The sequence below is a fragment of the Gordonia sp. SGD-V-85 genome, assembly GCF_001456905.1.
Taxonomy (GTDB): domain Bacteria; phylum Actinomycetota; class Actinomycetes; order Mycobacteriales; family Mycobacteriaceae; genus Gordonia; species Gordonia hongkongensis.
Genome location: NZ_LNQO01000006.1, coordinates 226,052 through 283,501, shown reverse-complemented (window position 1 = coordinate 283,501; position 57,450 = coordinate 226,052). Strand labels below are relative to the sequence as shown.

The 57,450-nt window shown below is 68.6% G+C and carries 49 protein-coding genes, 1 pseudogene and 1 riboswitch (2 of these 51 only partly in view); of the genes and pseudogenes, 20 read left to right on the top strand and 30 right to left on the bottom strand.

Features of this window, described 5'->3' with window-relative positions; genetic code table 11:
- Window positions 1-694, bottom strand: the 5' portion of a protein-coding gene (locus tag AS181_RS09805; RefSeq protein WP_058251384.1) for a glycosyltransferase family 2 protein. The gene continues 8 nt to the left of window position 1, outside the view; 694 of the gene's 702 nt are visible here — the first part of the coding sequence; the start codon lies at window positions 692-694; its stop codon lies beyond the left edge, outside the window.
- Between the two features lie 91 nt (window positions 695-785).
- Between AS181_RS09805 and AS181_RS09800 the strand changes: the two genes are divergently transcribed.
- Window positions 786-1,640 (top strand): glycosyltransferase family 2 protein, encoded by an 855-nt coding sequence (locus AS181_RS09800; protein ID WP_058251383.1) that lies wholly within the window; start codon window positions 786-788, stop codon window positions 1,638-1,640.
- Window positions 1,641-1,932: 292 nt separating this feature from the next.
- On the opposite strand, the gene AS181_RS09795 is transcribed toward AS181_RS09800, so the two are convergent.
- Together AS181_RS09795 and AS181_RS09790 are read right to left on the bottom strand one after the other, a co-directional pair.
- Complete coding sequence (locus AS181_RS09795) at window positions 1,933-3,201, bottom strand: hypothetical protein (RefSeq protein WP_058251382.1); 1,269 nt, start codon at window positions 3,199-3,201, stop codon at window positions 1,933-1,935.
- A gap of 8 nt (window positions 3,202-3,209) precedes the next feature.
- The gene (locus AS181_RS09790; protein ID WP_058251381.1) at window positions 3,210-4,577 is read right to left on the bottom strand and encodes a M1 family metallopeptidase; all 1,368 of its coding nucleotides are present in this window, start codon (window positions 4,575-4,577) and stop codon (window positions 3,210-3,212) included.
- 222 nt (window positions 4,578-4,799) lie between these two features.
- Here AS181_RS09790 and AS181_RS09780 point away from each other — a divergent pair, with 222 nt between their 5' ends.
- Window positions 4,800-5,225, top strand: coding sequence for a DoxX family protein (locus AS181_RS09780; RefSeq protein WP_058251379.1), 426 nt, complete (start codon window positions 4,800-4,802; stop codon window positions 5,223-5,225).
- A gap of 4 nt (window positions 5,226-5,229) precedes the next feature.
- Here the strand turns inward: AS181_RS09780 and AS181_RS09775 are convergent, their stop codons facing one another.
- Window positions 5,230-5,811, bottom strand: coding sequence for a hypothetical protein (locus AS181_RS09775; protein WP_175404303.1), 582 nt, complete (start codon window positions 5,809-5,811; stop codon window positions 5,230-5,232).
- A gap of 129 nt (window positions 5,812-5,940) precedes the next feature.
- Between AS181_RS09775 and AS181_RS09770 the strand changes: the two genes are divergently transcribed.
- A complete protein-coding gene (locus tag AS181_RS09770; protein WP_058251378.1) occupies window positions 5,941-6,435 on the top strand; it encodes a DUF5709 domain-containing protein in 495 nt (164 codons plus the stop codon).
- Window positions 6,436-6,593: 158 nt separating this feature from the next.
- Here AS181_RS09770 and AS181_RS09765 read toward each other — a convergent pair.
- Window positions 6,594-7,319 (bottom strand): annotated as a pseudogene (locus tag AS181_RS09765) (Clp protease N-terminal domain-containing protein); the annotation flags it as partial.
- A gap of 172 nt (window positions 7,320-7,491) precedes the next feature.
- Between AS181_RS09765 and egtB the strand changes: the two are divergent.
- Together egtB and egtD are read left to right on the top strand one after the other, a co-directional pair.
- Entirely contained in the window at window positions 7,492-8,805 is a 1,314-nt protein-coding gene (egtB, locus tag AS181_RS09760) for an ergothioneine biosynthesis protein EgtB (RefSeq protein WP_058251377.1), read from the top strand.
- Window positions 8,802-9,791 carry an L-histidine N(alpha)-methyltransferase gene (gene egtD, locus AS181_RS09755; protein ID WP_058251376.1) on the top strand — a complete coding sequence of 330 codons (990 nt, stop codon included), beginning with the start codon at window positions 8,802-8,804 and terminating at the stop codon, window positions 9,789-9,791. The genes egtB and egtD overlap by 4 nt, the downstream gene beginning before the upstream one ends.
- Here egtD and AS181_RS09750 read toward each other — a convergent pair.
- Entirely contained in the window at window positions 9,772-10,836 is a 1,065-nt protein-coding gene (locus AS181_RS09750; RefSeq protein WP_058251375.1) for an LLM class flavin-dependent oxidoreductase, read from the bottom strand. The genes egtD and AS181_RS09750 overlap by 20 nt on opposite strands.
- A gap of 189 nt (window positions 10,837-11,025) precedes the next feature.
- On the opposite strand from AS181_RS09750, the gene AS181_RS09745 reads away from it, so the two are divergent.
- Complete coding sequence (locus AS181_RS09745) at window positions 11,026-11,415, top strand: SHOCT domain-containing protein (protein WP_058251374.1); 390 nt, start codon at window positions 11,026-11,028, stop codon at window positions 11,413-11,415.
- Window positions 11,416-11,503: 88 nt separating this feature from the next.
- Here AS181_RS09745 and thiD read toward each other — a convergent pair whose 3' ends face one another.
- On the bottom strand, window positions 11,504-12,424 hold the full coding sequence (gene thiD, locus AS181_RS09740; RefSeq protein WP_078111736.1) for a bifunctional hydroxymethylpyrimidine kinase/phosphomethylpyrimidine kinase: 921 nt from the start codon (window positions 12,422-12,424) through the stop codon (window positions 11,504-11,506).
- Entirely contained in the window at window positions 12,424-14,112 is a 1,689-nt protein-coding gene (gene thiC / locus AS181_RS09735) for a phosphomethylpyrimidine synthase ThiC (RefSeq protein WP_058251373.1), read from the bottom strand. Before thiC ends, thiD begins: the two co-directional genes overlap by 1 nt.
- Window positions 14,104-14,218: riboswitch (TPP riboswitch) on the bottom strand. It overlaps the preceding gene by 9 nt.
- A 210-nt stretch (window positions 14,219-14,428) precedes the next feature.
- Here thiC and AS181_RS09730 point away from each other — a divergent pair.
- Window positions 14,429-14,776 carry a GNAT family N-acetyltransferase gene (locus AS181_RS09730; RefSeq protein WP_058251372.1) on the top strand — a complete coding sequence of 116 codons (348 nt, stop codon included), beginning with the start codon at window positions 14,429-14,431 and terminating at the stop codon, window positions 14,774-14,776.
- A gap of 166 nt (window positions 14,777-14,942) precedes the next feature.
- On the opposite strand, the gene AS181_RS09725 is transcribed toward AS181_RS09730, so the two are convergent.
- Complete coding sequence (locus tag AS181_RS09725) at window positions 14,943-16,613, bottom strand: (2,3-dihydroxybenzoyl)adenylate synthase (protein WP_058251434.1); 1,671 nt, start codon at window positions 16,611-16,613, stop codon at window positions 14,943-14,945.
- A gap of 157 nt (window positions 16,614-16,770) precedes the next feature.
- Between AS181_RS09725 and AS181_RS09720 the strand changes: the two genes are divergently transcribed.
- The 6 genes from AS181_RS09720 (at window position 16,771) to AS181_RS09695 (ending at window position 22,939) form a co-directional block, all read left to right on the top strand.
- A complete protein-coding gene (locus AS181_RS09720; protein WP_058251433.1) occupies window positions 16,771-18,111 on the top strand; it encodes a salicylate synthase in 1,341 nt (446 codons plus the stop codon).
- Window positions 18,112-18,157: 46 nt separating this feature from the next.
- Window positions 18,158-18,406: an acyl carrier protein gene (locus AS181_RS09715; RefSeq protein ID WP_058251371.1), complete on the top strand. Its 249-nt coding sequence runs from the start codon at window positions 18,158-18,160 to the stop codon at window positions 18,404-18,406.
- 17 nt (window positions 18,407-18,423) lie between these two features.
- Window positions 18,424-19,605 carry an acyl-CoA dehydrogenase family protein gene (locus tag AS181_RS09710; protein ID WP_058251370.1) on the top strand — a complete coding sequence of 394 codons (1,182 nt, stop codon included), beginning with the start codon at window positions 18,424-18,426 and terminating at the stop codon, window positions 19,603-19,605.
- Between the two features lie 41 nt (window positions 19,606-19,646).
- On the top strand, window positions 19,647-20,954 hold the full coding sequence (locus AS181_RS09705; RefSeq protein WP_058251369.1) for a wax ester/triacylglycerol synthase domain-containing protein: 1,308 nt from the start codon (window positions 19,647-19,649) through the stop codon (window positions 20,952-20,954).
- Between the two features lie 107 nt (window positions 20,955-21,061).
- The gene (locus tag AS181_RS09700) at window positions 21,062-21,901 is read left to right on the top strand and encodes a hypothetical protein (RefSeq protein ID WP_058251368.1); all 840 of its coding nucleotides are present in this window, start codon (window positions 21,062-21,064) and stop codon (window positions 21,899-21,901) included.
- A 63-nt stretch (window positions 21,902-21,964) separates the two neighbouring features.
- Window positions 21,965-22,939 (top strand): ABC transporter substrate-binding protein, encoded by a 975-nt coding sequence (locus AS181_RS09695; protein ID WP_058251432.1) that lies wholly within the window; start codon window positions 21,965-21,967, stop codon window positions 22,937-22,939.
- 526 nt (window positions 22,940-23,465) lie between these two features.
- Here AS181_RS09695 and AS181_RS09690 read toward each other — a convergent pair.
- From AS181_RS09690 to AS181_RS09660, 7 genes are read right to left on the bottom strand one after another with little or no spacing between them, the layout of a single operon-like run.
- Entirely contained in the window at window positions 23,466-24,800 is a 1,335-nt protein-coding gene (locus tag AS181_RS09690; protein WP_058251367.1) for a lysine N(6)-hydroxylase/L-ornithine N(5)-oxygenase family protein, read from the bottom strand.
- A complete protein-coding gene (locus AS181_RS09685; protein ID WP_058251366.1) occupies window positions 24,797-26,341 on the bottom strand; it encodes a pyridoxal phosphate-dependent decarboxylase family protein in 1,545 nt (514 codons plus the stop codon). The genes AS181_RS09690 and AS181_RS09685 overlap by 4 nt, the downstream gene beginning before the upstream one ends.
- Before the next feature lie 50 nt (window positions 26,342-26,391).
- The gene (locus AS181_RS09680; RefSeq protein ID WP_058251365.1) at window positions 26,392-27,852 is read right to left on the bottom strand and encodes a condensation domain-containing protein; all 1,461 of its coding nucleotides are present in this window, start codon (window positions 27,850-27,852) and stop codon (window positions 26,392-26,394) included.
- Window positions 27,840-30,257, bottom strand: a complete 2,418-nt coding sequence (locus AS181_RS09675) for a penicillin acylase family protein (RefSeq protein WP_058251364.1) — start codon at window positions 30,255-30,257, stop codon at window positions 27,840-27,842. Before AS181_RS09675 ends, AS181_RS09680 begins: the two co-directional genes overlap by 13 nt.
- A 5-nt stretch (window positions 30,258-30,262) precedes the next feature.
- A complete protein-coding gene (locus tag AS181_RS09670) occupies window positions 30,263-32,077 on the bottom strand; it encodes an IucA/IucC family protein (protein ID WP_058251363.1) in 1,815 nt (604 codons plus the stop codon).
- A 4-nt stretch (window positions 32,078-32,081) separates the two neighbouring features.
- On the bottom strand, window positions 32,082-32,690 hold the full coding sequence (locus AS181_RS09665; protein WP_058251362.1) for a GNAT family N-acetyltransferase: 609 nt from the start codon (window positions 32,688-32,690) through the stop codon (window positions 32,082-32,084).
- 57 nt (window positions 32,691-32,747) lie between these two features.
- Window positions 32,748-36,461: a non-ribosomal peptide synthetase gene (locus AS181_RS09660; protein ID WP_058251361.1), complete on the bottom strand. Its 3,714-nt coding sequence runs from the start codon at window positions 36,459-36,461 to the stop codon at window positions 32,748-32,750.
- Window positions 36,462-36,839: 378 nt separating this feature from the next.
- Between AS181_RS09660 and mbtM the strand changes: the two genes are divergently transcribed.
- Window positions 36,840-38,489 (top strand): long-chain-fatty acid--ACP ligase MbtM, encoded by a 1,650-nt coding sequence (mbtM, locus tag AS181_RS09655; RefSeq protein ID WP_058251360.1) that lies wholly within the window; start codon window positions 36,840-36,842, stop codon window positions 38,487-38,489.
- Window positions 38,490-38,594: 105 nt separating this feature from the next.
- Window positions 38,595-39,341, top strand: coding sequence for a siderophore-interacting protein (locus tag AS181_RS09650; protein WP_058251359.1), 747 nt, complete (start codon window positions 38,595-38,597; stop codon window positions 39,339-39,341).
- Between the two features lie 158 nt (window positions 39,342-39,499).
- Here the strand turns inward: AS181_RS09650 and AS181_RS09645 are convergent, their stop codons facing one another.
- From AS181_RS09645 to AS181_RS09630, 4 genes are read right to left on the bottom strand one after another with little or no spacing between them, the layout of a single operon-like run.
- On the bottom strand, window positions 39,500-40,288 hold the full coding sequence (locus AS181_RS09645; RefSeq protein WP_058251358.1) for an exodeoxyribonuclease III: 789 nt from the start codon (window positions 40,286-40,288) through the stop codon (window positions 39,500-39,502).
- Window positions 40,285-41,268: an N-acetylglutamate synthase, CG3035 family gene (locus AS181_RS09640; protein WP_231742353.1), complete on the bottom strand. Its 984-nt coding sequence runs from the start codon at window positions 41,266-41,268 to the stop codon at window positions 40,285-40,287. Before AS181_RS09640 ends, AS181_RS09645 begins: the two co-directional genes overlap by 4 nt.
- Window positions 41,269-41,292: 24 nt before the next feature.
- On the bottom strand, window positions 41,293-41,895 hold the full coding sequence (locus AS181_RS09635) for a peptide deformylase (protein ID WP_058251431.1): 603 nt from the start codon (window positions 41,893-41,895) through the stop codon (window positions 41,293-41,295).
- A gap of 20 nt (window positions 41,896-41,915) precedes the next feature.
- Window positions 41,916-42,761, bottom strand: a complete 846-nt coding sequence (locus AS181_RS09630; protein WP_058251430.1) for an esterase/lipase family protein — start codon at window positions 42,759-42,761, stop codon at window positions 41,916-41,918.
- Window positions 42,762-43,036: 275 nt separating this feature from the next.
- Here AS181_RS09630 and AS181_RS09625 point away from each other — a divergent pair, with 275 nt between their 5' ends.
- The 4 genes from AS181_RS09625 to AS181_RS09610 all read left to right on the top strand — a co-directional run bounded on the left by AS181_RS09625 (window position 43,037) and on the right by AS181_RS09610 (window position 45,862).
- Window positions 43,037-43,402, top strand: coding sequence for a DUF3263 domain-containing protein (locus tag AS181_RS09625; RefSeq protein ID WP_058251356.1), 366 nt, complete (start codon window positions 43,037-43,039; stop codon window positions 43,400-43,402).
- Window positions 43,403-43,449: 47 nt separating this feature from the next.
- Complete coding sequence (locus AS181_RS09620) at window positions 43,450-43,935, top strand: LytR C-terminal domain-containing protein (RefSeq protein ID WP_058251355.1); 486 nt, start codon at window positions 43,450-43,452, stop codon at window positions 43,933-43,935.
- 85 nt (window positions 43,936-44,020) lie between these two features.
- A complete protein-coding gene (locus tag AS181_RS09615; RefSeq protein ID WP_058251354.1) occupies window positions 44,021-44,701 on the top strand; it encodes a superoxide dismutase family protein in 681 nt (226 codons plus the stop codon).
- Between the two features lie 33 nt (window positions 44,702-44,734).
- The gene (locus AS181_RS09610) at window positions 44,735-45,862 is read left to right on the top strand and encodes a glutamate--cysteine ligase (RefSeq protein WP_058251353.1); all 1,128 of its coding nucleotides are present in this window, start codon (window positions 44,735-44,737) and stop codon (window positions 45,860-45,862) included.
- Between the two features lie 38 nt (window positions 45,863-45,900).
- Here the strand turns inward: AS181_RS09610 and AS181_RS09605 are convergent, their stop codons facing one another.
- From AS181_RS09605 to AS181_RS09570, 7 genes are all read right to left on the bottom strand, one after another.
- Entirely contained in the window at window positions 45,901-46,290 is a 390-nt protein-coding gene (locus AS181_RS09605) for a DUF1304 domain-containing protein (protein WP_058251352.1), read from the bottom strand.
- Window positions 46,291-46,598: 308 nt separating this feature from the next.
- Window positions 46,599-46,931 (bottom strand): monovalent cation/H(+) antiporter subunit G, encoded by a 333-nt coding sequence (gene mnhG / locus AS181_RS09595; protein WP_058251351.1) that lies wholly within the window; start codon window positions 46,929-46,931, stop codon window positions 46,599-46,601.
- Window positions 46,928-47,191, bottom strand: coding sequence for a monovalent cation/H+ antiporter complex subunit F (locus tag AS181_RS09590; protein ID WP_058251350.1), 264 nt, complete (start codon window positions 47,189-47,191; stop codon window positions 46,928-46,930). The genes mnhG and AS181_RS09590 overlap by 4 nt, the downstream gene beginning before the upstream one ends.
- Entirely contained in the window at window positions 47,188-48,045 is an 858-nt protein-coding gene (locus AS181_RS09585; RefSeq protein WP_058251349.1) for a Na+/H+ antiporter subunit E, read from the bottom strand. Before AS181_RS09585 ends, AS181_RS09590 begins: the two co-directional genes overlap by 4 nt.
- Window positions 48,042-49,658, bottom strand: a complete 1,617-nt coding sequence (locus AS181_RS09580; protein WP_058251348.1) for a Na+/H+ antiporter subunit D — start codon at window positions 49,656-49,658, stop codon at window positions 48,042-48,044. The genes AS181_RS09585 and AS181_RS09580 overlap by 4 nt, the downstream gene beginning before the upstream one ends.
- Window positions 49,658-50,449: a Na(+)/H(+) antiporter subunit C gene (locus tag AS181_RS09575; protein ID WP_058251347.1), complete on the bottom strand. Its 792-nt coding sequence runs from the start codon at window positions 50,447-50,449 to the stop codon at window positions 49,658-49,660. The genes AS181_RS09580 and AS181_RS09575 overlap by 1 nt, the downstream gene beginning before the upstream one ends.
- A complete protein-coding gene (locus tag AS181_RS09570) occupies window positions 50,446-53,391 on the bottom strand; it encodes a Na+/H+ antiporter subunit A (protein ID WP_058251346.1) in 2,946 nt (981 codons plus the stop codon). The genes AS181_RS09575 and AS181_RS09570 overlap by 4 nt, the downstream gene beginning before the upstream one ends.
- Window positions 53,392-53,464: 73 nt before the next feature.
- On the opposite strand from AS181_RS09570, the gene AS181_RS09565 reads away from it, so the two are divergent.
- Window positions 53,465-53,893, top strand: coding sequence for a hypothetical protein (locus AS181_RS09565; protein WP_058251345.1), 429 nt, complete (start codon window positions 53,465-53,467; stop codon window positions 53,891-53,893).
- 8 nt (window positions 53,894-53,901) lie between these two features.
- On the opposite strand, the gene AS181_RS09560 is transcribed toward AS181_RS09565, so the two are convergent.
- From AS181_RS09560 to AS181_RS09550, 3 genes are all read right to left on the bottom strand, one after another.
- Window positions 53,902-54,759 (bottom strand): universal stress protein, encoded by an 858-nt coding sequence (locus tag AS181_RS09560; protein ID WP_058251344.1) that lies wholly within the window; start codon window positions 54,757-54,759, stop codon window positions 53,902-53,904.
- A complete protein-coding gene (locus AS181_RS09555; protein ID WP_058251343.1) occupies window positions 54,756-56,435 on the bottom strand; it encodes an MDR family MFS transporter in 1,680 nt (559 codons plus the stop codon). The genes AS181_RS09560 and AS181_RS09555 overlap by 4 nt, the downstream gene beginning before the upstream one ends.
- Before the next feature lie 193 nt (window positions 56,436-56,628).
- Window positions 56,629-57,450, bottom strand: the final stretch of a protein-coding gene (locus AS181_RS09550) for an AAA family ATPase (RefSeq protein WP_058251342.1). It continues 1,473 nt past the right edge of the window; only the last 822 of its 2,295 coding nucleotides appear in the window; its start codon lies off the right edge, out of view — the gene reads right to left on this strand; its stop codon occupies window positions 56,629-56,631.

Sequence of the window (57,450 nt, the reverse complement as noted above, 5' to 3'; positions counted from 1 at the left end):
TCACCCGGGTGTGGAACAGGCCGTCGGCGACGATGTTGACCCCGTTGATCAGCGACTGTCCCTTCGCCCGCGAGTAGTCGGTGTAGAGGATCGTCACCGGTTGTTCGGCCACCCGCCACCGGTGGTGATCGATGAGCGCGATGAACTCTGACGCGTGGCTCATCCCGCTCATGAGCAGGTCGAGCTCATCGGCCACGGTCTTGTTGAACGCCCGAAGTCCGTTGTGCGCGTCGGACAATCCGAGGCGACGAGTGCGCGGGCTCAGGAACACGATGGTGCGCAACGCCATCCGGCGCAGGATCGGAACCGATTCGCTGCGACCGTCGGCGAAGCGGGTCCCGACGATGATGTCGACCGGCTCGCGTCGTAAGCGTTCGATCATGGCCGACACGTCGTTAACCTGGTGCTGCCCGTCGGCGTCGAAGGTCACGAAGAACCGTGCCCCCGGCCGGCGACGCGCGTACTCGACGCCGGTCTGGATCGCGGCGCCCTGACCGAGGTTCACCGGGTGCCGAACCAGATGCACCCCGGCGGCCCGGATCTGCTCGGCCGAGTTGTCCGAGCTGCCGTCGTCGACGCAGACGATGTTGGGAAACGTCTCGCGGGCCTTGGCCGCCACCTCGCGGATCACCTGGCCCTCGTTGAAGACGGGCACCACCAGCCACACGTCGGCGTTGGTACTGGGTTCGGCCATGGTCAACAACCCTAACCCGCTTCCGCGCGGGGTCTGCCGCCCGGCACGCCTCGGGGGCTGCATGGTGATCGGACCTGGTTAGTCTTGTCCGGTGACGATCGACGTGATGATGCCGTTCTACGGCGACGTCGCCCAGTTCCGGCAAGCCGTCACCAGTGTGCTCGACCAGGACGACCCGGACCTCCGGCTCGTCGTCGTCGACGACTGCTACCCGGATCCGACGCCGCGGCAATGGCTGGAGTCGCTCGGCGACGCCCGGGTCCAGTACCTCCGCAACGAGACCAACCTCGGCGTGAACGGGAACTTCCGGCGCTGCGTCGAGCTGGTCACCGCCGACTGGTTCGTGGTCATGGGGTGCGACGACGTGATGCACCGCGCCTACCTCGCCGCCGTCCGTACGATGGCCCGCCACCATCCCGACGCCGCGGTCATCGCGCCCGGCGTCGACGTCATCGACGAGAACGGTCAACCGGTCACGCCGCTCGGTGACCGGATCAAGTCGGTTCTCGCGCCGCCGCGGGCGACCGTGCTGTCCGGGGAACGGCTGGCCACCTCGCTGTACCACGGCAACTGGACCTATTTTCCGTCCCTGTTGTGGCGGACCGCCGCCGTGCGCGAGGTCGGGTTCCGGCCCGGACTCGAGATCGTCCTCGATCTCGCACTCCTCGTCGATTTGGCGAGCGCCGGCGGATCACTGGTCTACGACCCCGAGGTCGTCTTCTCCTACCGCAGGCACCGCGCCTCGGTGAGTTCGGTGCAGGCCGTCGACGGTCGGCGGTTCGCCGAGGAGAACCGATTCTTCGCCGACGAAGCGCAGCGTTGCGAGGCGCACGGCTGGCCGAAGGCAGCGCGCGCCGCCAGGTGGCACGCGACGTCGAGGCTGAACCACCTCTCGGCCCGCGTCGGCGCGGGCCTCGGCCGGCTGCGGATTTCGTCCGGAAGCTAGGAGCGCCTGCGCTCCCTGGGGGGTGGGCGAGCCCAACCCCTGCTCCCTGAGGTGCGAGCGAAGCGAGCTTAACCCCTGCTCCCTGAGGTGCGAGCGAAGCGAGCCTCGAAGGGCTCGTAGCGCGCCTCACCAGCCCTTCGAGGCTCGTCGCTTGCGCTCCTCGCACCTCAGGGAGCAGGGGTTATGCGGTTCTTTCGGTCAACGACGGCCGCGAGGCCGCAGGTACTGAGGAGCGAGCTTGCGAGCCGACCCCATGCTCCCTGAGGAGCGAGCTTGCGAGCGTCACGAAGGGTCAGGCCCGCAGCACCCCGACGAGATGCACGCCGAGGCCGACCAGGGGTCCGACGACGAGGGCGACGCAGGTCCGGGTCGCGACGTCGAGCGGCAGCAACAACATCGCGATCGCGACCAGGGTCGACACCCACCATCCGGCCGCGTACCAGCGGTGGGCGCCCGCGGCGATCGCGGCGGCGCCGGTCACCGTCAGCAGCGCCAGGCACGTCGCGCCGAGCGTCAGCATCGCCACGACCACACCGTCGAGATCGAAGTCGGCGCCGAACACCGATCGCAGCAACCACGGGCCCACCAGCCACGCGGCCGTCACCCCGACGCCACCGACCGCGGCGACGATCCCGAGGGGAGCACCCAGCGCGGCGAGGCGGTGGTCCCGGCGGTCGACGAACCTCGAGATCAGCACACCCTGAAAGCTGTTGAGCGGCACTAGTAGTGGTGCGCGGGTCAGGGTGACGGCGAGGATCAGCGCGCCGATCGTCCGGACGTCGTCGGCGTCGGGGCCGCCACGCAGGTCGGTGGTCAGGTTGATGAGCACGGGAAAACCCATGACGAGGACGGCGCTCGCGGCGGCGGCGGCCATCGCGGTCAGGGTGTTGCCCGTCAGACGTCGGGGCGCGACGTCGCCGGCGACGCCGATCGCACGGCGGGCCGAGGCCGACACCACGAGCAGCAGGCACCACGACACCGACCCGACGACGGTGACGACCAGGAACGCGGTGACGCCCCAGCCGGCCGCCACCGCGACACCGGCACCAGCGAGCCGGATCAGCGCGTCGACCGACAGCAGCACCGCGAACGACGACCAGTCCAGCCGCCCCGACAACGCTCCGCACAGGTGCGCGTACACCGCGAAGCTCGCCACGCCGACGGCGAGCAGCAGCACCGACAGGCCGCGATCCGCGGTGAACACCCGTGAGCTCCACAACGGTGACGTCGCGACGACCAGAACGGCCAGGCCGAGCCCGATGCCCGCGTTGACCAGCAACGGGCGCGACCGGGCGAGCCCCTCCGATGCGGCGGTCCGGACCGCCCGCGTCGTCTCCTGCAGTTGCCCGTTCTGCGCCCCGGTCACCAGGCCGTAGGCAGCCCAGAACACGGCGAACACGCCGTAACCGACGGCCCCGAGATGCCTGGCCGCCAAGAGCAGGACGACATACCCCGACGCGGCCGCGACGATCGTCGCCATCGTGACCCGGCCCAGTGAACGTGCGTCGGTGTCGCCTGCCGAACCGGCGTCCGGACCCGGCGTCGTCGGATCGGTCGTCATCGAACGGATCAGGAAGGACCTGGGAACGGCGGCAACTCGGGCGTGAACAGCCAGTCGTCCCAGAGATCCTTGAGCGGCTTCGACGAGTGGGTGGCGGCGAGTGCCATGAAGTCCTCGGTGGTCACCGAGCCGTACCGATACTTGTCGGTCCACCGCTGCAGCAGCGCGAAGAAGTCGCCGTCACCGATGGTCAGCCGCAGTGCGTGCAGGGTGAGTGCGCCGCGTTTGTAGATCCAGTCGTCGAACATCTTGCGCGGACCGGGATCGGCGAGTGGCACACGCACCGGCGACGATTCGAGTTTCGCGTAGTAGTGACGCGCCCATTCGTCGGCGCTGCGGCCGCCCGAGTGCTGACTCCACAGCCATTCGGCGTAACAGGCGAAACCCTCGTGGAGCCAGATGTCGCGCCAGCGGGCCGCGGTCACCGAATTGCCGAACCACTGATGCGCGAGCTCGTGGGCGATCAACCGCTCCGCGTGCCGGCTGCCGTCGCAGTGATTGGCCCCGAAGGTGGAGAAACTCTGTGCCTCGATGGGGATCTCGAGTTCGTCGTCGGTGACCACGACGGTGTACCGGGGGAACGGATACGGCCCGAACATCTCGACGAACGCCGCCATCATCTCGGTCTGCTGACCGAAATCGACCCCGAAGTTCTCCTCGAGTCGCGAGGGGACGAGGCCCGAGACCGGAATCGGTTTGGACGCCAACGAGATCTGCTTGTACTGACCGATCTGGATCGACGCCAGGTAGGTGGGCATCGGTTCCACCTGCTCGTAGACCCAGGTGGTCTGCGCGGCGCGGACCCGCTTGGACTCCAGGACGCCGTTGGCGAGCGCGTGATACGGGCTGTCGGTGGTGATCGAGATCCGGTACGGCGCCTTGGCGCTCGGGTGGTCGTCGCAGGGGAACCACGACGCCGCCCCGTTGGGCTGGTTCGCACAGAGCGAGCCGTCGGTCAGTTCCTCCCAACCGACCTCACCCCACGGGCCGCGGATCGGATGCGGACTGCCGTGGTACCGGACGGTGACGGTCATCGCCCCGCCCGGGGGGAGTGGAGTGTCGGGGGTGATGGTCAGCTTGTGCCGACGATGCGAGTAGCGGGCGCGCTTGTCGTTGACCGACACCCGTTGCACCGACAGCGAGCTCGCCAGGTCGAGGGTGAAACGCTTGAGCTCGGCGTACGACGTCGCGGTCAGGATCGCGGTGCCCTCGAGTCGATTGCTCGACACCTTGTACTCGAGTTCCAGATCGTATCGAGAGATGCGATAGCCCAGATTGCCGTTGTCGGGCAGATATGTATCGAGGACGTCGGCGGGTGCCCCCAGCACGGGTTGCCCGGAGTTGCCACGTGAACCCAGCCCAGACTTTCCCGGCACTCTCGACTCCTACTCCGTTCTGCCCCGGCGGGCTGACGTGCGGCGGCGCGCCTCGACGAGTCGCGTCGGCGACGCGCTGCGACCGGTCACGAAGCGGTTGCGGTTCGGTGGTGACGTCTCGATTCGGCTGTTCACCCGCGACGGGGCGATGCTGTCCCGGACACTGAGAGAGTACCTGGCGGCGGCACGGCCGGCCCGCCCGATCGATACGAGGAGTGCGGAATGAGCGGATTCGGTAGTGTGGCGCAGTTTCTCGCGCGCCTGATACTCGGCATCATCTTCATCGCCCACGGGTGGCAGAAGCTGGTCACCCAGGGTATGGACGCCACCAAGGCGGCATTCGGCCCGGCCGGCATGGACATCCCCTACCCGGAGCTCGCCGCGTACTACGCGACATGGGTCGAGCTGATCGGCGGCATCCTGCTGATCCTCGGACTGCTGCTGCCGATCGTCGCGACCCTGCTGATCGCCGACATGATCGGCGCGATCGTGTTCGTGCACTGGGACGCCGGGTTCTGGAACATGGACGGCGGTTACGAGTGGCCGCTCGCGCTGATCGCGGGCCTGCTGGCCGTCGGCTACACGTCGGCCGGCCGGATGGGCGCCGACAGCTACATCATGCGACGCCGACGCCGAGACGTCGTCTGACGGCTCACACCAGAGCCAGACCGTCGATGGTGGCCGCGCTCGCCGGAGCGCCGCCACCATCGGCCAACCTCTCGACCAGGCGCGTGAGCAGTTCCCGTTCCTCGTCGGCATGACGGAGTCCGACACCGTCGATGAGCCCCGGCGAGATCAGCGCGAGGGGATCGGTGTCGTGCCGGTGGACCACCGCCGCGCCGAGCAGACGTTGCGCCTGGGCGGGATCGGACTCCCAGAGCGCGTCGGCGGTCAGCAGGTACAACCGGACGGCCGGCGAATAGTCGTGCAGGTGCACGAGCGCCCAGGCCCAGTGCTTCGCGACGTCGACCGTGTCGGCTTCGGCGCGCCCGTGCGTGCGCACGTACTTGCCGTGCAGTTCACGACACAGGTGGCTGGCGTCGGACCACAGCATGAGATGGGACATGCAGCGGACGCAGTCGTGCAGATTGGACAGGTACATCACCGAATACGGTCCCTCGCGGCGCGACCTGATCTCGCGGAGCACGGAGAACTCGGCCAGCGCGTGGTCGTATTCACCGGCCGAGAGCAGCGCCCGGGCCTCGGCCTGCATTTCCTCGATCACCCTCGACATTGTCGCCGATCCGGCACCCCGGCATCGGCGATTCGGCCGAACCGGGTGAGCACGACCGACACCGGCCGGCCAGGTAACACCATCGGGTCGTCCTGGCGGGACTCCCGGCGGGCTGGCATCGTGGCAAGGATGAAGGACGACATCGGTAGCACTCCGGAGGGTTCGGACGGCGAGTACAGCCTGGACGAGGACGACCAACTGCAGCCGGAGGACACTCTGGACGACCGCGGCGTCGACGACGTCCTCGACGAGGGGTACTCACCGCCCGACTATGCGCCCAAGGGTGCCGTCCACGGGCTGACCTCCCGGGAACAGGCCGAGGGCGAGACGCTCGACGAGCGGCTGGCCGAAGAGGAACCCGACGTCGGAGCGGTCGATCCGCTCGACGAGATCACCGCCGAGGAACGTGCGCGGACCGACTGGCGCGCACACGATTCCGATCGTGACGACGAGTTCGAGGAAGACGACGAGGTCGGGGACCGCCGCGCCGGACGTCTCATCGCCCCGGACGCCGGATCAGGTATCGACACCGAGTCGGACGCCGTCGCCGAGGACGCCGGGATCGACGGCGCCGGAGCCTCCGCGGAAGAGGCTGCGGTGCACTACATCTCCGATTCGGACTAGTCGGTCTGGTTCGGCCCGCTCCCTTCGCTCCCGGCGCCGGTTTGATTAGGCCCGCTCGCTTCGCTCCCGGCGCCGGTTTGATTCGGTCCGCTCGCTTCGCTCCCGGCGCCGGTTTGATTCGGCCCGCTCGCTTCGCTCCCGGCGCCGGGCTGCTCCAATACCTGCGCCAGCGTCGCGACGATGGTCGAGCGGACGGCGTCGGCCGTGAGGCCCAGCCCGCTCAACGCCTCGGCAAGCGTGCCATCGGCGAAGAAGCCGAGCAGGAGATGCTCCGTGCCGATGTAGTTGTGCCCGAGATCGAGGGCGGCAGCGACGGTCGACTCCAGGACCGACTTCGACGCGTCGTCGTAGGGCACCACGCTCGTTGCTTCGTCGTCGGCGATGTCCCGCGGTGCCGGGAGCAGTGGCGCGATGGCCGCACGCCAGGCGTCGGCGTCGACACCGGAGTCCCGCAGCACATGGAACACGAGGGACTTCGGTTCGGCCGTGAGGGCCTGCGCGATGTGGGCCGGGGTCACGTGCTCGGCACGGCCCGCGGCCGCTGCCGCGTTCGCGGCCATCAGTACGTTCGCGGCCCGGGGCGTGAAACGCGAGAACGGGTTGTCCGCGCCGGGTGCATCGTTCTCGCCCGCGGACGACACGCGGTCGACGAACCGCTTCTGAGCGGCCTGTTTGCTCACGCCCATGCTGGTGCCGATCGCGGTCCACGATGCTCCCGAGCGGCGGGCCTGGTCGACGAAGTGACCGATCAGGCTGTCGGCGATGTCGCCCAGGTGCTGCGCGGCCACCACCGCGTCGGAGAGTTGGTCCAGCGGGTCGTCGTGGACCTTGCGGATGGCATGGATCAGGTCGTCGAGGCGGATGGAGACTGAACTCTGGGGCATGCGTCAACCGTAGGTTGACGAGTTGATCGCGTCAACCCCGAGTTGACGACGACGCGTCGAGGCCGATCAAGCGCGTGTGCGTTGACAGGAACGGCAAGCGTCATGACGATGGATGCGGAGATCGGCGAAGTCGTCGCCGGCCGCTCCAGGCTTTGCCACGGGAGGTTATCCAGTGAGCATCACCGAACCGTCGGTTCGTCCCCAGTCCACAGACACCCGGTCCGCCGAGAGCCCGCCGGCGAACGGTGTCGTCACCGATGTCGCGCGTCGCTACCTCGACGTCCGCGCCCTGACCGACACGCTGTCCGAACGGCTTTCGCCCGAGGACCAGACACCGCAGTCGATGACCGAGGCGAGCCCGGCGAAATGGCATCGGGCGCACGTCACCTGGTTCTTCGAGGAGTTCATCCTGCGGCGTGACCCCGCGTACAAGGTCTACGACGACACGTTCCGGTACCTGTTCAACAGCTACTACGAGGCTGTGGGAGAACGGCATCCACGACCTGATCGCGGTCTCGTCACGCGGCCGGGTGTCCGCGATGTGACCCGCTACCGCGAGCATGTCGACGCCGCGATGGTGGATCTCCTCGAGCGCGGCGACCTCGACGAGGCCGCACTCGAACTCGTCGAACTCGGCTTTAATCACGAACAGCAGCACCAAGAGCTGCTGCTCATGGACATCAAGCATCTCTTCTCCACCAACACGTTCGGGCCGGTGTACGTCGATCGCGAACCCGACGAACCGGGCATCGCGAAAGCGTTGGGCTGGCGGCAGTTCGAGGGCGGCGTCAACGAGATCGGCGCGTTGGGCAGCGGATTCTCCTACGACAACGAGGGCCCCCGGCACCGGGTGTATCTCGAGGACTTCGAGATAGCCGACCGCGCGGTCACCAACGCCGACTGGCTGGAGTTCATGGCCGACAACGGTTACCGGCGCGCCGAATTCTGGTTGTCCGACGGGTGGGCGACCATCCGCCAGACCGGATGGGACGCACCGGGATACTGGCGCGACGAAACGGGTGCGCGCTCCACCGACCCGTCGGACTGGACGACGTACACCCTGTCCGGTCGGCGGCGGATCGTGCCCGACGAGCCCGTCCTGCACGTCTCGTTCTACGAGGCCGACGCCTACGCCCGCTGGGCGGGGGCCCGGCTGCCCACCGAATTCGAGTGGGAGATCGCTGCCGGCTCACTGGGTACCGAGCGCGGGGCCCTGCTCGACCCGGACCGATGTCATCCCGGCCGCGTCGGTGCGGCGATGATCGGGGATGTGTGGGAGTGGACTGCCAGTGCGTACCTGCCCTATCCCGGCTTCGTGCCCGCCAACGGCGCGGTGGGTGAATACAACGGCAAGTTCATGTCCGACCAGCATGTGCTGCGCGGGGCGAGCGCGGTGACGCCTGTGGGTCACGAACGACTGACGTACCGAAACTTCTTCCCGGCGCCGTCGCGCTGGGTCTTCTCGGGACTCCGGCTGGCCCGATGAGCCTCGACAGCGACACCCCGGTGACGGCGACCACCGGGGACACGGCCATCGGGGGCCTTGCCGCGGACGCACTCTCGGGATTGTGGCAGCAACCGCCGGTCCTCCCCACGAAGTGGTTGTACGACGAGCGCGGCAGCAAGCTCTTCGACGAGATCACCCGTCTGCCCGAGTACTATCCCACCCGCCGCGAGACCGCGATCCTGCGCGCGCGGTCGGCCGAGATCGCCTCGACGACCCGTGCCGACGTCATCGTCGAACTGGGCTCGGGCACATCGACCAAGACGCGTCTGCTGCTCGACGCCTTCGTGGACGCGGCCGCCGACGGTGAGCGTCCGACCTACGTCCCCGTCGACGTCAGCACCGAGATGCTCACGACGACAGCCGAAGTACTCGCCGTCGACTATCCCGGGATCGACGTCGTCCCCGTGGTCGCCGACTTCACCGAGCCTGACCTGGATCTCCCGCCCGCCGACGGCCCGCGCCTCGCGGTGTTCCTCGGTGGCACGATCGGCAACTTCGATCCTGCTGCGCGCGCGGAGTTCTATCGTTCGATGGTCGGCTCGTTGTCCCCGGGTGACTACTTCCTCCTCGGTACCGACCTCGTCAAGGACACCGGGCGGCTCGTCGCCGCCTACGACGACAGTGCTGGTGTGACCGCCGATTTCAACCGGAACATGATCGAGGTGCTCCGTGCCGGCCTCGACGCTCGCGGGCTCTACGCCGACGACTTCGAACACATCGCCCGCTGGAATCCGGGCGAGCACCGCGTCGAGATGTGGCTTCGCGCCCGGCGGGACGTCGACGCGTACTTCGGTGTGCTGGGCCGATCGTGGCGGGTGCCCGCGGGAACCGAGATCCACACCGAGATCAGCACCAAGTTCCAGCCCGGGGCGCTCGCGGAAGAACTCGAGTCGGCCGGACTGTCCGTCGTGTCGGCGTGGACCGATCCCGCAGGCGACTTCCAGCTCACCCTGACCCGACGCTGAGCAGTTCGCGCACCCGCGGGATGACCTGCGTTCCATAGAGTTCGATGCTGCGCATGAGCTCGGGGTGGCCGAGTGTCCCGTGCGAATACTTCAGGTCGAATCGGCTCAGTCCCAGTGCTTGGACGGTCGACGCGATCTTGCGGGCAACGGTGTCGGGCGACCCGACGTAGAGCGAGCCGCCGGGTCCCGTCGACCGCTCGAACTCGATGCGGGTCGGCGGCGGCCAGCCGCGTTCGCGACCGATGCGCCCGACGTACTCGCGGTAGTGCGGCCATAGGGCGTCGCGTGCCTGCGCGTCGGTGTCGGCGACATGGCCCGGTGAGTGCACGCCGACGGGCATCAGCGGCTTGTCCATCTCACGGAGGGCACGGTGATACAGATCGACGTACGGCGTGAAGCGCAACGGGTCGCCGCCGATGATGGCGAGCATGAGTGGCAGGCCGTACGACGCGGCACGTACCACCGACTCCGGGCTGCCGCCGACCGCGATCCACGTCGGCAGGGGCGGGTTCTCGAGTTCGGGATAGACCGCCTGGGACTGCAGCGGACTGCGTGTGGAACCCGACCATGAGACCGGTCGGCCGGTGCGCAGTTCGGCGAACAGGGCCAGCTTGTCGCTGAAGAGTTCCTCGTAGTCGGAGAGGTCGAAACCGAACAGCGGAAACGACTCGGTGAACGATCCGCGCCCGAGGATCACCTCGGCGCGACCCGACGACAACGCATCGACTGTCGAGAACCGCTGGAACACGCGGATCGGATCGTCGGAACTCAGGACGGTGACGGCCGAACCGAGACGCATCCGGGTGGTGCGCGCCGCGATCGCGCCGAGTACGACCTCGGGTGCCGACACCGCGTAGTCGTCGCGGTGATGCTCACCGACACCGAGGAAGTCGACGCCGACCGTGTCGGCGAGGATGGCCTGCTCGAGCAGATCGCGCAGGGTCTGCGACCCGGAGCGCAATGTGCCGTCGGGTTCGGCGGTGATGTCCCCGAACGTGTCGAGACCGAGCTCGATCTTCTCGATACCTACCGGGTGAGATTCCATGTCGCCCTTCGCGAGAGTCAGAGTCGATCGATCCCGGTTCTCGGCTGCCGATCGATACCGCAGTCTCAGGATTTCACGAACTTCTTCAATGTTCGTTGCGCTGACCACCGTAGAGCTGTGACATGCTCAGAGGGAATTCACGGTTCCGGTGCGCCGGGCAGGCTTGCTTCTAGACAAAGGAGACTTCTTATGTGGGATTCGTTCTGGGACTTCATCTGGTACACGATCGTCATCTTCGCGTTCGTGGCCTATCTGATCGTCCTGTGGCACATCATCAGCGACCTGTTCCGCGACAAGGCGGCTTCGGGGTGGGCGAAGGCGGCGTGGGTGGTCTTCCTGATCATCTTCCCGTACATCACCGCCATCGTGTACCTGCTCGCGAAGGGCAAGGGGATGGCCGAGCGTCAGCGTGAGGCGTACAGCGAGGCCAAGCAGGCGTCCGACGAGTACATCCGGTCCGTCGCAGGCACCTCACCGACCCAGCAGATCGCCGACGCGAAGAACCTGCTCGACTCGGGCGCGATCACCCCTCAGGAGTTCGAGCACTTGAAGAGCAAGGCCCTCAGCGGAACCGCCTGACGGTCCCTCGACACAGACAACGCTCCCCTATGGCGCCGGTCGCCGTCGGGGAGCGTTGTCTGTTCTCCGGTTCGGGACCGGCGTCGCGTCAGTCCGCCGACCCGACGCCCACACGCCACAGCGGATTGACCGGACCGTGGCCGGCGCCCAGTGGATACGCGGCCGCCAGGCAGCGGGTCACCCAGTCCTTGCCGAAACCGACCGCCGCGGGAACGTCGTGCCCGTGGGCCAGCGCGCACGCGATCGCGGCGGCGAGGGTGTCGCCGGCGCCGTGGTCGTGCGGGGTGTCGATGCGTTCGTGGCTGAGCTCGATGAACTGGTCGCCGTCGTAGAGCAGATCGGGGGAGTGGTCCGAGGTTCGCAGGTGCCCGCCTTTCACCAGCGCCCAGCGCGGCCCGAGATCGAGCAGTGCCCTGGCCGCGTCGCGCTGCGACGCGGCATCGGTGACCGCGATGCCGGTGATGAGCCGGACCTCGTCCAGGTTCGGTGTCACCACCGTCGCGAGGGGAAACAGGCTGTGCCGCAGGGTGTCGAGTGCCGAGTCGGCGAGCAGCTGGTTGCCGTGCATCGACGCGCACACCGGATCGACCACCAGCGGAACGGATGTGTCCCGGCCGATTCCACTCGTGCGGCACTGCTCGACGATGGCCTCGATGATGGGCGCCGACGCGAGCATCCCGGTCTTCGCCGCGGCCACACCGATGTCACCGGACACGGAGTCGATCTGCGCCGCCACGGTCTGCGGTGAGATCTCCTCGAACCCGCTCACGCCCACCGAGTTCTGGACCGTCACCGCGGTCACCGCGACACACCCGTGCACCCCGAGCAGGGCGAAGGTGCGCATGTCTGCCTGTATTCCCGCGCCCCCGCCGGAGTCCGAACCCGCGATCGTCAGGACCCGTACCGGGGCCGTTCCGGGCGGTGACAGCGGGAGTCCCGTGTAGGCCTGTTCGTCGACCGTGCGCTGATTCGCGTCGACTGTGCGTCGTCGTGCGTCGTCTGTGCGCATCAGGCGCCGCCGGTCGTCTGGAGCGGGAGGTACACGCGGTTACCGGCCTCGGCGAACTCGGCCGACTTCGCGGCCATGCCCTCGGCGATAGTCCGGTCGATGTCGTCCGCGGTGACGAGACCGTGCTCCTCGGCGTAGGCGCGGACGTCCGCCGAGATCCGCATCGAGCAGAACTTGGGTCCGCACATCGAGCAGAAGTGGGCGGTCTTCGCGGGCTCGGCGGGCAGCGTCTCGTCGTGGTATGCGCGCGCGGTGTCGGGGTCGAGGGCGAGATTGAACTGGTCGGTCCAGCGGAACTCGAAGCGCGCCTTGCTCAGTGCGTCGTCGCGTTCCTGTGCCCGCGGGTGGCCTTTGGCCAGGTCGGCCGAGTGCGCCGCGATCTTATACGTGATCACGCCGACCTTGACGTCGTCGCGGTCCGGAAGTCCTAGATGCTCTTTCGGAGTCACGTAGCACAGCATCGCGGTGCCGGCCTGAGCGATCATCGCCGCGCCGATGGCCGAGGTGATGTGGTCGTAGGCCGGCGCGATGTCGGTGGCGAGCGGACCCAGGGTGTAGAAGGGGGCCTCCTCGCACAACTCCTCCTCCAGGCGCACGTTCTCGGCGATCTTGTGCATCGGGACGTGCCCGGGGCCTTCGATCATGACCTGCACACCATGCGATTTGGCGATCGCGGTCAGCTCGCCGAGAGTGCGGAGTTCGGCGAACTGGGCCTCGTCGTTCGCGTCGGCGATCGATCCGGGGCGCAAGCCGTCGCCGAGGGAGAACGTGATGTCGTAGCGGCGGAAGATCTTGCACAACTCGTCGAAGTGCGTGTACAGGAATGACTCCCGGTGGTGCGCGAGACACCAGGCCGCCATGATCGAACCGCCGCGCGAGACGATGCCCGTCACCCGCTTCGCGGTCAGCGGAACGTAGCGCAGCAGGACACCGGCATGCACGGTCATGTAGTCGACACCCTGCTCGGCCTGCTCGATCACGGTGTCGCGATACAGTTCCCAGGTCAGCGAGGCGGGATCGCCGTTGACCTTCTCCAGCGCCTGGTAGATCGGAACCGTCCCCACGGGGACCGGCGAGTTGCGCATGATCCACTCGCGGGTGGTGTGGATGTCGGCGCCGGTCGAGAGATCCATGATCGTGTCGGCGCCCCAGCGGGTGGCCCACACCATCTTCTCGACCTCGTCGGAGATCGAGCTGCGCACCGCCGAATTACCGATGTTCGCATTGACTTTGACCGCGAAGTTCTTGCCTATGATCATCGGTTCGGACTCCGGATGCCGGTGGTTCGCCGGGATGACCGCTCGCCCGATCGCCACCTCCGACCGGACCAGTTCGGGGTCGATGCCCTCTCGGGCGGCGATGAACCGCATCTCTTCGGTGATGATCCCGGCCCGCGCCCAAGCTAGCTGGGTGCTCGCGCCGTCGACCGGTTCCGGGCGGCGCCAGTTGTCGCGGGTGGGGGCGAGGCCCTTCTCGACGTCGATGCGCGCCGTCGGATCGGTGTACGGACCCGAGGTGTCGTAGACGTCGAGGTGTTCGCCGTTGGTGAGGTGGATACGACGCTGCGGGACGCGCAGGTCGCCGACCGTGAGGTAGTGCTTGGTGCTGCCCTCGATCGGACCGAGGGTCAGGAACCCTGAGTCGGCGGGTGCGCTGCCGTCGCGAGTCGCGGATACACGTGTGCCCATGGCTTGTCTCCCTACGCCGGCATTACCCGGACAGGTTCGAGCGGTCGGCGACCGCCCGTCGCCATCTCAGCCCTCGGTCATCGTGAGAGCCCCCGCGGTGTAGTTGTCGTGCGTCCGCCACCCTACAGCGCGGAGTTCGTTCGGGTCGTAGGGGTGCGCGCGACCGTCTCGATGTGCGACGACCGGACGATCGGGGTCATCAGTTACGGTTCCGTAAGGTACCGTGTGACCCGGATCACAAGCGGGGCCTATGCCGAGGTTCGGACGGCACATGTCAGTGGTCCGATGTCCACGATCAAGAGGTGAGGAGGGTCGGGTGCTACGCAAGCATCGTCAGCGACCACCACAGTCGGCGAAGTCGATCCTGCAGCAGATCTCGCAGGTGGTGCACAATCCCGACCGCGACCGGTTCGAGCTGTGGGTCGCCGGCGACCTGGTCGGCGTGCTCGGCTATTCGACCGAGACGGTCGACGGTCAGACCACCATCACCGTCCTACACACCGTGCTCTACGACGAGTACACCGGACATGGTCTCGCCACCCGACTCACCCGCACCGTCGTGCACTTCACCCGCGAGCAGGGCGCCCGCCTGCGGCCCGTGTGCACCTTCACCAAGCACTATCTCGACGGCCATCCCGGGATCGTGACCCTCGCGCCGGTGTGATCCGAAGGTAAGCCTCGGCGGCTCCGGAACATTCCTCGCCGGACCCTTCGAGGCTCGTCGCTATCGCTCCTCGCACCTCAGGGAGCAGGGGTTATGCGCTTCCTTGGGATTATGGTGCGGTGGTCGCGCTCCTCGCGCCGGTGTGAGGAGCGGGCTCCGACTCGGCTCAGCCTGCCGACGGCTCCGACAGCAGTGTCTCGCGGAGCACCTTTTTGTCGATCTTGCCTACTGCGGTGACCGGGAGCGTGCGCACGACGCGGACCACGTCGGGCAGTTTGAAGGAGGCGAGTCCGCGGTCGGCGAGGAAGGTGCGGATCGCGGCCAGCTCGAGTGGTCGGGCCGGGGGGTGTTCGTGCGAGAGCACGACTGCCGCACAGATCTTCTCACCGAGCGCGTCGTCGGGCAGCCCGACCACCGCGACCTGCCGGACCGAATCGTGGGCGAGGAGGTTCTCCTCGACGTCGTGGGCGGCGACGTTCTCCCCGGCGCGCACGATGGTGTCCTTGATGCGGCCGGTCACGGCCAGGTGCCCCGACGGCAGCCGGGTGACCTTGTCCCCGGACCGGTAGAAGCCGTCCGGCGTGAAGGACTTCTCGTTGTGCGCCGTGGCGCGGTAGTAACCGCGGATCGTGTAGGGCCCCCGCACCAGCAGTTCACCTTCTTCCCCGTCGGGGACATCGGCTCCGCCCTCGTCGACGACCCGCACCTCGTCGAGCTCCGACATCGGTGCCCCTTGCACTTGGTGCACCAAGTCACGCGGGTCGTCGGTCCGGGTGTAGCAGATCAGCCCCTCGGCCATGCCGAAGACCTGCTGGACGACGGGGCCGAGGGCCGCGTCGAGGGCGACGGCGTCGGACTGTGCCAGCTTGGCGCCGCCCACCTGCAGCAGGCGCAGGGAGCTGATGTCCGCCGGCTCCCACTCGGTCGCCGCGCACCAGAGTTGCGCGAGCGCGGGGACGAGCGCGGTCACCGTGACGCGGTGCCGCTCGATGAGGTCGAAAGTGTTGTCCGGACTGGGGTTGTCGGCTAAGACGACGTGGCCGCCCGCACCGAAGACGCCCAGGATTCCCGGGCAGCACAGCGGAAAGTTGTGCGCGGCCGGCAGGGCGACGAGGTAGGTGTCGTCGGCGGTGAGGCCGGCGACGTCCGCGGACAGCCGGGCGTTGAGGTCGTAGTCGTCGTGCGTGCGCGCGATGAGTTTCGGCAGTCCGGTGGTGCCCCCCGACACGAGGAACAGGGCGGGTAGCCCGGCGTCGGGGGCAGCCGGGAGCTCGACCGAGGCGGGGTCGGCGTCGGGGAGCGGTGTGAATCGACCAGGTTCGCCGGAGATGAAGACCTGCGCGACGTCGGGCACCCGTGACTGCAGCTCGGTCGCGAGCTCGCGATAGTCGAACCCCCGGCGGCCGTCCTCACCGATGTAGGCGACCGCGCCGGCACCGGCTGCGAGATGGGCGATCTCGGTGATCCGGTGCGCGGGCAGCGTCATCACCGGAACGACACCCGCGCGTAGGAGGCCGTACAGGGTGACCGCGAAGTCGAGGGAGTTGTTCAGCTGCAACACGACCCGTTGCGTCGGCCGCAGTCCGGCCGCGACGAAACCGGCGGCACGACGGAGGGTGGCGTCGCGGAACTCGGCATAGGTGAGCGTGCGCGGCCCGTCGGTGGAGGCGTCGGTCAGCGCAGGGGAGTCGGGAGTTCGCTCGGCGGCCAGATCGAGGCCGGCGAACAACGGGCGGTCGAGGAAGACGCCGGCGTCGCGGTACTTCTGTGCCTGTGCGTCGGTGTGGGGAGCGAAACCGTCGAGCAGATCGGTCGCGGGGTCGAGATGCGTCGGCATGAGTTCATTCAAACACAGGCAGGATAGGGTAACCTTACCGGTCGATGCAGGGCGGGAGGCCGGCTGTCGACCCGCGGGGGATTGTTTGATTAGGCTGCCCTAAGATTCCCTATGATCATCGGTGCTCGAGTGCATCACGACCGGAGGAACGAAGGACATGTCGCTGACAACCGAATCGCACGCCGCGCAGTTCGTCGACCTGCTCGCGCCGGCCTCGCCGCTGAGCGAGTCCGATGCCGCGCGGATCACGGCGGCCTGGGCCGGCTCCGGCGAATTCGGCGACCATGTCGTCTACGAGCGCGACCGGCGCTGGACCTTCGCGGCGGGTGTCCGCGCCCGCGTGGTGATCACACGCAGTGAGGTCATCGTCGACGATCAGGGCGACCGCACGACGACGCCCTGGCGCGGCGACCCCGCCGACGCGCTCGCCGCCGCGACCGCGTCGCTGTCGATTTCCGACTGGCGCGTCTACGGCTGGGTCGGTTTCGACTTCTGCGCCCCGTATCACGGCATCCTCGAGCGCGTTCCCGAGGACACGGTGCTGGCGCACCTCATCGTTCCCGAGTTCGAGGCGACTGTCGATGCCGACGGGGTCGACACCGGGTCGCTCGACGCCGAGCGTGCCGGTCGTCTCCTCGAGATCGCCTCGCGAGCAACCGTTCCCGGCGAGTCGCGGCCGGTGGACGTGCAGTCCGACCCGGACGACTACCGCGGCCGTGTGGCCACCGCTGTCGCCGAGATCGAAGCCGGGCGGTACCAGAAGGTGATCCTCTCGCGTGCCGTCGACATCCCGTTCGACGTCGACATCCCTGCCACCTACGCCCGCGGCCGCGCCGACAACAACCCCGCCCGGAGCTACCTGCTCTCGCTCGGTGACCTGCAGGCGGCCGGGTTCAGTCCCGAACTCGTCGTCGCGGTGCACGACGACCGGACCGTGGTCACCGAACCACTGGCCGGCACAAGGGCTTTCGGGATCTCCGCGGAGCAGGACGCGGCGGCCCGCGCCGACCTGCTCTCGGATGCCAAGGAGATCGCCGAGCACGCCATGTCGGTGCGCGCGTGCTTCGACGAGATCTCCTCGATCGCCGCTGCGGACACCACGGCCGTGAGTGAGTTCATGGAGGTTCGTGAGCGCGGGAGCGTCCAGCATCTGGCCTCGACCGTGCGCGGGACCCTCGCCGATCACGAAACGCCTTGGCGTGCAATCGAGGTGGTGTTCCCGTCGATCACCGCGTCGGGCATCCCCAAGACCCCGGCCGTGGAGGCGATCGACCGTCTCGAGCCCCGACGCCGCGGCCTGTATTCCGGCGCGATCCTCACCGCCTCGTCGACGGGCGAGCTCGAGGCGACCCTGGCCCTGCGCACCATCTTCTCGTCCGGGCAAGGCGCATGGCTGCGTGCCGGTGCCGGGATCGTCGCGCAGTCCACGCCGGAGCGCGAGTTCACCGAGACCTGCGAGAAGCTGGCCAGCGTCGCCCCGTACGTGGTCCCGCGCTGACCGACCGATACTTTCGACCGAACATCACCACCCCAGGAGCCACCACATGTCCGACCACATCACCGAAGCCCTGCGCGGCATCCTCGAAGAGGACCTCGACCTCGCGCTCGGCGACATCAGCCGCGACTCGAAGCTGATCGACGACCTCGGGCTGGACTCGGTGGCGTTCGCCATCGGCGTGGTGGCGATCGAAGAGCGTCTCGGCGTGAAGCTGTCGGAACGGGAGCTCTTCGAGTCCAAGACCGTCGGCGACCTCGAGGACCTCATCCGGTCGAAGGCCGGCACCCCGGCCTGAGAGGACCCGGACCCGACATGACTGTGGAGACCCCAGTGCAGACGTACGCCGAACTGCTCGACGCCGCGTTCGACGAGCAGGTGACGGCCTGGACGGCGCAGGCCGAGCGGGATCATCGATTCCCGCGGCCCCTGCTCGAACACCTCGGTGCCGAGGGCGTCTTCGTCCGCAAGTGGGAGGACCGCAAGGTCACCGACCTCCACGACCATTTCGCCCTCGGCGCACATCTCGGCGCGCTGGGCTCCGCGGCCATCGGAGTGGGTGTGAGCCTGCACGATTCGGCCATCGCAATCCTCCGCCGCTTCGGCCGCAACGACTATCTCAGAGACCTGGCCCAGCGCGCCCTGACCGCCGAGACCGTGCTGTGTATCGGGGCCTCTGAGGAGCAGGGCGGGTCGGATCTACAGAACTCCGAGACCCGGATCCTGCCGGAGAACGGCGGGTTCCGCGTCGTCGGGCACAAGAAGTTCGTGTCTCTCTCGCCGATCGCGGACCACGTGTTCGTGGTCTGCCGTGGCGTCGACGACGGTCCTGACGTGGGCGGCAACGTGGCGTTGGCCGCCGTCCCGATCGAGTCGGTGACGGTGGGGAAGCCGTATGCGAAACTCGGCGCCGGGCCCCTCGACACCGCGCCGGTGACCATCGACGCCTGGATTCCCGACGAGGCGCTGATCGCCCGGCCGGGGACGGGCCTGGCGATCATCAGCTGGGGACTGGCGCACGAGCGGTACTCGGTGGCCGCCCAGATCGCCGCCGCGTGCGACGTGATGATCGGCGTGACACTCGCCCGGATGGTGGAGCGTACCCAGTTCGGCAAGAAGCTCTACGACCATCAGGCGCTCCGGCTGCGCGTCGCCGATCTGCAGGCCAGGGTCGACGTCCTGCGCTATTCGCTGGCCGGTGTCGCCGCGGAGGGCAAGATCAACCTGCGCACCGCCGCGGCGCTGAAGGCCACCGCCGCCAACCTCGGGGAAGAGGTCGCGTCGGAGTGCCTGCACATCTTCGGCGGTATCGGTTACCTCGAGACCGGATCCCCCATCGGTCGCTGGTGGCGGGACATGAAACTGGCCCGCGTCGGCGGCGGCACCGACGAGGTGCTGTGGGAACTGGTCGCGGCGGCGATGAAACCCGACACCGAGCGTTATAAGGCCATGTTCGTCGACTCCGAACTCCACGGCACCGGCTCGCCGGTGTCCTGAAGCGCTCGAGCCATCGTCCCTCTCACCCAGGCGGTCATCCCATGAACAGCCCAGCCAGCCAGGCGCCGGCCGACGCGCGTGTCACCGAACTCGCGCCGCCCGACCACACCTACCTGCACATGGACAAAGACAGCGCGCCCATGCACTGGTCGATGATCCTGCAGCTCGAGAGCAACGGGGCGTTGCTCGGCCTCGACGAGGTGCGGACGCGGGTCCGGGAGCGGGCCGGGCTGTTCGAGATCTTCCGGCTGGGTATCCGCAACGGCCGCTGGCGCAAGCCCGAAATGGTGCTCGCCGACGACAGCTGGGATGCCGGCGAGCACGTGACCGAGTTCGGGTTCACCGATCGCGCCCATCTCCAGCGACGGGTGACGAAACTGCTCGAGTCGCCGCTGCCGCGTCCGCGCCCGTTCTGGGACATCACCCTGTTCACGCCGTCGGCGGGTGCCGAAGGCGTCGGACAGTGGGTCCTGCTCCGGGTGCACCACAGCATCTCCGACGGCATCGCGGGGGCGGCCTTCGCCGCTCTCCTCGCCGACGGGGAACCCGACGATCTCGCGGAGTTCGAGCGATTCGCCACAAGTCCCCGCTTCCGGATCAGCGGCATCGACCCCGAGGAACTCAAAGAGGCGAAGGCCGCCTATGGCGACCAGCACGCGGCGGGCGGTGGCAAGAAACGAGCCTGGCCCGCGCTGACGAAGTCGGGCGAGCGCGAGTACGCCCTGTTCGCCGCGTCGACCCGGACGCTGCGCAAGGCTGCCAAGGGCAACGGCGCGACCGTTCACGAGTTCCTCCTCGCCGCCATCGGCCGGGCGATCAGCCTCAACCCGCCCGCGTCCCCACAGGCCGACGTCGTCCGCGTGACACTGCCGGTGACCCTCGACGACGAGTTCCGGCACACCGGCAACGCGGTGTCCGTGGCGCTCCTCAACCTGCTCGGCAACGAGCCCGATCTGTCACGTCAGATCGGCCGTGCGCGAAGCGAACTCGAAACCATAGCGACGCGGAAGCCGGAGCTGTACCTGGCCGCCGCCGACGATCTGCCGCGCGCCCCGCTGTGGGGTCTGCAGCGCGCGATCGTGAACGCGTCGATGTCCCACATGCACCCCGACATCCACATCGGCATCAACCCCGGGTTCTCGCGGGTCCGGTCGGTGCTGGGGCGCTCGATCGTCACCCTGACACCGTTGTCGCCGCTCGCGGGTTACTCGCTGTCGGTGACGACCCTGATCCTCGGACACACCACCACGTTCGGCGTCGTCACCGACGCGCAGGCGCTACCCGGGTACGCCGAACGGTTCGTGGCCGCGCTCGACGAAGTGCTGCAGGAGGCCCTCCCGTCAACCTGACGGGGGTGCGAGCTTAGGCTTGCCTTGTAATCCGGGGTCCGAGGGCTGCAATATACAGGTGGCCGTCGGCTCGGCGGGGGCGAAGACATACACGGAGAAAGAACAACATGAGCAACGACGTCAACTACCAGGACCCGGCCGGGGCCGATTACTACTCGGGGGTCGACCACCGCGAGTCGGACACCGGTTCGTCTCGCCGGTCGGGCGGGGTCAGCGTCCCGACCGTCCTGGCGTCGGCAGGCATCGCTGCCATCATCTCCGCGATCGTCGTGACGATCGGCGTGGTGGGCATCGTGGTGAGCGAGCGCAACGACTCCGCCACCGCCGCACAGCCGACCGTCGTCAACCTCGGTGCCGCGCAGACCGCGCTGCCCCAGCAGGGCATTGCCGGCCAGCAGCCCGTCCCCGGTCAGCCCGCACCCGCCGGCGCACCGGCAGCGGCCCCGACGGAAAACGTGCCCGAAGGCGGCGGAGCGATCGGTGGACCGGTCGGTCCTCCCGGTGAAGGAGCCGCGCCGGCTCCGGGTGCGGCCCCCGCACCTGCTCCCGCGCCGGGCACCACGGCCGCCCCGCAGCAGAGCGTTGCCGCCGGCCCGACCGCGCTGACGCCCGGACAGCTCAACACCAAGGTCCGCATCGTCATGAACTCCAACGGCAGCCGCGCCGCACGCGCCGCCGAACTCGAGGGCGGTGAGCGCGCGCTCCGTCAGATCGACCTCGTCGCCCGCGCGATCACGACCTACGGCAACGTCGGGCTCAGCTACCAGATGGTCGGGCCCGTCCAGGTCAGCGGCAACACGCTGACCGCTCCGCTGCAGATCAGCGTGGTCGGCCGCGGTAGCCAGAATCGCTCGATGACGTTCGTGTGGAGCGGCAACAAGTGGAAGCTCTCCAACCGAAGCGTCTGCACCATCGCGGGATTCGTCCTGCTGCCCTGCTCGCTCTGACCGCGCGGGGTGACACGGTCCGGTCCGCCGGACGACACCGACAACCCATTGGGGGATCTTCACGTGATTTCACGACCACGCCTGGGCGCACTCGCCGCGAGTGCACTCCTGTTCGCGGGCCTGCTGGCCGGTTGCTCGAGCTCGGATGACGAATCCGCCGGTGGCACCGTCCAACTCAACCTTCCGGACGGCCGGTCGGTGACGATCCCCGACACCCCGGAGCGGATCGTGACCCTGGGTGACCAATGGACCGACGTCGTTCTGTCCTTCGGTGAGACGCCGGTGGGGTACTACGATTACTCGAAGTCGGCGACCGGCGAGATGCAGCCGTGGTACGGCGAGAAGCTGGCCGACGCGACGTTCGTCGATCCCACCAAGGGCGACGACGCGACGACCATCGCCAAGCTGAACCCGGACCTGATCTTCGCACCCGGCTTCGCCTCGGACAGCCCGGAGTTCCAGCAGATCTCGAAGCTGGCCCCGACGGTCAATGCCATCAGCGACCAGGAGATCGATCCCTGGCAGGACATGGTCACGGTGATGGGCACCGTGCTGCACGACCCGGAGAAGGCGAAGTCGATCATCGACGACACCAACGCGAAGATCGCGGCGGTGGCGCAGGAGTACCCGGATCTGAAGGGTAAGACCTACGCCTTCGCGTTCATGTACGGCAACGACCAGCTGTCGGTGCTCGGCGACGAGAACGACGGCGCCGGAAAGCTGTTCACCTCGCTCGGGATGAAGATGGCTCCCAAGCTGGTCGCCGAGTACCAGCGGACCGGCCAGCCGCGCTTCGGGCTGAGCACCGAGAACATCCCGATGCTCGACGCCGACGTACTCGTCGTGGCCACGGCCACCCCCGAGCAGGCGGAGACCCTGAAGTCGCTGCCCGGGTACAAGAACCTGAAGGCGGTCAAGGACAACGCCGTCACGTTCATGACCCAGTCGCAGATCACCGGTCTCAACGCGCCGACGCCGAACTCGATCCCGTACGTCCTCGACCTGCTGAAGCCGTCGTTCGCCGCGGCGTCCAACTGAGCTCGGTCTGAAACGAACTCGCCCTCCGCGGAATGTGGAGGGCGAGTTGGTTTTCGGGGTCGCCGGACCCTTCGTGGCTCGTCGCTATCGCTCCTCGCACCTCAGGGAGCAGGGGGTTGCTCGTCGCTATCGCTCCTCAGTATCCGCGGCCTGGCGGCCGTCGTGGACTACGAAAGAACCCGTTGTGTTGGAGCGAGCCCAATCACTGCTCCCTGAGGAGGCCGGAGCTTGCGGAGGCCGTCACGAAGGGTCCTGGTGAGTCGGGTTGCGAAGACCCTTCGTGACGCGCCCTCCGCAAGCTCCGGGCGCTCCTCAGGGAGCGGGGGGTTGGCCGCGCCTTCCGCAAGCTCCGGGCGCTCCTCAGGGAGCAGGGGGTGCCCGTCGCCATGGGCTCCTCAGGGAGCGGGGGCCCACCGCTGGTTGAGCAGGCGACGAGCGCAGTGAGGAGCCGTGTCGAAGCCACTTCGCAACAACGACAACGGCCCGAGCCGCACGTGGCGGATCGGGCCGTGAGCCGGCTAGCGGGTTACGGCGCGACGATGTCGTCGTCGTCCGAGGCGCCGAAACTTGTGAACGCGGTGTGCCTGGGCAGGCGGTAGGCCTCGCGGCCCAGCACGGTGTTCAGGATGCGTGCGTTGCGGACCGCGCCGATGTCGAGGTTCGGGGCCGAGACGCCGTGCGCGTGCTCCTCGGCATTGGCGACGAAGATCCGGTTGGTCAGGGCGTCGTCGGTCTCGATCTCGTGGTTGGCGCCGATGACCAGGCGTCCGCGCGAATCCCGGTGCAGCGCAGACTCGATCGGGGCCAGGAAGTCCGCCCTGCGGGCCTGGTAGCCGGTACTGGCGATGACCATGTCGGTGGTGTGGGCCAGCTCGGAGCCGGTGTCGAGGTGACGGCCGCGGACCCGGAGCTTGCCGTCGGCGAGGGTGTCGATGCCTTCGACCTCGACCGAGATCCGCAGCTGCACCGGGTTGAGCTTGTCCTGCAACTGGCGCCGGTACAGCAGGTCGTGCAGGCGCTCCAGGGTGTCGGTGGAGATGCCCTTGTGGAACTGCCAGTGCTGCGGGCGAACCCGATCCCGTGCGGCCTCGGGAAGGCTGTGGAAGTAGTCCATGTAGGCCGGCGTGGTCATCTCCAGCGAGAGCTTCGTGAAGTCCAGCGGCGCGAACCATGGTGTGCGCGTCCACCATCGGACCGCGGGGCCGCCGCGTAGGTTGGATTCCAGCAGATCGATGACGATCTCGGCACCCGACTGGCCGGAGCCGATGACGGTGACGGTGTCGGCGGCGAGCGCCTTCTCCTGGTTGAACAGGTAGTCGGAGCTGTGGACCACCGCGGGCGAGTCCGACGAGAGTGCCTGCGGGACGAACGGTTCGGTGCCGATGCCGACCACCACGTGTCGTGCGATGACCGTCGAGGAGGTGGTGCCGGTGTGCATGGTCACCCGGAACGCGTCGGCCTCGGCGTCCCAGGCCACCTCGTCGACGGTGGTGCCCCATCGGAGCGAGTCGAGCCGGGACACGCACCAGAGCAGGTAGGCCTCGTACTCGATGCGGGTCGGGAAAAAGTTCTCGCGTACCAGGAACCGGTACATGCGATCGATGTCGGCCATGTAGTTCAGGAACGACAGCGGATGGGTCGGGTCGACGAGCGTCACCAGGTCCGACAGGAAGCTCACCTGGAGGGTGGCGTCGTCGAACATCAGGCCCGGATGCCACCGGAACTCGTCTCGCGAGTCGACGACCAGGAGGTTCACGTCGTCGAGCGTCGAGGCGAGCGCGGCGAGGCCCAGATTGAATGGGCCGCAACCGATCGCGAGTACGTCTACATTCTCGACAGTGGTCTTCTCTTCTGGGGTCATTCGGACACTCTCACCATTTCTTCACTGTGGACTTCCGCGCCGGGTGCGGCGGTGCCTTCCGACTCCACCTCGAGCGCGACGCGCAACAGTTCGTCGAACAGCTCGTCGATGTCGCTCTCCGAGGTTTCCGGGTTGAGGAGGGTCAGCTTCAGGCAGGTCTGGGGCTCTTCCTCACCGGGCACCCGGACCTGGGTACGGCCGATGAGTGCCTTGCCGTCGGCGATCAACCGACGCCGCAGTTCGCCGTTGACCGCGTCGAGATCGGTGCACCGATACCGGAACACGACGGTGGTCAGCGTGACCGGCGCGATGAGCTCGAGCTGCAGTTCGGTGGCGATTCGCTGTTCGGCGTACACCGCGAGGTCGTTGCACTTGTCGAGCATGTCACCCAGAGTGCGGCGTCCGTAGGCGAGCAGGGTCGCCGCGACCTTGAGGACGTCGGGCCGTCGCGTCGTCTGCAGCGTCTGACCCAGGAGGCCGCTGTACCCGGCCTCCACGTCGTCGTCGGGGTTGAGGTAGGCCACCGAACGGTTCAGGGACACGAAGCGATCGGCGTCGGACAGCAGCATGAGGCTCGCGGCCGCCGGCTGCCAACCGACCTTGTGCAGGTCGAGGGTGACCGAGTCGGCGCGTTCGACGCCGGTGAGCAGACCGGCGAGGCGGTCGGAGAACAGCGAGCCGAAACCGTAGGCGGCGTCGACGTGCATCCAGATCTCGTGCCGCTCGGCGATGTCGGCGATCTCCCCGAGCGGGTCGATGGTACCGAAGTCGGTGGTACCCGCGGTGGCGACGATCGCCAGCGGTGTCGCCGCGCCGGCCTCGCGGATGGTCGCTTCCAGCGCCTCCGGGATCATCCGGTGATGCGAGTCGACCTCGACCGGGATGACCGCGGTCTCGCCCAGTCCCAGTGCCGCACAGGCGCGGTGAACCGAGAAGTGCGCCACGCGCGAGCAGAAGACGACCGGGCGGTGCAACGCGCCGACGCCGTCGTGCCGCACGTCGATGCCCCGCCGGGCAGCGGTGTGGTCGCGAGCGATCATGAGCGCCAGCAGATTCGAGATCGATCCACCGGGACTGAAGACACCGCCGGCATGTTCGCCGAACCCGGCCATACGAGCCAGCGACTGTACGGTCCAGGTCTCGAGCGCCAGTGTGGCCGGGCCGGAATCGTAGGTGTCGAGTGAGGCATTGGTGGCCGAGGCCAGGGCGTCGGCGGCGACCGCGACCGACAGCGGCGCGGGTTGCAGATGCGCCGCCGCCATCGGATGGGTGAGGTCCAGTCCGAACTCGGCCACCAGGCGGGCGAGCCGGGTCAGCGCCTGGGACTCCCCGATCCCGTTCTCCGGGACTCCGTGCGGGCCGAGTAGTGCCGTCACCCCGCCGAGCACCGCGACGGGGTCACCGCTCGGCAGCGGGGCGCCGTGGTGGTCGTCGCCGACCGCGGCCGCGACCTCCGCCAAGCCGCGCCCGACGTCGGCCCAGCCATCGCCGGGACGGGCGAATCGCGAGGCACCCCATACGGACTGGCGGTCTTCGGACACTGAGTTCCCCCCTGTTGACTCTGGCGCGCGGTGGCGCGGTGGCAGGCCGGTCATCCGGCGCTGCCCTTCTGTGGTGCGCTCTCGGCGAGGGTTTCGACGAGTGCGGAGACGTTCTGGTGCAACGACGTCGGAATCAGGTCGACGAGTGCGGTGAGTACTGCGGTGGCGCGGTCGGCCACCGCGTCGGGGACGATCCCCGGCTGGTGGTCGACCTCGACGTGGGTGCTCTCGTCGTCGGCCTCGAAGGCGATCGAGAGCGGGTAGTTGGCGATCCCGTTGAACACCGACCGGCAGGTGACCGGGGCGTCGGCGGGTTGTGGGATCCCGCGCAGCGGCGCGGGCCGGACCGACGCCATGATCTCGATGACGGGAAAACGGCCGCCCTGCTGCCGCAACGCGGTCAGGATCGGCCCGAAATCGGTGCCGGAGTGTTCCATCGATCGGTAGATGGCCGCACCCGCATCCCGCAGAGCCTGCTCGACCGTGGCGTCGGGGTCGATGCGGAACCGCATCGGGATGATGTTGCCGCAGTATCCGACGTTCTGGGGTGACTGCGTCCGACGACGGTTGTCGGCCGGCACCACCAGGACGTGGTCGGCGGCGCCGGTCAGGGCATACGCCGCCAGCGAACACACGCCGATCAGCAACGCGTTCGGGGTGGCGCCGACGGTCTGCGCGACCCGGCCGAAAGCGGCCAGCGAGTCGGCCGCAACCGGGGCGGCGACCTTGATGCCGTCCCGGTCGTCCATCGGCGAGAGCCAGCTGTCGGCGGCACTTTCGGTGGGCAACTCGCCGCTGAGCGGATAGCGGACGTCGTCGGCGGCCCAGGTCGTGAGCGCGTGGCGCACCGCGTCCTCGGCGGCTGCCGAGGCGGCCGCGGAATTTGGTGAGACCGGGCGGGAGTCGGCGTTGACGTCGCCGGGCCACGAACCTGACACCAGGGTGCCCAGCAGCAGCGGCCATGAGGTGTCGTCGACGGCGAGATGGTGCACGACGAGGATCATGGTGACGTCGCCGTCCGAGCCCGAGACCCGAAGCCGGAGTGGCACATCCGACGTCAGATCGAATGGCGTGCGGGTCAGCGCGGTCGCGATCGCGTCGGCATCGTCGACGGGTCCGGTTGCCTCCGCGTCCGGCAGGCCCCAGGTCCACACCGTGCCCGATGCGTCCCACGATCCCGCGTGCGAAACGGCGCGGCGACGCGGCGTGCCCGCGTTGTCGACCTCGACCACCGATTTCAGGACCCCGAAGCGCTCGACGAGTAGTTCGGCGGAGTCGACGACCGATCGGAGCGTTCGCGTACCGCCGAACTGCAGGACGAGTCCGATGTTGTGCGACACCGATTCCGGATCCAGTTCGTAGATCCGCCACATCCGCCGTTCGGCGGTGCCGAACTCGCCGAACGGCACGGAGGCCCTTGGTTCGTCAGCTGCGGCCGTGCGGGCGGGTTCGCCGGTCTGCGCGATTCGACGACGCAACAGCGTCAGTCGCGCTTCGGTCAACGCGGGCATGGCTCCCTCTCGGTCGATGTGGCGGTGGACGTCGTCGACGCTGCTGCGGTCTTGCCACGCAACACATCCCAATCGCGGACGACCTCGATCAGCTCGCCCGCCGCCCACCGCGGCGCCTGGTCCTGGAAGTGATCGGAACGGGGATCACCGCTCACGCCCAGCGGGACGATCCAACGGCTCGCCCCGCGGTCGGCGAGGTCCCACACGTAGCGTGCGGCGGCACCCGTGATGCACAGGTGGGTGCCGACCGCCGCGGCGTTGGCGAAGACGCACTCGGCGTCCCCCGCCAGGGGCAGGGGAGTCGGACGAAGGGTGGCGAACAGATCCGGGTGCTGCGGCGACGCGCCGACCAGGTCGAATCCGTGGATCGGTGCCAGGCGATGGACGCTGCCCCACGTGGGCGTCGAACCGAAGGTCCCGATCCGGGCCACCACGGCATCGAGGGCGGCGACCGCCACGGCCTCGATGTCGATGCCGATCCCCGCCGTGTTGGCGACGACGGAGGTCAGCGCGGTCGCGAGACGGGGCTCGGGCACGAACCACGGCTGGAACACCGCCGGGAATCCGTGCGGCCCGCGCAGCGGCGCGAGCACGTCGGTACTCGCGACCCCGAGAACCAACTGGGTACGGAACTCGGCATAGAGATACGCGTCGGTGCTGTCGGCGATCATCGACCGGTCCCACGCCACCAGGCGCTCCCGGATGCCTTCGGCCTCGGCGTCGGCGCCGCGTACACGTGACAGCAACTCCTGGACGACGGTCGCCTGCTCGAGCCGGACATCGGTGTGGATGTCGGCGCAATCCGCCGGACTCACCGAACCGAGATCGTCGAGTCGCGCGGTGATCCGGTCGGCCCGGAACGGTTCGACGCACTCACTCGTGAGCGGCTGCAACGCAGGCACATCGGACATCCGCTGGTTGGCGGTGACGGTGAAGGCGGGACCCTTCGAGACGCCCTCCGCAAGCTCCGGGCTCCTCAGGGAGCGGGGGGTGGCCTCCGCGAGCTCCGGATTCCTCAGGGAGCGGAGGGTCGCGTCGAAGTCGGGCTCACCGAGCGAACCCGCCTCGTATCCGCGCCACTGGTAGCGCTCGTCCCAGCCCGGGACCGGCAACCAGTAGTTCTCGGGCGCGCGGACCGGCACCCGGCCGGCCACGTGGGTGGCGACGGTGCCGTCGGTGTGGGCGATGACCGCGCGGTTGACCGGCTCGACCCACTTCGTCAGGGCTGCTTCGACATCGGCGACGGTGCGCACGAAGAGCAGGTCGATCGGCGCGTCGAAGGTGACCTCTTCGGTGAGCAGCGGGGACCGGATGCTCATCGCGAACGACTCGTCGGGGCCGCCGAAGACGACGGCACCGTTCGGGGTGGTGACGAGCTGCACGGCAACGGGTTCGGCATCCCGGACGAGGATCGTCTCGGTGCTCACCCCGGCCGGCACCCGCCCGCCGCCCGGTACCTCGACCAGGAGCGTGCCGGCCTCGTCGCGCGTCAATCGCTCGAGGTACAGATCCTGATAGTCGCCCATGGCATTCGTGATGCCCCAAGCGATGTCGTCGCCCTGACAGAAGTGCGGGACTCCCGGGACGCCGGCAAAGGCGAACCCGGCCATGTCGAATGCTTCGTGCGGACCTGTCGAGGCGAGGTGGAACTGCTGATAGATGCCCGGCAGTTCGAGGAATCGATGCGGGTCGCCGGCGACGATGGGTGCACCGGTCGAGCTCCGCTCGGCGGACACACCCCAGGCGTTGCTGCCCGACATCGGATCGCCGAGGTCCACCGCCGGGGCGGGTTGCTCGGGCGACGCCGGGCGGGTGATCGCGAGGATCTCCTCCAGGAACGCCTCATCGGGCATCGCGGGCACCGTGGGGTCGGTCTCCCGCGTCTCGAAGTCCCAGAACCGAAGCGCATCCAGACCGAGCGTGCGGCAGGCGTGCAGGCGGAAGAGTTTCGTGGTGAACCGCCCGAAGAGCACGTGGTGCATGATGAACACCGAGATCGGCGTCCACGGCCGCCACGGCAGCGGGCGATGCGCCAACGCCTCGAGTTCCGGTGCAGCAGAGCACTTCTCGAGGTCGCCGAGGCTGCTGTTCACGCCGTCGGCGTAGGCGGTGACGAGCTCGCGGGTCCGGGTGGACGATGCGTCGAAGATGCGTTTCGCCGCCACGTCGAGCTGGGCGCGGCGGGCGAAGGTGTCCCATTCGACGCAGCCGGCCCCGAAGACCTCGGCGGTACGTCCCTCGGCGCGCAGCCGCATGAACTCGATCTGCCAGCGCCGGTCCTCGCCGCATGCCCGGCCCTGTCCGTACAGTGCGCCGCGCGGCGTCGAGGCGAGGACGTGCGGGATGCCGTGGCCATCACGCAGGATCTCCGCGTCGTCGGGTGCGTGGGTGCGGGTGGTGGTCATCTCCCTCACCGGTCCCTCGGCGGCGCAATCGGATTGACGAGCCGGTGACCCGCGTCGATCAGCGATGCGTAGGAGTCCTCGATGTCGACCATGCGCTTGTTGTTGCGCAGTTGCAGCCCGTTCATGTGCACCGCCCCGAACTCCGGTGCGAACAGATCCCAGCGAGCGAACCTGTCTTCCAGATCGGGGTGGGCCGCGACGAACTCACGCAGGCTCTCGGCCACCAGCGACCAGAACTCGTCGTCGCCGACGATGCCGTGCGTGTGCAGGATCTCGGCGAGTGGACGCAGGAAGTCGTCGAAGACGTCCGACAGCACACCCAGGTTGCGGATCTCGTCCGGTTCGGTGGTCCGGACGCGGGCGCAACTCTCCGGGAGTCCGTCCGCCTCGCCGAACACCGATACCTCCTCGCCGATGTCCTTGAGGATCGCTCGCACCGGGATGCCCTCGGCGAGAACGAGGATGAGGTTCTCCCCGTGTGGCGAGAACTTCAGCTCGTATCGGTAGAGCAGGTAGGCGATGGGATGTAGATAGGTGCGCAGGTAGCGACGGATCCACTCGGTCGCGGGGACACCCGAACGTTCGATGAACGCGCCGACCAGTGGCTCACCCAAATGATCGACATGGAGTAGCGCGGCCATGGTCGACAGTTGCTCGTCGGCGGCTGCCAGCGGCACCGGGCTCTGTCGCCACAGCGCGGACAGGATCTTGCGGTACTCCGACCCCGGCTGCGTGATCGGCGTGAACGTCGGACTGCGGTAACCGATCGCCGCGACCTCGAAGATCATCTCGAAGCCGATCGCGGCGAGGTACTGGTCGTCGGCGACGAGTCCACGGACCCAGTTGTTGATCAGCGGCGTCGTCCGCATGTAGTCGGCCGACATCCCGCGTGTGAAACCCATGTTCACGATCGACAGTGCGACCTTGACGTAGTTGCGGGTCGGGGTGGTCGCGTTGAACACCGTGCGGATCGACTGCTGTGCCTGATAGAGGTCGGGGCTCGTGCCGACCTCGACGATGCGCTGGTCGGCGATGTCGGCGGAGTAGAGCTTGCGTACCTTCTCGACCCACTGCCAGGGATGCACCGGGAGGTACCGGTAATCGGCCGGGTCACAACCGACTTCGCGCACTGCGTCCCCGAAGTCGGACAGCGTCTCGGCTCCGAGTTCGTCGAGGAGCAGCGCGTCGTAGTCGACGTCGCTGACGGTGGCGACGTCGCAGTCCTCGCGACGGACGGCGAGCCAGACGAGTCGGAAGTGGTTGCCCACCTCGGGGGCGTAGCGCTCGATGTCGTCCGCGCTGAAACCCAGACGGCCGGCGTTGGCGACGATGCACGGGTGCCCCTCCGTCATCGTCGCCTCGATGGTCTGGAAGTCGGCGTGAGCGAGATCCGTTGCTGGGATGCGTCGTTCGTCCGGACGGTCGGCGCTGATCGCCAGGGTGTTGATGAACTCCTCGAGGTACTCCGGCAGCGCCTGGGGACCGATCCCCAGGAACGGTGCCAGGTCGACGATCATCGCCACCGCGTCGATCGGGAGTTCGGCGCCGTCGCGCACACGACGCAGCGTCGACTCGTCGATCGCCCAGCTGTCCAGGGCGAGTCGGTCGGCGCGGAAGTGGTAGTCGGTGCGGCCGTCGGCGGAGGAGACGACGTACCCGTCGCCACTCGCCACCGGGGCGAGTGCCCGCTCGTGGGAGAACTCGGCGAGGATCTTCTTCGCGATCCTGGTGTGATACGTCTGGCGATGGCTTCGCGCACCCGACCCCCCGGCCGTGCGCGTCGCGAATCCCGGAATGGTCCCGATGTCCTGGAGAGTCAACGATCTACGCCCCCAGGTCCGTGACCTCGACGGGTCCGACGCACTTGCCGTTGTCGGTCACCTCGAGGAAGTCGGCTCGGGTGCAATAGCTCAGGTGCGCGGTCTTGTTCCCGACGGGGTAGTCGCCGTCGACGCGGAAGCCGACACTCGCGTTGAGGCGGTGCACGGCCTTGTTGCGGACGTCGGGCTCGACGACGACGCGCGCGGCGCCGACCTCCAGGATCGCGGTCCGCATGATGTGCAGCATCACCGCGCCGGTGAAGCCCGGCAGGGACTGTTCGGCGTGGGCGACCAGCAGGTGCATGCCGATGTCACCGTCGGCGGGTACGTAACCGCTCGCGGGGTCGGCGAGTTCGCTGGTGGCCGGGTCGTAGAGCTCGAACAGGAACTGCGGGCGCCCGTCGTGGTAGCCCAGGCGCATTCCGTAGGGCGTGCCGGCGGTGGCCTCGGCCGACTCGCGAATCATCTTCTCCACGTCTGCAACCGAGCTGTCGAGCATGTCCCAGTACTTGGCCTTGGGATGGGTGAGCCATCCGTGGACCGTCGCGGCGTGCGATACGTCGTCGAGGTCGACCGAGGTCAGGTCGTAGGTCGGGGCGGAGGAAATGGTCATGATGCCTTTGCTCTGGGAGGTGGTCTGTTGGGGTGCCGGAGAAGGTGCCGGATGCGGTCAGCCGCGCGCGATCTCGGCCTCCACCTGTTCGTCGGTGAGTTGCAGGACGTCGAGGAAGGTCTGTGCCACGAACTCAGCGCGTTCCCCGCCGAGTTCGGTGAGTCGTCCGGCGAGCCCCGCGATCGTCCGCCGGGAGAAGATGTCGGCGACCGAGAGGTCGGGTGCGTCGAGCCATTGGCGCGTCAGTGCGACCACGCGGGTGGCCTGGACGGAATCGCCGCCGAGGGAGATGAAGTCCTCGGTGACGCTCGCGGGCGGTGTCGGCAGGACCTCCCCGAAGATCAGGGTGAGGGCCTCTTCGACCGGGCCGCGCGGCGCGACCGACTCGACGTCGTCGTCGTCGTCGGACCGGACGCCGGCGGCGATGGCCTTGCGGTCATGCTTGCCGTTCGGAGTCAGCGGGAACCGGTCCAGGACCGTGATGGACCGCGGGACCATGTGCCGTGGAAGGGCTTCCGACAACCGGGCGCGCAGGGCGGCGTCGTCCTCGGTCGATCCGTCGGTGAGTACCACCGCGGCACGCAGGTCGCGACCGTCGGACCAGGCGACGGCCGAGCCCACCCCGGCCAGACCCAGCAACCCGGCCTCGACCTCACCGAGTTCGACGCGGTACCCGCGGATCTTCACCATGTGATCGGCGCGGCCCAGGAAGTCGAGGAAGCCACCCGGGAGGTAACGCGCGAGATCGCCGGTGCGGTACCAACGCTGTCCCTCGTGCCCGACGAAACGATCGGCGGTGCGCTCGGGGTCGCCGCGGTAACCGTCGGCCACGCCGGCTCCGCCGATCCACAGTTCACCCGGCACGAGGTCGGGGCGGTCGCGGCCGGCGTCGTCGACGACCCGGCAGCGGACGCCGCGGAGCGGAATCCCGTACGGCACGAACGCCATTCCGGCCGGGACGGCATCCGCTTCGCAGATGGTGGAATGGATCGCCGTCTCGGTGGTCCCGCCGAGGCCGGCCACGCGACAATCGGGCAGCTGTGCGCCGACGCGCTCGAGCAGCGACACGTCGACCTTGTCGCCGCCCATGATGATCATCCGTAGCGACGCGGGCAGGGGGTTGAGATCGAGGAGCATGCCGAGGATCGACGGCACGCAGTTGAGCACGCTCACCGAGTGCTGGGTGAGCAGCCGCGCCCAGTCGTCGACCCTGGTCTGCTCGTCGTCGCCGGGCACGACGACGGCGCCGCCGACGGCGAGCAGGCCGAAGATGTCGAAGACCGAGAGGTCGAACTCCAGCGAGGACACCTGCAGGCTACGATCGTCGGCTCCGATCGCATACCGGTCGACGAGGTCGGTGATCGTGGCGACCGCGGCCCGGTGCGGAACCTGGACGCCCTTGGGCAATCCGGTGGAGCCCGAGGTGAACAGGACGTAGGCGAGGGCGTCGCCGCCGATCGCGACCGGGTCGACCGGATCGGTGCGTCGGGCGTCGTTCACCTCGAGCACGGTGGCTTCGGCAGAGGTCCAGGCGGCGGGTTCGGAGGTGAGAATTGCGGCCGGGGTGGCGACGTCGACGATGCGCTCGCGGCGCGCCCGGGGCTGGGTGGGGGCGATCGGGACGTAGGCCGCGCCGGCGGCGAGCACTCCGAGTGCGGCGACGACCTGGTCGCCGCCCTTGGGGAGGTGCACGACGACCGTGTCACCCGGTGTGACCCCGGCTGCGACCAGGGCTCCGGCGACTCGGCGGGCCTCGTCGGCCAATTCGGCGTGGGTCCAGATGCGTGCGTCGGACACGACTGCCGGTGCCCCGGCACGCTCGGCGGCGCGGGCGAAGAAGGTTCCGTGCAGGGTGCCGTCGAAGGTGTCGGTGGCCGGGAGCGGACTCTCCACCGAAAGACGCTGTGCTCGAACCTCGGCCGTGATCGGAGCCGGCGCGGGCACATCCCACTCACCGTCGACGAGGAGCCCGAGCAGACGGACATAGTGGTCGAACATCGAACGTGCGGTGGTGAGTTCGAGGTCGGAGGCACGGACGTCCCAGTTGAGGAGCAGTCCGCCGGCCACCTCGGTCACCTGTGCGTCGAGCAGTACCTGAGGGCCCTGCGAGACGATCCACGACGGATCACCCAGCACGTCGGTTGCCTGTTGCGAGAAGAGGTCTCCCAGTCCCAGCGCGCTGGTGAACACGATCGGCGAGACCACCGGTTCGCCGCGGTGGCGACTCAGTTCGCGAAGCACGTCCAGTCCGTTCATCGAACCGTGCGCGGCGGCCTCGTGCATCGATGCCCGCATCGATCGCGCACGTTCGGCGAGCGTCGCCGGCTCGCTCAGGTCGACGCCCACGAGGATCGACGACGTGAAGTCGCCCACCACCCGCTCGACGTCCGGATGGACCTGTGGACGATCGAACAACGGTACCGTGAGCAGGAATCGCGGTGTGGCCGAATGTGTTCCGACGGCTTCGGCGAAGACTGCGGCCACCGCGGCCGCGGGGGTGACGCCGCGCCGGTGCGCGTGCTCCTCGAGTCGCTTCCAGTCCGACGCGGACACCGAATGGTGGAGGCGGACGCTGTGCGGTTCGACATCGCCGCGCATCGCACGTTCGTCGAGCGGGAGTTCGGGCGGGCCGGGGAGTGTGGGAATCCTTTCGCGCCACCAGGTCACGTCGTCGTCGCGGATCTCCCGCGACGTGCGATCCGCGGTGATCGTCGCGAAGGTGACGCCGAGTTCCGGCAGGGACTCGCCGCGGTACAGGCGAGCGAAGTCGTCGACGAGGACGCGGTAGCTCATCGCGTCGGCGGCGATCATGTCGACGTCGAGATGGACACGGGTCGAGTTCCCCGGCAGCAGACTCAGTTCGGCGCGGATCACCGCTCCCTCGTCGACCGGCAGGGCGCGGTGGGTGCCGTCCGCGCGGCGGGCCGCCAGGACCTGCTCGACCGTCTCCGGTGAGTGTTCCCGAAGGTCGTGCACCGCAATGGCTTCGGGGTGTGCCGGGCCGATCTCCTGGGTGCCGTCGGGAAGTACTCGGACGCGCAGCATCGGGTGGCGTTCCAGCAGCGCGGCCATCGCCGAGGTGAAGCGGTCGCGGTCGACGTCGGAACCGTCGAACTCGATGTAGAGGTGAGCGGCGACATTGCCGAACGCGTGGCTGTCCGACCTGCCGATCCAGTAGGCGTGCTGCATCGGAGCGAGGGGGAACGGTCCTTCGGTCGGTTCCGATGACGAAGGTGCGAGGTCGTCGGTGGTCGGCGCGGGCGTGCCGCCCAGCAACGCCGCCCACGCGGTGATGGTCGGTTGCGCGGCGAGGCGGGCGAAGTCGACGTCGAGGCCGCGTTTGCGCCAGGTGCCGGCCAGTCGCATCATCCGCAGCGAGTCGAGTCCCTGTGCGATGAGGTCCTGCTCGGGGTCGATCGACTCGGGGGTCACGCCGAGCGCCGTGGCCACCTGGTCGCGGATGTCCGAAGTCGCGGCGGCGGCCGCGCCGGCACCGGCCGGGTTCGCGTCGCTCGGCCGACCGGCCGAGGAGCGCAGAAGTGCCGCCCAGGCCGTGACCGTGGGTTGTGCGGCGAGGCGGGCGAAGTCGACGTCGAGGCCGCGTTTGCGCCAGGTGCCGGCCAGTCGCATCATCCGCAGCGAGTCGAGTCCCTGGGCGATGAGGTCCTGCTCCGGGTCTATCGACTCGGGCGTCAGGCCGAGGGCCTCGGACACCTCGGCGACGATGTCGGCCGCGGTGACAAGATCCGTGGTCTGGGAATTCGTGGCCATCAGCCGGCGTGCCTCTCGCAGTTCGGTGAGATGTTTACTCAGTCCGGGGAACCCGCATTTAGGGTAGGTTATACTAACTAACCGCTCCGCCCAATCTCTGGGCAATGTCGGCGAGGGCCCCGCGGGCCGACGCGAATTAGGTTAGCCTAAGTTTCACGTATTGGTCTCATCGGATGACGCGGATCACGTAGTCGCGATGATCGACTCGGGGTCTTGTGTCCGAGAAAGATTAGGCTACCCTACCCAAATGGTGCGAGCAGTTGTGTTCGCCGAGACCAGCGGTCGGGGACGACCCGCGGTATGACCACTCGGTCGCTCACACGACCGGAAGACGATCAGACGACCGACGCCAGGTGCTGGCGAGAACGGGAAACGAGAATGTCGCAGAACAGCGTGATCCTGGAGGAAGCGGGCTCGACCAATGCGTTGGCGGCCACCGTTCGTGAGGCGATGCTGGCGGGGGATACGAGTCTGTCCGTCCTGGACTCCGACACCGGCGAGTGGGTGACGGCGCCGTGGCGCGAGGTCCATGCCCGCGCGGAGCAGATCGCGGTCCAGTTGCTGGCTGACAGCGAACTGCACGAGCCGCAGGCGCTCGGCCTCATCGGGGACCCCACGGTGGACCTGATCGCCGCCATCCAGGGCGCGTGGCTCGCCGGTGTTCCGGTCACCATCCTGCCGGGCCCCATCCGGGGGGCCGACGAGGAGCGATGGGCGCAGAACACCTACCACCGGTACGTGTCGATCGGCGTCGGCACCGTCCTCGGCAGCGGAGCCCAGCTCGACCTGCTGTCGAAGGTCGAGGGACGGCTGCACATCGCGCGAGTGGGCGAGTACGGCCTCGGCGCCGACACCACCGACTTCGTCGCCCGTAACGTCAACGGCAACACCATCGCCGTCCTCCAGGGAACCGCCGGATCGACCGGAGACCCCAAGACCGTCGCCCTGACGGCCTCGGCCGTCTACTCGAACGCCATCGAACTGGTCAGCCGGCTCGGCCTCCACCGCACCCGCGACACCGGGTTCAGCTGGCTGCCGCTCTACCACGACATGGGTCTGATGTTCCTGCTCGCCGGGATGACCACCGGCATCCCCGCCTACATCGTGCCGAACACCGCCTTCGCGGCGGCGCCCTTCAAGTGGATGCAGTGGCTCACCGAGACCAAGACGACCGTCACCGCGGCGCCGAACTTCGCCTACGACATCCTCGGCCGCTACGGCAAACTGCTGCGCGACATCGACCTCTCACACCTGCGCGTCGCGATCAGCGGCGGTGAGCCGATCGACGCCGATGCCTTCGACAAGTTCCTCGAGGCGACCGCGCCGTTCGGATTCGATCGTTCCGCCGCGGCACCCGCCTACGGTATGGCCGAATCCGCCTGCGCGGTGACGATGCCCGCGGTCGGCGAGGGGGTGCACTACGACGAGGTCACCGTGACCCCGCCCGGCGGTGGCGAGCCCATTCGCCGCCGGTACGCGATCCTCGGTAAGCCGCTGGGCGGCATGCAGGTTCGCATCGTCGAGCCGAATGTCGACGTCCCGGTCATCGACGGGCGCAACGTCGGACACGTGGAGATCCGCGGCGCGTCGATGATGCGCGGCTACCTGGGCGACGCCGATCTCGGTGCGGGCGAATGGTTCTCGACCGGCGACCTCGGTTACCTGATCGACGATCGGCTGGTGATCTGCGGCCGGGCCAAGGAGGTCATCATCGTCGCGGGCCGCAACCTGTTCCCGATCGAGATCGAGCGCGCGGCCGCCGAAGTCGCCGGTGTGCGTCGCGGCGGCGTCGTCGCCATGGCGCGGGGGGAGGGTTCGGCCCGGCCGGGCCTGGTGATCCTCGCCGAGTACAAGGGGTCCGATCCCGACCAGGCGCGTGCAGAGGTCAACTCCGAGGTCGCGTCGGCGTGCGGGATCATGCCCGCCGAGGTCATCTTCGTCGCGCCGGACTCGGTGCCGCGCACCACATCCGGCAAGATCCGTCGCCTCGAGACCCGTCAGATGGTCGAGAACGGCACCTTCCAGTAGGTCCGGTTTTCCGTGGTGCGTCGTGTCATGCCGACGGTCACGAGAATGACAGTGTCTCCCCGGCCCGGACCCCGGGCCGGGGAGGCACTGTAGAGAGGTTCAGACATGAGCGAGGTATCCACGAAGGGGCGCGGCTGGCAGGGCGCCGTCATGAAGATCCTTGGCGGTGACGACTTCACCTTCACCCTCACCGGCAAAGAGGCGGTGACGGATCACTATCTGCGACTGCGTTTCCACGGTGGCGGGCTCCTCACCGGTTCCGCGATCCACCCGACCATGTGGGTGCGCCTCTGGTTCGCCGACGGTGGCAAGCTGCATCAGCGCGGTTACACGCTCGTCGATCCCGACCCGGCGACGGACACCTTCGACATCGAGTTCGCGATCCACGACGGCACCGCCGCCCGATGGGCTCAGGACGCACATGTGGGTGACGCCATCGGCGCGACCCTGATGGGCTCGAAGTTCGCGATCCCCGACCCCGCGCCGGCGGGATGGCTCGTCGCCGGTGACACCGCCTCGCTACCGGCGATCAACTCGCTGCTGGACTCGCTCGGCGACTCCGGGGCGGGTGCGACGATCTGGTTCGAGTATCAGCACGAGAGCGACAGGTCGCTGCCGCTGCGCGCCCGCGCGCAGGACACGGTGCACTGGCTTCCGCGTGAGCGCGACGGCGCGGCCCTCGTCGACGCGGTCCGATCCGCCGCCTTCGACGCCGCCGACCACTTCGGTTGGGTTGCACTCGATTCCACGAGCACCCGCACGGTCGCCGGATTGTTCAGGAACGATTATGGGATTCCCAAGAAGTCGGTGAAGTCGCAGGCCTACTGGATCGTCGGGAAGTCGTTCGCCTGACGGCGCCCCTGCTCCCTGAGGTGCGAGCGAAGCGAGCCTCGAAGGGCCTCGCGACGCATCTCGCCGCGCCCTTCGTGGCTCGTCGCTATCGCTCCTCGCACCTCAGGGAGCATGGGGAGGTTCGCACCTGAGGGAGTAGTTGTGTTGCGCAGCCGCGGTCAGTCGGCAATGTCGAAGACCACCGGGGCGTGATCGCTGGCGCCCTTCGCTTTTCGCGCGGCGCGATCGACGACGGCGCCCATGATGCGGGTGTCGAGAGCGGGTGAGCAGAACGCGTAGTCGATGCGCATGCCCTCGTTCCGGGGGAACCGCAGCTGGGTGTAGTCCCAGAAGGTGTACCCCGGGGCGTACGGAAGGGCCGAGTCGACGAGGCCGGCCTCCAGAAACCCCTGCACTGCAGCGCGTTCGGGTGGGGTCACGTGTGTGCGTCCCTCGAAGTACTCGCGATCCCACACGTCGTCGTCGGTCTGGGCGACGTTCCAGTCGCCGGCGAGCATCATGTCCGCGGCGGGGTCGTGGGCCAGCCGCAGGGTGATGTGATTCCGCAGCGCGTCGAGCCAGGCGAGCTTGTACGTGTAGTGCGAGTCGTCGGGTGTCCTGCCGTTGGGTACATAGAGGCTCCAGACGCGAACGCCGTTGCAGCGCGCGGAGATCGACCGCGCCTCCCGGATCGGTTGGCCGTCGACCGGGTGCGTCGGCACGCCGTCGAAGGAGATCTCGACCTCGTCGAGCCCGACCCGTGAGGCGATCGCGACACCGTTGTAGGCGCCTTGCCCGACGTGCGCGACGTCGTAACCGGCGGCGAGGAAACTCATCAGCGGGAACGCGTCGTCGTGACACTTGGTCTCCTGCATCGCGAGAACGTCGACGCCGGCGGTCTCCGCCCAGGCGACGACGGACTCGGACCGGGCGCGGATCGAGTTGACGTTCCAGGTGGCGATCCTCATCGGATGTCCTCCGACGCGGCCGGCACGTGCGGTGTCACATAGCGATAGGTGTGATGCAGCCCGAAACCCAGGCGGCGATAACACGATCCGGCCAACCGGTTGGTGGACTCGACCTGCAGGTAGACCGAGTCGGCGCCCTGCTCGACCCCCCACGCCGTCAGCGCCGCGACCGCCGCGGAGGAGAGCCCGCCCCCGCGCGAGCCCGGGTCGGTCCACAGGGCGGTCAACCCCAGCCACCGGTGTCCGTCCGGCGACTCGGTCACCGAACCCCGCCCGATCGCTGCTGCGTCGTCGACGGTCGCGAAGGTCATCGGGCCGTCCCCGGCGGTCACGACGCCGGCCACGGTGTCGAGTCCGCGCGACGGGCGCCCATCGGCGTATGCGCTCAACCAGCGGGTGTCCGGTTGCGGATCGAGTTGCACTGTCCGTCCGTGCATCTCGCCGGTGCGCGCGCGGAGCCCCGGCAGGTCGGCGGTCAGCATCTGTACCTCGACCCCGGGGTCTCCGGGAACGGAGCCCGACGGGATGAGGCGATCCGGGGAGGCGAGGAGCGGAGGGAGGCCGCGGTCGGCGTACCACTCACCGATATGTCGCAGGGTCGCGGCGTCGGGACGTGCGTGGCGTGCCAGGGGCACAGCCGAGTTGGCGCGTCTGCTGAAGCCGTGACCGGCCCGCAGGAGCCAGCCGTCGACCCACTCCGTCTCGACACCGGGCCAGGCGAGGGCGGCGGCGTGCTCGAGCGCGCGGATCTCGCTGTTGCGCACCGGTTTCGCGGACAACAGACGGACCGAGGTGATCGCCGCGAACGGGATCGACAACTCCTCGTCGTCGCGTCGTATCCGCAGCGGGTCGGAGTCGTCGAGCAGGACGCCCGTCACGTCCGACCGGGCGGCCGTGGGATCTCCCCGCCAATCGGCGGGGGTCGCATCGCCCAGCAGATAGCGAACGACGACGCGGTCGCCCGCGACGGCACCCGACAATGAGACCTCCACGCGGAAGCGAGATCAGTCGTCGTCGTGCCCGAACGGGTCGGCGACCTCGCCGGGCGTCCACGTCAGACCGGGGACCCCCCACTTGTTGCGTTTGATCGCCTTCTTCGCGGCCCGGGCGTTGCGCCCCACGAGCACGTCGACGTAGAGGAAGCCGTCGAGGTGGCCGACCTCGTGCTGGAGCATCCGGGCGAAGAACCCCTCGCCCTCGATGACGACCTCGGCGCCGGTCCGGTCGGTGCCGGTGACGCGGGCCCAGTCGGCACGGCCGGTGGGGAACTGCTCACCCGGCACCGACAGGCATCCCTCGTCGTTGTCGTCGGGATCCGGCATGGTCTCGGGGATCTCGGAGGTCTCGAGGACCGGGTTGATGACCTCGCCGCGGCGGCGGGCCGCCGAGCGGTCGCCGTCGGGGCAGTCGTAGACGAACACCCGGGACCCGACGCCCACCTGATTGGCGGCCAGGCCCACACCGTGGGCGGCGTCCATGGTGTCGTACATGTCGTCGATGAGGCCGACAACCTCGTCGGACGGACGGCCGTCCGCGTCGAGGGGGACCGGAGTGGTCGGCTGGTGCAGGACCGGCTCGCCCACGATGCAGATCGGGAGAATCGCCATGGCGATCACCTTAGCGCTGCTCAGGGCGCAGGAACGACGCCGGGTACGGCGTCGCGGATGGCGTCACCGGCAGGGCCGGGAATGCCGGGGAATAGCGTCGACTGCCAGTCGAAGCTGTCGACCGGCTCGGTCACCACCGAGCCCGCGCACGACCCGCGCAGCGACGTCCGCACGTTGGCGATGATCGTCGGGTCGCGCATCTCGATGACGTGGTCGTACCCCGTGTTCGCCAGGGGGACGGGGGAGTATGCGCGGCACTGTGCGGTTCCGTCGAGGCGACCGTCGGTCCATTCGCCGTCGCTCTGCACCACCGAGTACCGGGTGGGGCCGGGGGCGTCGGGACCACGGTTGAGCTCGGTGACCGCCTCGGCGTACATGCAGGTGTCGTAACCGCCGTCGCGCGGCTGCGCGCAACCGCCGGGCGAGCCGTACTGGGCGGTCCCGATCGCGACGTACTCGTCGACGACGTCGGACCCGCCGAGGAACTTCAGGTAGTGCCGGGCGCCGAGCCCGCCCGCACTGTGGGTGACGAGCCCGATCGACTTCGCGGTGCCGACGAAAGGTGCGATCGTCCGCTGGATCAGCCGGGCGTCGAACGCCACGTCGCGTCCCCCGGCGTGCGCGTACACCACGGTGTTCCCGTCGGCGCGGATCGCCTCGGCCAGCGGACGGAACGTCTCCTCGTTCTGCGCGTTGCCGGCGTAGAGCTGCTGGCCGGGCACGATGACCACGACGCGCTCGGCGGGCGCGGCGGCAGCGGGCGCGGCGAGTGCCGCGGTCGCGACGGCGGCCGTGGAGGCCAGCGCCGCGATGGCTCCCAACACTGCTCGCCGGGTCCTCGCCACCCCGGATCCGGTTGTCGTCATCCCGACCGTCGTCATCTCTGTCCCCCCGCCTCGACCCATCCCGGACAGGGATGAGTGAGGGCAGCCTAACAGCGGTCGCCGTCCGACGGAAATGGTCGTGATGCGCGCCGTGGCGAGTCACACCGCGATCGGACCGGCCCGCCGTGGTTAGATTGGCTGCGAACCACACCGCTGTCATTCGTCTCCGTGAGGAGACGTCCGCGCCCGCGTCGCATCGCGAATAGGTGCACGTCAGCGGTGGTGTGAGGTCGTCGACTGGTATCTGAGGGAGTGAGATGGACGGCGCAGCTGCGCGTAGCCAGAAACAGGGCGATCAACCCACCCCCGGCCAGGACGCAGAGGCCGGGGCGGCAGGCCGGCCGGTCGATCCGCACGAGGTCGGTGCGGACGGTCTGACCCGCCGCGAACACGACATCCTCGCGTTCGAGCGCCAGTGGTGGAAGTACGCCGGCGCCAAGGAAGAAGCGATCAAAGAGCTGTTCGGTTTGTCGGCGACCCGGTACTACCAGGTGCTCAACGCGCTGTTCGACCGGCCGGAGGCGCTCGCGGCCGATCCGATGCTCGTCAAGCGGCTCCGGCGCCTGCGCGCGACCCGTCAGAAGGCCCGTGCGGCGCGCCGTCTGGGCTTCGAGATCACCTGAGACGCTGAACCCGGTCGCCCTCGCGCGGTGCGTTAAGGTCGTCGGTGATGAATGCAGATCGTGAGCCCAATCGCCTGCCGCTTCGTGCGGGGGCGATGATGCTCTTCGCAGTCGCCGTGGTCTTCATCGGCCTCGGCTGGCATTCCGCGGCGACCGCCGGGAACGACGCCCCGACGACCGAAGCCGCGACGACCGTGAGTTCGTCGCCCACGTCGACGCCGGCGTCCACGAGTGCGGCGTCGACCGACAAGCGGCTCTGCGTGATCAACGCCGGCCAGGTCGCGGGCCTCGCCTCGGACGTCACCGATCTGCTGGAGGCCAGGGGTTACCAGATGGCGGAGCCCGGCAACTACACCGCGGGCGGGTTCAGCGAGAACACGGTCTTCCACGAGAACGACACGGACAAGGCCCAGGCCGACGAGGTCGCCGAGGCACTCGGCGGCCAGGTCGCGGTCGAGGAGCGGCCGGCCTCGTTCACCCGGTGCCGCGGCGGCATCCCGGTGGTCGTGGTGACCGCGGTCAGCGGCGCATGACCCGGGCCGAGCCGCGAACCTCTGAATTACGAAACAGCTGAACCGAGAATTACCGAAAACCACTGTCCGCCAACCAAGGAGTGACATGTCCGGACGTTCCACACTCGCCGCGCCCCGCGCTCTCGCCGCGTTGTTCTCCGCAGGACTGATCGGCGTGACACTGGCCGGGTGCAGCCCCGACCAGGAACCCACGGACGTCCCGGGCACGACGCCGCCCGTCGTCAGCGATGCGCCGCTCCCGCCGGGCGCCGAGGACGACGTCGACGGCGAGCCCAGCGGCCAGATCGCCGTCGCCGAGATCAAGGACACCTCCGGCGAGGTCGTGGGCCACGCCCACATCTCCGCGGCCACCGAGACCTCCGAGCCGGTCACCATCAACGTGCGCGTCACCGCCGGTGAGCTGCCGGCCGGGTTCCACGGCATGCACATCCACGAGACCGGCACCTGTGACGCGGGCGCCGGCGGCTCGCAGGCGTTCACCTCGGCGGGCGGACACCTGCAGGTGGACGGCAACACCGACCATCCCTCGAGCGGAGATCTGATCTCGATCAACATCCTCGAGGACCACACCGGCCGGACGGTCACCACGACCGATGCGGTGACGATCCAGCAGCTGATCGGCAAGTCGATCATGATCCATGAGAAGCCCGACAACTTCGGGAACATCCCGGCCGACAAGTACCCGGGCGGACCGAACCCCGACACCCTGCGGACCGGCGACGCCGGCGCACGCATCGCGTGCGGTGTCATCGAGGAGGAGAGCTAGGGGTTCTGGCGCCGTCCGACGCCACCTGAGCACATGACACCGATCGAGTTCGACGGGTCACCGACCCCCACCCTCGGGGTCGAATGGGAGTTCGCCCTGACCGACAAGGGAACCGGCGATCTGTCGAACTCGGCGGCGGCGCTCTTCGCCGCCGTCGGCGAACACCATCCCGACTTCGCGGGCAGAATCCACAAGGAGCTGCTGCGCAACACCGTCGAGTTGGTGACCGGCATCTGCCGGACCGCGGGCGAGGCGATCGCCGACCTCACGGGCACGCTCGGCGTGGTGCGGGGGCTGACCGAGGACCTCGGCGTCGATCTGTACGGCGCCGGTACGCATCCGTTCGCGGAGTACTCGACCCAACTGCTCACCGAGGGTCACCGATACGCGGAGCTGATCGAGCGCACCCAGTGGTGGGGGCGGCAGATGCTGATCTGGGGCGTGCACGTCCACGTCGGGATCAGCCACCGCGACAAGGTGTTACCCGTTCTCGACGCGCTCCTGAACTACTATCCGCACCTGCTCGCGCTGTCTTCGTCGTCGCCGATGTGGGCCGGTCAGGACACCGGATACGCGAGCAATCGCGCCATGATGTTCCAGCAACTCCCGACCGCCGGGCTGCCGTTCCAGTTCGAGACCTGGGAGCAGTTCGAGGCTTTCGTCGCAGACCAGAAGACGACCGGGATCATCGACCATCTCAACGAGATCCGCTGGGACATCCGGCCTTCCCCGCATCTGGGGACCATCGAGGTCCGCGTGTGCGACGGCATGACCAACCTCGGCGAGCTGTCGGCGATCGTGGCACTCATCCACTGCCTGGTCGTCGACCTGGACCGGCGGTTCTCGGCGGGCGAGAAGCTGCCGACGATGGCGCCCTGGCTCGTTCAGGAAAACAAATGGCGGGCAGCCCGGTACGGACTCGACGCCATCGTCATCCTCGACTCCGATTGCACCGAGAAACTCGTGACCGAGGACCTCACCGCTCTGCTCGAACGTCTCGAACCGATTGCGCGCGAGCTCGATTGCGTCGACGAGCTGGCCGGCGTCGAGCGCATCATCGCCCAGGGCGCGAGCTATCAGCGGCAGCGTGACGTGCATCGTCGCACCGGTTCGCTACGCGAGGTGGTCGCGTCGGTGGTCGCCGAGCTGGACGCTCCCTGATCTCGGTCGGCGCGAGATCCGGGAGGCAGGGCCCGGGCTCAGAGGGCCAAACCGATGGCGAGCACGACGATTCCGAGAGCGGGAACCACACCCTGTTTGAGTGCGGCCGCGATCTTGTCGGGGCTCGACAGCGCCAGCACAAGTGCCGCGGCCGCCATCGAGGCCGTGCCGGTGATGACGAGTGTTGCGCCGATCGCGATGGATCCGCCGATGACAAAGGCGATCCCGACGAACACGGCGATCGCGAGGAACAGGTTGTAGAACCCCTGGTTGAACGCCAGTTCCTTTTGTGCGCTCGCCTGTTCCACCGTTCCGGTGCCGAACGTCGCGCGTGCGCGCGCGCTCGTCCATGCGATGGACTCCAGATAGAAGATGAAGACGTGGACGAGCGCCGCGATCGCGGCGAGCACCAGACCTGCGATGACCATTTCGTACTCCTCGTTGTCGACGGGCCCGTCGGAGAATAGCGTTCCGACCTTCGGATCGAAGCGAGGTCTCTTCGACGCGGCCGTACACAGTTATCTCGACGAGGTAGTCCGCCCGCGGCTGCGTCCACTGACCGCCGGCATCGTCGCGGCCGATGCCGCCGAGAACTACCTGAACGGGCTGCGATCGGCGCCGACCGATGACACGTCTCCGGCTCGCGAGGGCTGCCTGCTCATCAACACCGCCGGTGCCCCCATCGGGCGCGACGCTGCTGTCGCTCGGCGAGGGGCGTCGGACGATCGGTCCGCAGTCAGTCGCGGTCCGGTGACTCCATGTCCCGCTGATCCATGAGCCCGTCGCGGGCCCGTTGCTCCTGGTATGCGAGCCGGCCGATCCGATGCGCCACGACGGGCGCGGTGATCAGGGCGAAGAGCCCGGCGAGAATCAGCATCCCGCTGTCGACGTTGTCGCCGAGCCGGAGCACGGCGCCGAGCAGGATGAGGAGCAGGCCGAAGGTCTGCGGTTTGGTGGCCGCGTGCATCCGGCTCAGGGTGTCCGGGAACCGGACGAGTCCGATGGCGGCGGTGACCGCCATCAGGCATCCGAGGAGCAGCAGCGTCGCGCTGATGATGTCGATGATCATGTCTGGTCGTCCCGGACTCGGAACCGCGCGATCGACACCGACCCGACGAAGCTGAGGAGGGCCAGGGCCACGATCGCCGGGACCACCGTCGAATCACGGCTGAACGCCGCCCAGGTCCCCAGGCCGCACATGCACAGCGCGATGAGCACGTCGAGTGCGACGAGTCGGTCGAGCGTGGTTGGGCCGCGCAGGATGCGGATCATCGTCAGCACCGCGGCGACGAGCAGCATGGCGGCGGCGATCGTCCAGACGTAGCTCATGAGTCACCTCGTTCCCGCTCGGGCTCGCCCTGTCGACGTTCCGGTTCGGTGTCGTCGATCGACCGGGCGTTGTCCACCGACCGGTCCACCGTGCGGACGTGGTGGAAGTCCTCGTCGATGCCGTGGAACGGACTCGGATGCCATTCGCTGTCCCGCTCGAACGCCTTGATGAACATCCGCTCGACATAGGCGACCTGATCGTAGAAGGCCCGCACCTTCTTCTCCGAACGGACGTCGAAGACGTGCACGTAGAGCATCCGGCGTCGATGGTCGATCTCCAGGACCATGGTGCCCGGCACCAGGTTGAGGTAGTCGACGGCCAGGGTCAGCACCATGTCGGACTTGATCGCGACGCGCACCCGTACCACGGCGCCCAGCGGTGGCCGGCCGGGACGGATGGCCATCCAGCCGATCTGCACACTCGACACGAAGAAGTCGACGATCAGACGGCCGACGAGCTGCAGTACCGACAGGGGATGGATACGGCCCTCGACCGGGACCCGCGGCAACGGCAGCACGGTCAGCACGAGCATCGCCAGCACGATCCCTGCGATCACATTGGCCCAGGACAGCGTGCCCCACAGCAGGACCCAGACGAACGTCAGCCACGCGATGGTCCACAACCGGACCGCGACCTCGCGGCCGTCGCTGCCCAGCCACCTGGGCACACGGGTGTGCGTGCGCAACCACACCAGCGCGCCGACGAAGTGCCAGAAGACGAACAGCAGCGACACGCGCCAGACGTTGATGACCAGGGACAGGACCGGTCCCTTGGTCGAGACGACCGGCGGCCGCCGCTTGGGCGCCGCGGATGCTCCGCGGGCGCGGTCGTCGGCTCGATCCTGCGCGCTCATCGGGTACCACCCACTCCCAGCACGGCGTCGACGTAGACGGCGCGGTCGACGACGTCGGTCGCCGCATGGTCGGTGAAGTCGAAGATGGGCCCGGCCCAGAGGGTGAGCACGAGTCCGGCGGCCACCATCGCCATCGTCGGCAGCACCATCATCACGGGCATCCGACCGACGTCCTCACGGTCGGAGAACGCGGCGTCGTCGGCGCTCTCGTCGATCAACGCGGACGGGCCCTTGTCGGCGAGATCGCCCTCGGGGGCGTCGGCGCGCGGTCGCCAGAATCCCTTGGTCCAGATGCGGGCCATGACGTAGAGGGTGAGCAGGCTGGTGACCACCGACCCGGCGACGAGGATCCAGGCCAGCACGGACCCGTCCTGGGTGCCCGCCTCGAGGAGGGCGACCTTGCCGATGAAACCGGAGAACGGTGGGATGCCGCCGAGATTCAGCGCGGGTACCAGGAACAGGACGGCCAGCAGGGGGCTGGCGATGAGCCCGCCCAGGCGGCGGAGCGAGGCCGAACCGGCTTGACGTTCGATCAGGCCGACGACCAGGAACAGCGTCGTCTGCACGAGGATGTGGTGGGCGACGTAGTAGATCGCCGCCGACATCCCGAGGTCCGACGACAGCGCGATGCCGAAGATCATGTAGCCGATGTGGCTGACGAGGGTGAACGACAGCAGTCGCTTGATGTCGGCCTGGGCGATCGCGCCGAAGATGCCCACGAGCATCGTCAACAGGCCGGCGACCAGCAGCACCGCGTCCATCGTGCCGCCGGGGAACAGCAGCGAGTGGGCGCGCACGATCGCGTACACACCGACCTTGGTGAGCAGGCCGGCGAACACCGCCGTGACGGGTGCCGGCGCGGTGGGGTAGGAGTCGGGTAGCCACGTCGACAGCGGGAACACCGCGGCCTTGATGCCGAACGCCACGAGCAGCACCGCGAACAGCGCGTTGCGGGTCCCGTCGGGGACGTCGTCGAGGCGCACGGCCATCTCGGCGAGGTTGAGGGTGCCGGTCGTCGCGTACGCGAACGCGATGCCCGCGAGGAAAATCAGCGACGACACCATCGACACCATCACGTACGACGCGCCCGCTCGGACACGTTCGGCGCTCGCCCCGAGGGTCAGCAGCACGTAACTCGCGGTCAGCAGGATCTCGAACGAGACGTACAGGTTGAACAGGTCGCCGGCGAGGAACGCGTTGCAGACACCCGCGGTCAGGATGAGGTAGGTCGGCAGGAAGATCGACGTCGGCTGCTGGGCCGTGCCGTCACGGATACCCTGCCCGATCGCGTACACGACGACGCACAGCAGCACGATCGTCGAGACGACGAGCATCAGGGCCGCGAGCTGGTCGACGACCAGCGTGATCCCGAGCGGTCCGTTCGGGTAGCCCTTGTCTCCCCAGCCGCCGATCGCGACCGCGAAGGTCCCGTGGCGGTCGGTCAGGTACAGCATCAGGCACGACGCGACGAACGCGACGGTGATGGCGACGATCGACACCGCCCGCTGGATCTTGGGGCTGCGGCCCAGCAGCAGCGACACGGCGGCAGCGCCCAGCGGCACCAGCGTCGGCAGCGTGATCAGGACGGGGATCCACGACTCCTGCGGGGTCATCAGTCACCCCCGTTCTCGTCGCCGTGCTTCTTCTTGTCCGGCCCGACCACGTCGCGGTCCGGCATCTCGCGCTGGTCGATGACGTCGGGGTCGGCGTCGTCCTCGCCGGACCCGTCGGGAGGTGCGACGGCCGACTTGGGACCCACCTCGTCGGGACCGAGTTCGCCCGGCCCGTACACGTCGGGCCCGTCCTCGCGGGCGGCGGTCTGCGCCGAGGTCTCGGGGTCGGGCTCCTCCTCCGCGCCGCCGATCTCATCGACGACGTCGGAGTCCGTCGGCATGATGTCGGTCTCGTAGAGCGCGGCGTGCCGGGCGGCGGCCTCCTCCGCGGTGAGCGGATTGCCCTTGTCGTCGAAGTGATCGCCGGTCGGGGTGTCGGAGAGGGTCAGTGGATCGTCGCTGCGATCGCGGTCGGGTGCCGTCCCCAGCGATCCGCTCAAGATCTTGACGTCCTCCTCGTCGTCCTCGACGTCGTCGTCGTCCCGATTGATCACGAACAACCGGTAGACCAGCGCCAGGACGAACGCGGCGACGCCCATCATGATCACGATCGCGGTCAGGACCATGCCCTGCGCGAGGGGATCGGCGTCGGACGCCCGGTTCTCCGACGACCGGCCCATGATCGGCGGGTTCCCCATGCCGCCCGACACGACGATGATCATCAGGTTGAGCGCATTGCCGACGAGCAGGAGCCCGAACAGCATCCGGACCAGACTGCGTTCCATCAGCAGGTACACGCCGCACGCCGCCATCGCGCCGATGACCAGCATCAGCGAGAGATTGGTGGTCATCGGCTCACCTGCTCGCCGGTGGTGCTCGCGGCGTCGTCCGCCGCGGTGTCGCCACGCGAGTTCTCGATGCGCGCCGCGGTGCGGGCGATCGTGGTCTCCACATCGAGACGCGCGCCGAGACTTCGCAGCACGTCCAGGACGAGCCCGACAACGATCAGGTAGATGCCGAGGTCGAAGAACAGGGCGGTCACGAACTTGATGTCGCCGAGGACCGGGACGGTGACCTCGAAGACCGCCGACGAGAGTGCGGGGGCGCCGAGGAACATCGAGACGATCGCCGTGGTCGCCGAGACGGCCAGGCCGGCGCCCAGGATGCGGCCGGGCTCGATCGGCAGCGCCTCACCGAGTTCGTAGCGTCCGCCCGCCAGGTAGCGGAGGACGAGCGCGAGACCCATCGTCAGGCCGCCGGCGAAGCCACCGCCCGGCGCATTGTGGCCGGCGTAGAAGAAGTAGATCGACAGCACGACCATCGTCGGGAACAGCAATCGCGTCGTGGCCTCGAGAACCATCGACCGGTGGCGCGGGTCGCGCAGTCCGGAACCGAGGAGCCACGTGGTGCGGTCCGGTGGGACGTGATCGTCGTCGTCCCCGTTGTCGCCGGCCTGCAGCCGGGCGGCGTCGGCCACCCGCGGCGCCGCCCCGAAGCGGCGGTTGCGGAAGACCATCGACGCGACGCCGGTGGCGGCCGCGATGAGCACCGACACCTCGCCGAGGGTGTCCCAGGCGCGGATGTCGACGAGCAGGACGTTGACCGCGTTGGCGCCGTGGCCGTACTTGTAGGCGGCCTCGGGCAGGTCGACGTGCAGCGGTTCGGTCGAGCGGGCGGACGCCGCGAACAACCCGATCAGGACCAGCATCGCGCCGAAGGCGAGTCCGATGAGGGCGCGCAGCGGCTTGAACCCGGTGGCGTGCCGCTTCTCCGGTTCGGCGGGCAGCTTGCGCAGTACCAGCACGAAGATGACCAGGGTGAGCGTCTCGACGAGGAACTGGGTGAGCGCGAGGTCGGGGGCGCCGTACAGCGCGAACAGCATCGCGCAGCCGTAGCCGGTGATCCCGACGACGAGCGTCGCGGCGAGGCGGTTGCGCAGCAGCACGGCGGCCAACGACGCGGCGACGATGCACCCGCCGATCACCAGCTGGACCGGCTTGGCGTCGTAGTCGATCTCCAGTCGGTCGCGAGCGCCGGCGAACAGCACGATGGTCGGCAGCAGGATCGCGGTGCACAGGATGACCCCCTGGGTGACCGGGAGCGAACCGCGCTGGGTGTTGCGCGTCAGCAGCAGCGACAGGGTGTCGGCTCCGCGCAGCGTCGCGTCGTAGATGCGGTCGGCGTTCACCAGCGGGCGGAAGCCGAAGACGCGGTCGCGGACCCGGCGGATACCGAGGAACAGCAGGGCGCCGCCGACGATGACGATGATCGAGAACACGACGGGAAGGCCGAACCCGTGCCACAGCGCGAGATGCTCGAGTTCGTGCCCGTACCCGTCGAGGGTCTCGGCGTACGGCTCGAAGAGAGCGCCTAGCTGCGGGCTGAACACGCCGGCCGCCACACCGGCCGCGGCGAGCGCCACGGGCGAGAAGTAGAAGGGCCACTTCGGCGGGTGCATCTTGGCGACCGCCGGACTCGGGGTGCTGCGCACCTTGCGGCCGAACGCGCCCCACAGGAAGCGGAGCGTGTAGGCACAGGTGATGATCGAGCCGACCAGCAGGATTATGTCGACGGCGTGGGCCTGCCACGAGACGAACGCCCCGGTCTCCCACACCGAGGCGAAAGCTGTTTCCTTGCCGACGAATCCGAGGGTGACGGGGATGCCGGCCATGCTCGCCCCGGCGACCGCGGCGGTGATCGCCAGCCCCGGGAGACGATGGCCGAGCCGGGCGAGTTTGCGGACATCGCGGGTGCCGGTGGAGTGGTCGATGATGCCGACGACCATGAACAGCGACGCTTTGAACAGCGCGTGCGCGACGAGCATCGCGATGCCCGCCATGGCGACGTTCGCGTCGCCGATGCCGACCAGCACGGCCATGAAGCCGAGCTGGGACACCGTGCCGAACGCGAGGATGAGTTTGAGGTCGAGCTCGCGCAGCGAGCGCCATCCGCCGAGCACCATCGTCACCAGGCCGAGCCCCACCACGGCGATCTGCCAACTGATCGTCACCGAGAAGGCGGGGGCGAGACGTGCGATGAGGTAGATGCCGGCCTTGACCATCGCGGCCGCGTGCAGGTACGCGCTGACCGGGGTCGGTGCGGCCATGGCGCCGGGCAGCCAGAAGTGGAACGGGACGATGGCCGATTTGGTGAGCGCGCCGATCAGCAGCAGGACCACTGCGATGTCGACGTACACACCGGTCGGCGGTGCCGAGACGATCTCCGACAGCAGGTAGGTGCCCGACCGCTCGCCCAGCATGATGATGCCGACGAGCATGGCCAGACCGCCGAACGTGGTGACCAACAGCGCCTGGGTGGCGGACCGCCGAGCCGTCGCGCGCACCCCGTAGAAGCCGACCAGCATGAACGAGAGCACGGTCGTGAGCTCCCAGAACACGTACAGCACCAGCATGTTGTCGGAGATGACGAGGCCGAACATGGCCGCGGCGAACGCGACCATCTCGCCGCCGAACACGGCGACGCGGGGACGGGCGTCGTCGAAGTAGTGGGCGCAGTAGCAGAGGACGAGCGCACCGACCCCGAGGATCAGCACCGACAGGATCGCGGTCAGGGTGTCGAAGCGGGTGGCGATGTCCATCTGGAGTGATGGGACCCAGCTGACCGTCTCGACGCGGGCGGCAGCCGCATCGGCCGGCGGCCAGTTGAGCACGACCCAGATCAGCGCGCCGAGGGGCGCCAGTGCGAGAACGTAGAAACCGCGGGTACCCATCCAATGGATGACTGCGGGCGCGACGAGTGCGCACACTGCCAACGCAGCCAACACAGAGATCAAAAGGGCACTCCGTCTTTCTCCCGGCGGGGTGTCACGGGCGAGCACCCGCGGTGGCTACTTTACCGTTGCCCGTATGTTCCGGTTCGACTGGCTCCGGCGTACCGCCGTCAGCATCGCCGCTGTCCTGCTGGTGTTCGGCCTCGTCGTGGGTTGTGCGGACGAGGAGCAGGCCGGACCGGACGGCGTCCCGTTGCCGTCGGATTTCCCGGCCGCGCAGGTCCCGCTCATCGACGGTCACGTGCTCTCGGCGAGCGGCAGTCGCTCCGATGGTTGGGAGGTCGCGGTGCAGGGCCCGGCCAACGCGGGCAATCAGCTCGAGGCCGCGACCGAGACGCTCACCGAGGCCGGTTACGTCGAATCGCACCGTTCGACCGAGGGTGGACAATCGGTCGTCGTGCTGTCGGCGACCAAGGAGGGTTCGACCTACTGGGTCCAGATCGGCGCGTCCCCGCAGGCTGCGGGCGGTGGGTCGTCGGTCTTCTATCTGGTCAACGTGGAGTAGTCGCACCCCTAGCCTGTCGATCGACGGTCGTACCGATCGGGGCGGCCGTGGTCCACGATCGCTATCGGGCACCGCGTGTGATGCTGCGCTGCGCGTGCCACCGAGCCCGCCCAGGCGGTGAAGGTGCTCCCGGCCCGGGGGCGGGTCACGACCAGAAGCGAGGCCTGCGGAACCGCCTCGCCGACGGCCCTCGACGGGTTGCCGTTCACCAACTGCAGCGTCGTGTCGCGGTCGGGGAAGCGTCGGCGCCAGGGGTCGAGCAGCGCGTCGGCTCGCGCGTACAGCGCTTCGATCCGAGCGGGCGGGGCGTCGTCGGGGATCGCGCACACGATCGCCACGGGGTTGCCGGTGGCAACGGCGTACTCGAAGGCGGTCGACAGCGCGAGGTCGGACGGGGCGTCGGCATCGATGGCCGCGACGACCGGACCGCCCGTCGCGAGGTTGCCGTACGGAACCGTCACGACCGGGCATCGCGACCGGGCCGAGAGCGCGGAGCTGATGCTCCCGGTGGTGAGGCGTTCGATGAGGCCGGGTCGATGATGGCCGAGGACCATCAGATCGACCTGACCCGACAGCCTGGTGAGCAGGGGTATCGCGAAGTCGTGTTCGACGACGGTCTCGATGCGCAGGCCCGGATGCCGGGTGCCGAGACGGCCGGCCACCGCGGTCAGGTGGGCGGCAGCTGCCTGCCGCGTGGCGGTGACGTCGAAGTCGAGTTCGAACTCGCTGAGTGGTTGCAGCGCAACGGCTGCCGCGAATCCGTGAATCAGTAGCAGGCGGTCCCCGTCGCGGGCCGAAGCGGCCGCCCAGTGAGCGGCCGCCTCGGATTCGGGACTCAGATCGACCCCGACGGCGATGGTGTTCATCGGGCGCGGGTGGCGTCGCCCGTCCGCGTCTCGCCGGCGATGGCGTCGTCCGCGACGGGACCGACCGCCGACGGTGCCACGGCTGCGGGCACGGCGACGTCGGCGACCGCCGCCTCCTGCGCGCGGCGCTCCTCGTCGCTGCTCATCGTCTTCAGCGCAACCTCCTTGATGAACACGATGGCGATGAAGCTCAGGGCCGCCATGACCGCCGCGACCAGGAACACCCGGGCGGTGCCGTCGCCGTACGCGCCGCGCACGATGGCCGCGATCGGGGCGGGCAGTTCGTTCAGGTTCGCCAGCCCGGCACTGCCGCCGCTCGACGCACCGGCGCCGATGCCCAGCGCGCCGAGCCCCTTCGCGATGAGGTCGGTGACGTGGTTGGACAGGACCGCGCCGAGCACCGACACACCCGCGGCGCCGCCGAGTGAGCGGAAGAAGGTGACCGTCGAGGTCGCCGCACCGAGGTTGTCCGGGCTGACGTTGTTCTGTACCGCCAGCACGAGGTTCTGCATCGTCATGCCCATGCCGCAGCCCAGGATGAAGAGGAACACGCCGACCACGACCATGTCCGTGTGTGCGTCGATGGTCGCGAGCAGTCCGAAGCCGATCGTCATCATCGCGGCACCGGCCACGAGGAATCGCTTCCACCGCCCGTACCGGGTGATCAGGTTGCCCGACACGGTCGCCGACAGCATCGAACCGATGACCATCGGCAGCGTCAGCAGGCCGGCCGCGGTCGGCGAGTAGCCACGTGCGATCTGGAAGTACTGGCCGAGGAAGACCGCACCGCCGAACAGCGCGACGCCGACGCCGACGCTGGCGAGGGTGGCCAGGGTGGTGGTGCGGTCGCGGAAGATGTGCAGCGGGATGATCGGGCTGGAGACCTTCGACTCGACGAAGATCGCCAGGGCGAGGAGCACGACACCGAGTGCGACGAGACCGTACGAGGTCAGCGAGGCCCAGTCGAAGTTCTTACCGGCCAGCGTCACCCAGATGAGCAGGGTGCTGACGCCCGAGGCGATGAGGGCGGCACCGAGGTAGTCGATGCTGACCTTCTTGCGGACCACCGGGACGTTCAGCGTGCGCTGGATGACGAGAAGGGCGATGACGGCGAGCGGGACGCAGACGTAGAACGTCCAGCGCCAGCCGAGCCAACTGGTGTCGACGATGACGCCGCCGATGAGCGGACCGGCGACGGTCGCGACGGACATCACCGCGGCCATCGGGCCCTGGTAGCGGCCGCGTTCGCGCGGGCTGAACATCGTCGCGACGACGATCACGACCAGCGCCTGCAGGCCGCCGAGGCCCAGACCCTGGATGACGCGGAAGCCGATCAGCATGTCGACCGAGGTGGAGAGCCCGGCGAGGACCGAACCCAGGGTGAACAGGAACAGCGCGCCCTGCACCAGGAGTTTCTTGCTGACCAGGTCGGCGAACTTGCCCCAGATGGGCGTGGTCGCGGTGGACGCGAGCAGGGTCGCGGTGATGACCCAGGTGTACTGGTCCTGGGTGCCGTGCAGGTCGGTGATGATCGTCGGCAGGGCGTTGGACACCACGGTCGACGACAGGAACGCGACGAACATGCCGAGCAGGAGGCCGATGAGGGCCTCGATCTTCTGACGATGCGTCATCGGCACCTCTTCGGCCGGCGCCATCGCGGACGCGGGTGCACTCATATGGCAAACCTCCGAGAAAGAGAGCTGCCCGCGACGAGGAGACGGGCGGGCGGCGAAACGGCGCGCGCGGTGGCGCACCCGATTGGTTGATTGATGCAACTATAAGTCGTGATGGTTGCAACCAATAACTATCGGAGGTTATTCCGGGTGTGTTCCGGGACTCATTCAGACGCAGCGGGGAGCGCGGCGGTGCTCAGTCGAGCCGACGCTCGGCGTAAGCCTTGAGGTCGGCGACCTGCGCGGGATCGAGCGACGGCCGAACCCGCTTGCGGGCCTCCTCGACGTCGGCCACGGTCACCGCGGCGGCGTCGATGTCCCGGCGCATCGCCGACAGGGCGGCCTCGCGCAGCAGGGCCGAACAGTCGGCCGCCGAGTAGCCCTCGAGGTCGCCGGCCAACTCATCGAGGTCGACTCCGTCGAGCGGGACGTCGCGCCCGGTGGCGCGCAGGATGTCCCCGCGGGCGTCGGCGTCCGGCGGCGGCACGAAAACCAGCCGTTCCAGCCGCCCGGGCCGCAGCAGCGCCGGGTCGATGAGGTCGGGTCGGTTCGTCGCACCGAGCACCACGACGTCCTGGAGCGGTTCGACGCCGTCCAGTTCGGTCAGCAGCGCGGCGACCACCCGGTCGCCGACACCGGAGTCGGTGGACTGACCGCGGCGCGGTGCCAGCGCGTCGACCTCGTCGAGGAAGATCAGCGAGGGCGCCGACTCGCGGGCACGGGCGAACAGATCCCGCACCGCCTTCTCCGACGACCCGACCCACTTGTCCATCAGCTCGGCGCCCTTGACCGTGTGCACCGACAACTGACCCGACGCCGCGAGCGCGCGGACGACGAAGGTCTTGCCGCAGCCCGGCGGGCCGAACAGAAGCACTCCACGCGGCGGGTCGACGCCGAGCCGGGCGAAGGTGTCGGGGTGCTGCAGCGGCCACAGGACCGCTTCGGTCAGAGCCTGTTTCGTCTCGACCATGTCGCCGACGTCGGCGAGGGTGATCGAGCCAAGCGCGACTTCGGGGGA

Coding starts and splice junctions, on each gene's coding strand:
- AS181_RS09565 (WP_058251345.1), top strand. CDS start 53,465: ATGTTCCGGTTCGACTGGCTCCGGCGTACCGCCGTCAGCATCGCCGCT.
- AS181_RS09705 (WP_058251369.1), top strand. CDS start 19,647: ATGAACAGCCCAGCCAGCCAGGCGCCGGCCGACGCGCGTGTCACCGAA.
- AS181_RS09770 (WP_058251378.1), top strand. CDS start 5,941: ATGAAGGACGACATCGGTAGCACTCCGGAGGGTTCGGACGGCGAGTAC.
- mnhG (WP_058251351.1), bottom strand. CDS start 46,931: ATGATCATCGACATCATCAGCGCGACGCTGCTGCTCCTCGGATGCCTG.
- thiD (WP_078111736.1), bottom strand. CDS start 12,424: ATGCGCACAGACGACGCACGACGACGCACAGTCGACGCGAATCAGCGC.
- AS181_RS09585 (WP_058251349.1), bottom strand. CDS start 48,045: ATGAGCGCGCAGGATCGAGCCGACGACCGCGCCCGCGGAGCATCCGCG.
- AS181_RS09715 (WP_058251371.1), top strand. CDS start 18,158: ATGTCCGACCACATCACCGAAGCCCTGCGCGGCATCCTCGAAGAGGAC.
- egtD (WP_058251376.1), top strand. CDS start 8,802: ATGAGCCTCGACAGCGACACCCCGGTGACGGCGACCACCGGGGACACG.
- AS181_RS09665 (WP_058251362.1), bottom strand. CDS start 32,690: ATGACCATTTCCTCCGCCCCGACCTACGACCTGACCTCGGTCGACCTC.
- AS181_RS09625 (WP_058251356.1), top strand. CDS start 43,037: ATGGACGGCGCAGCTGCGCGTAGCCAGAAACAGGGCGATCAACCCACC.
- AS181_RS09710 (WP_058251370.1), top strand. CDS start 18,424: ATGACTGTGGAGACCCCAGTGCAGACGTACGCCGAACTGCTCGACGCC.
- AS181_RS09575 (WP_058251347.1), bottom strand. CDS start 50,449: ATGACCACCAATCTCTCGCTGATGCTGGTCATCGGCGCGATGGCGGCG.
- thiC (WP_058251373.1), bottom strand. CDS start 14,112: ATGGGCACACGTGTATCCGCGACTCGCGACGGCAGCGCACCCGCCGAC.
- AS181_RS09775 (WP_175404303.1), bottom strand. CDS start 5,811: ATGTCGAGGGTGATCGAGGAAATGCAGGCCGAGGCCCGGGCGCTGCTC.
- AS181_RS09750 (WP_058251375.1), bottom strand. CDS start 10,836: ATGGAATCTCACCCGGTAGGTATCGAGAAGATCGAGCTCGGTCTCGAC.
- AS181_RS09795 (WP_058251382.1), bottom strand. CDS start 3,201: ATGACGACCGATCCGACGACGCCGGGTCCGGACGCCGGTTCGGCAGGC.
- AS181_RS09725 (WP_058251434.1), bottom strand. CDS start 16,613: ATGCCGACGCATCTCGACCCCGCGACCGATCTGCTCGACGGTTTCGCT.
- AS181_RS09645 (WP_058251358.1), bottom strand. CDS start 40,288: ATGAGGATCGCCACCTGGAACGTCAACTCGATCCGCGCCCGGTCCGAG.
- AS181_RS09590 (WP_058251350.1), bottom strand. CDS start 47,191: ATGAGCTACGTCTGGACGATCGCCGCCGCCATGCTGCTCGTCGCCGCG.
- AS181_RS09690 (WP_058251367.1), bottom strand. CDS start 24,800: ATGACCCCAGAAGAGAAGACCACTGTCGAGAATGTAGACGTACTCGCG.
- AS181_RS09780 (WP_058251379.1), top strand. CDS start 4,800: ATGAGCGGATTCGGTAGTGTGGCGCAGTTTCTCGCGCGCCTGATACTC.
- AS181_RS09620 (WP_058251355.1), top strand. CDS start 43,450: ATGAATGCAGATCGTGAGCCCAATCGCCTGCCGCTTCGTGCGGGGGCG.
- AS181_RS09580 (WP_058251348.1), bottom strand. CDS start 49,658: ATGACCCCGCAGGAGTCGTGGATCCCCGTCCTGATCACGCTGCCGACG.
- AS181_RS09630 (WP_058251430.1), bottom strand. CDS start 42,761: ATGACGACAACCGGATCCGGGGTGGCGAGGACCCGGCGAGCAGTGTTG.
- AS181_RS09720 (WP_058251433.1), top strand. CDS start 16,771: ATGTCGCTGACAACCGAATCGCACGCCGCGCAGTTCGTCGACCTGCTC.
- AS181_RS09745 (WP_058251374.1), top strand. CDS start 11,026: ATGTGGGATTCGTTCTGGGACTTCATCTGGTACACGATCGTCATCTTC.
- AS181_RS09650 (WP_058251359.1), top strand. CDS start 38,595: ATGAGCGAGGTATCCACGAAGGGGCGCGGCTGGCAGGGCGCCGTCATG.
- AS181_RS09675 (WP_058251364.1), bottom strand. CDS start 30,257: ATGACCACCACCCGCACCCACGCACCCGACGACGCGGAGATCCTGCGT.
- AS181_RS09660 (WP_058251361.1), bottom strand. CDS start 36,461: ATGGCCACGAATTCCCAGACCACGGATCTTGTCACCGCGGCCGACATC.
- AS181_RS09605 (WP_058251352.1), bottom strand. CDS start 46,290: ATGGTCATCGCAGGTCTGGTGCTCGCCGCGATCGCGGCGCTCGTCCAC.
- AS181_RS09560 (WP_058251344.1), bottom strand. CDS start 54,759: ATGAACACCATCGCCGTCGGGGTCGATCTGAGTCCCGAATCCGAGGCG.
- mbtM (WP_058251360.1), top strand. CDS start 36,840: ATGTCGCAGAACAGCGTGATCCTGGAGGAAGCGGGCTCGACCAATGCG.
- AS181_RS09700 (WP_058251368.1), top strand. CDS start 21,062: ATGAGCAACGACGTCAACTACCAGGACCCGGCCGGGGCCGATTACTAC.
- AS181_RS09555 (WP_058251343.1), bottom strand. CDS start 56,435: ATGAGTGCACCCGCGTCCGCGATGGCGCCGGCCGAAGAGGTGCCGATG.
- AS181_RS09610 (WP_058251353.1), top strand. CDS start 44,735: ATGACACCGATCGAGTTCGACGGGTCACCGACCCCCACCCTCGGGGTC.
- AS181_RS09635 (WP_058251431.1), bottom strand. CDS start 41,895: ATGGCGATTCTCCCGATCTGCATCGTGGGCGAGCCGGTCCTGCACCAG.
- AS181_RS09680 (WP_058251365.1), bottom strand. CDS start 27,852: ATGCCCGCGTTGACCGAAGCGCGACTGACGCTGTTGCGTCGTCGAATC.
- AS181_RS09615 (WP_058251354.1), top strand. CDS start 44,021: ATGTCCGGACGTTCCACACTCGCCGCGCCCCGCGCTCTCGCCGCGTTG.